The 44,674-nt window shown below is 70.8% G+C and carries 49 protein-coding genes and 1 pseudogene (1 of these 50 running past the window's edge); 24 read left to right on the top strand and 26 right to left on the bottom strand.

Annotated features, from left to right (window positions below; genetic code table 11):
• Positions 1-329: 329 nt before the first annotated feature.
• Both ABZ911_RS28205 and sppA read left to right on the top strand, forming a co-directional pair.
• A complete protein-coding gene (locus tag ABZ911_RS28205) occupies positions 330-1,085 on the top strand; it encodes an anti-sigma factor (protein WP_358062178.1) in 756 nt (251 codons plus the stop codon).
• Positions 1,086-1,149: 64 nt separating this feature from the next.
• A complete protein-coding gene (sppA, locus tag ABZ911_RS28200; RefSeq protein WP_358062175.1) occupies positions 1,150-2,847 on the top strand; it encodes a signal peptide peptidase SppA in 1,698 nt (565 codons plus the stop codon).
• A 10-nt stretch (positions 2,848-2,857) separates the two neighbouring features.
• On the opposite strand, the gene ABZ911_RS28195 is transcribed toward sppA, so the two are convergent.
• The 7 genes from ABZ911_RS28195 to ABZ911_RS28165 form a co-directional block, all read right to left on the bottom strand.
• Positions 2,858-3,262, bottom strand: coding sequence for a type II toxin-antitoxin system VapC family toxin (locus ABZ911_RS28195; RefSeq protein WP_358062172.1), 405 nt, complete (start codon positions 3,260-3,262; stop codon positions 2,858-2,860).
• A gap of 17 nt (positions 3,263-3,279) precedes the next feature.
• The gene (locus tag ABZ911_RS28190; RefSeq protein WP_358062170.1) at positions 3,280-3,579 is read right to left on the bottom strand and encodes a type II toxin-antitoxin system prevent-host-death family antitoxin; all 300 of its coding nucleotides are present in this window, start codon (positions 3,577-3,579) and stop codon (positions 3,280-3,282) included.
• Positions 3,580-3,625: 46 nt separating this feature from the next.
• Positions 3,626-4,120, bottom strand: coding sequence for a flavin reductase family protein (locus tag ABZ911_RS28185; protein ID WP_358062168.1), 495 nt, complete (start codon positions 4,118-4,120; stop codon positions 3,626-3,628).
• A gap of 74 nt (positions 4,121-4,194) precedes the next feature.
• Entirely contained in the window at positions 4,195-5,112 is a 918-nt protein-coding gene (locus ABZ911_RS28180; RefSeq protein WP_358062165.1) for an ABC transporter substrate-binding protein, read from the bottom strand.
• A 37-nt stretch (positions 5,113-5,149) separates the two neighbouring features.
• Complete coding sequence (locus ABZ911_RS28175) at positions 5,150-5,821, bottom strand: ABC transporter permease subunit (protein WP_358062163.1); 672 nt, start codon at positions 5,819-5,821, stop codon at positions 5,150-5,152.
• Complete coding sequence (locus ABZ911_RS28170) at positions 5,818-6,495, bottom strand: ABC transporter permease subunit (protein WP_358062160.1); 678 nt, start codon at positions 6,493-6,495, stop codon at positions 5,818-5,820. The genes ABZ911_RS28175 and ABZ911_RS28170 overlap by 4 nt, the downstream gene beginning before the upstream one ends.
• A complete protein-coding gene (locus ABZ911_RS28165) occupies positions 6,488-7,546 on the bottom strand; it encodes an ATP-binding cassette domain-containing protein (protein ID WP_358062157.1) in 1,059 nt (352 codons plus the stop codon). The genes ABZ911_RS28170 and ABZ911_RS28165 overlap by 8 nt, the downstream gene beginning before the upstream one ends.
• A 261-nt stretch (positions 7,547-7,807) precedes the next feature.
• On the opposite strand from ABZ911_RS28165, the gene ABZ911_RS28160 reads away from it, so the two are divergent.
• The gene (locus tag ABZ911_RS28160) at positions 7,808-8,926 is read left to right on the top strand and encodes a hypothetical protein (protein ID WP_358062154.1); all 1,119 of its coding nucleotides are present in this window, start codon (positions 7,808-7,810) and stop codon (positions 8,924-8,926) included.
• On the opposite strand, the gene ABZ911_RS28155 is transcribed toward ABZ911_RS28160, so the two are convergent.
• Genes ABZ911_RS28155 through ABZ911_RS28135 form a run of 5 tightly spaced genes read right to left on the bottom strand, consistent with a single transcriptional unit; the run spans position 8,916 to position 13,588 of the window.
• A complete protein-coding gene (locus ABZ911_RS28155) occupies positions 8,916-10,076 on the bottom strand; it encodes a lipid-transfer protein (protein ID WP_358062152.1) in 1,161 nt (386 codons plus the stop codon). The two genes, ABZ911_RS28160 and ABZ911_RS28155, sit on opposite strands and share 11 nt — an antisense overlap.
• Positions 10,073-10,474, bottom strand: a complete 402-nt coding sequence (locus tag ABZ911_RS28150) for a MaoC/PaaZ C-terminal domain-containing protein (RefSeq protein ID WP_358062149.1) — start codon at positions 10,472-10,474, stop codon at positions 10,073-10,075. Before ABZ911_RS28150 ends, ABZ911_RS28155 begins: the two co-directional genes overlap by 4 nt.
• Positions 10,474-11,388 (bottom strand): bifunctional MaoC family dehydratase N-terminal/OB-fold nucleic acid binding domain-containing protein, encoded by a 915-nt coding sequence (locus tag ABZ911_RS28145; protein ID WP_358062146.1) that lies wholly within the window; start codon positions 11,386-11,388, stop codon positions 10,474-10,476. The genes ABZ911_RS28150 and ABZ911_RS28145 overlap by 1 nt, the downstream gene beginning before the upstream one ends.
• Positions 11,385-12,539, bottom strand: coding sequence for an acyl-CoA dehydrogenase family protein (locus tag ABZ911_RS28140; protein WP_358062143.1), 1,155 nt, complete (start codon positions 12,537-12,539; stop codon positions 11,385-11,387). Before ABZ911_RS28140 ends, ABZ911_RS28145 begins: the two co-directional genes overlap by 4 nt.
• Positions 12,539-13,588, bottom strand: a complete 1,050-nt coding sequence (locus ABZ911_RS28135) for an acyl-CoA dehydrogenase family protein (RefSeq protein ID WP_358062140.1) — start codon at positions 13,586-13,588, stop codon at positions 12,539-12,541. Before ABZ911_RS28135 ends, ABZ911_RS28140 begins: the two co-directional genes overlap by 1 nt.
• A 264-nt stretch (positions 13,589-13,852) precedes the next feature.
• Here ABZ911_RS28135 and ABZ911_RS28130 point away from each other — a divergent pair, with 264 nt between their 5' ends.
• The 9 genes and pseudogenes from ABZ911_RS28130 to ABZ911_RS28090 all read left to right on the top strand — a co-directional run bounded on the left by ABZ911_RS28130 (position 13,853) and on the right by ABZ911_RS28090 (position 20,672).
• Positions 13,853-14,449, top strand: coding sequence for a TetR family transcriptional regulator (locus tag ABZ911_RS28130; protein ID WP_358062202.1), 597 nt, complete (start codon positions 13,853-13,855; stop codon positions 14,447-14,449).
• A 90-nt stretch (positions 14,450-14,539) separates the two neighbouring features.
• Positions 14,540-15,499 (top strand): NADP-dependent oxidoreductase, encoded by a 960-nt coding sequence (locus tag ABZ911_RS28125; protein ID WP_358062137.1) that lies wholly within the window; start codon positions 14,540-14,542, stop codon positions 15,497-15,499.
• Positions 15,500-15,547: 48 nt separating this feature from the next.
• Positions 15,548-16,678: a steroid 3-ketoacyl-CoA thiolase gene (locus ABZ911_RS28120; protein ID WP_358062134.1), complete on the top strand. Its 1,131-nt coding sequence runs from the start codon at positions 15,548-15,550 to the stop codon at positions 16,676-16,678.
• 93 nt (positions 16,679-16,771) lie between these two features.
• Positions 16,772-16,975, top strand: a pseudogene (locus ABZ911_RS28115) (MBL fold metallo-hydrolase); the annotation flags it as partial.
• Between the two features lie 32 nt (positions 16,976-17,007).
• Positions 17,008-17,163 (top strand): hypothetical protein, encoded by a 156-nt coding sequence (locus tag ABZ911_RS28110; RefSeq protein ID WP_358062131.1) that lies wholly within the window; start codon positions 17,008-17,010, stop codon positions 17,161-17,163.
• A 24-nt stretch (positions 17,164-17,187) separates the two neighbouring features.
• On the top strand, positions 17,188-17,859 hold the full coding sequence (locus ABZ911_RS28105; RefSeq protein ID WP_358062128.1) for a FadR/GntR family transcriptional regulator: 672 nt from the start codon (positions 17,188-17,190) through the stop codon (positions 17,857-17,859).
• Entirely contained in the window at positions 17,856-18,308 is a 453-nt protein-coding gene (locus tag ABZ911_RS28100; RefSeq protein ID WP_358062125.1) for a GNAT family N-acetyltransferase, read from the top strand. The genes ABZ911_RS28105 and ABZ911_RS28100 overlap by 4 nt, the downstream gene beginning before the upstream one ends.
• Positions 18,309-18,437: 129 nt before the next feature.
• On the top strand, positions 18,438-19,697 hold the full coding sequence (locus ABZ911_RS28095; RefSeq protein ID WP_358062122.1) for an ATP-binding protein: 1,260 nt from the start codon (positions 18,438-18,440) through the stop codon (positions 19,695-19,697).
• A 21-nt stretch (positions 19,698-19,718) separates the two neighbouring features.
• A complete protein-coding gene (locus ABZ911_RS28090; RefSeq protein ID WP_358062119.1) occupies positions 19,719-20,672 on the top strand; it encodes a DNA polymerase ligase N-terminal domain-containing protein in 954 nt (317 codons plus the stop codon).
• Between the two features lie 66 nt (positions 20,673-20,738).
• On the opposite strand, the gene ABZ911_RS28085 is transcribed toward ABZ911_RS28090, so the two are convergent.
• The 8 genes from ABZ911_RS28085 to ABZ911_RS28050 form a co-directional block, all read right to left on the bottom strand.
• Positions 20,739-21,656 carry an aldo/keto reductase gene (locus ABZ911_RS28085; RefSeq protein WP_358062116.1) on the bottom strand — a complete coding sequence of 306 codons (918 nt, stop codon included), beginning with the start codon at positions 21,654-21,656 and terminating at the stop codon, positions 20,739-20,741.
• Positions 21,653-21,958, bottom strand: coding sequence for an L-rhamnose mutarotase (locus ABZ911_RS28080; protein ID WP_358062113.1), 306 nt, complete (start codon positions 21,956-21,958; stop codon positions 21,653-21,655). The genes ABZ911_RS28085 and ABZ911_RS28080 overlap by 4 nt, the downstream gene beginning before the upstream one ends.
• A 566-nt stretch (positions 21,959-22,524) precedes the next feature.
• Positions 22,525-23,262 (bottom strand): SDR family oxidoreductase, encoded by a 738-nt coding sequence (locus ABZ911_RS28075; RefSeq protein WP_358062110.1) that lies wholly within the window; start codon positions 23,260-23,262, stop codon positions 22,525-22,527.
• Positions 23,259-24,545: an L-fuconate dehydratase gene (locus tag ABZ911_RS28070; protein ID WP_358062107.1), complete on the bottom strand. Its 1,287-nt coding sequence runs from the start codon at positions 24,543-24,545 to the stop codon at positions 23,259-23,261. The genes ABZ911_RS28075 and ABZ911_RS28070 overlap by 4 nt, the downstream gene beginning before the upstream one ends.
• On the bottom strand, positions 24,542-25,387 hold the full coding sequence (locus tag ABZ911_RS28065; protein WP_358062104.1) for a fumarylacetoacetate hydrolase family protein: 846 nt from the start codon (positions 25,385-25,387) through the stop codon (positions 24,542-24,544). The genes ABZ911_RS28070 and ABZ911_RS28065 overlap by 4 nt, the downstream gene beginning before the upstream one ends.
• A 384-nt stretch (positions 25,388-25,771) precedes the next feature.
• Positions 25,772-26,248, bottom strand: coding sequence for a hypothetical protein (locus ABZ911_RS28060; protein WP_358062101.1), 477 nt, complete (start codon positions 26,246-26,248; stop codon positions 25,772-25,774).
• Positions 26,245-26,583, bottom strand: a complete 339-nt coding sequence (locus tag ABZ911_RS28055; protein ID WP_358062098.1) for a PadR family transcriptional regulator — start codon at positions 26,581-26,583, stop codon at positions 26,245-26,247. The genes ABZ911_RS28060 and ABZ911_RS28055 overlap by 4 nt, the downstream gene beginning before the upstream one ends.
• A gap of 4 nt (positions 26,584-26,587) precedes the next feature.
• Positions 26,588-27,298, bottom strand: coding sequence for a CPBP family intramembrane glutamic endopeptidase (locus ABZ911_RS28050; RefSeq protein ID WP_358062095.1), 711 nt, complete (start codon positions 27,296-27,298; stop codon positions 26,588-26,590).
• 129 nt (positions 27,299-27,427) lie between these two features.
• On the opposite strand from ABZ911_RS28050, the gene ABZ911_RS28045 reads away from it, so the two are divergent.
• From ABZ911_RS28045 to ABZ911_RS28030, 4 genes are all read left to right on the top strand, one after another.
• Positions 27,428-28,612, top strand: a complete 1,185-nt coding sequence (locus ABZ911_RS28045; RefSeq protein WP_358062092.1) for a cytochrome P450 — start codon at positions 27,428-27,430, stop codon at positions 28,610-28,612.
• A gap of 36 nt (positions 28,613-28,648) precedes the next feature.
• Positions 28,649-29,047 (top strand): DUF2000 domain-containing protein, encoded by a 399-nt coding sequence (locus ABZ911_RS28040; RefSeq protein WP_358062199.1) that lies wholly within the window; start codon positions 28,649-28,651, stop codon positions 29,045-29,047.
• Positions 29,048-29,139: 92 nt separating this feature from the next.
• Entirely contained in the window at positions 29,140-30,183 is a 1,044-nt protein-coding gene (locus ABZ911_RS28035) for a methyltransferase domain-containing protein (RefSeq protein WP_358062089.1), read from the top strand.
• A complete protein-coding gene (locus ABZ911_RS28030) occupies positions 30,183-31,073 on the top strand; it encodes a glycosyltransferase (RefSeq protein ID WP_358062086.1) in 891 nt (296 codons plus the stop codon). The genes ABZ911_RS28035 and ABZ911_RS28030 overlap by 1 nt, the downstream gene beginning before the upstream one ends.
• A gap of 119 nt (positions 31,074-31,192) precedes the next feature.
• On the opposite strand, the gene ABZ911_RS28025 is transcribed toward ABZ911_RS28030, so the two are convergent.
• From ABZ911_RS28025 to ABZ911_RS28005, 5 genes are all read right to left on the bottom strand, one after another.
• Positions 31,193-32,056, bottom strand: a complete 864-nt coding sequence (locus ABZ911_RS28025) for a CPBP family intramembrane glutamic endopeptidase (protein WP_358062083.1) — start codon at positions 32,054-32,056, stop codon at positions 31,193-31,195.
• Between the two features lie 165 nt (positions 32,057-32,221).
• On the bottom strand, positions 32,222-32,881 hold the full coding sequence (locus tag ABZ911_RS28020; RefSeq protein ID WP_358062080.1) for a hypothetical protein: 660 nt from the start codon (positions 32,879-32,881) through the stop codon (positions 32,222-32,224).
• Positions 32,882-32,896: 15 nt separating this feature from the next.
• Complete coding sequence (locus ABZ911_RS28015) at positions 32,897-33,682, bottom strand: hypothetical protein (RefSeq protein ID WP_358062077.1); 786 nt, start codon at positions 33,680-33,682, stop codon at positions 32,897-32,899.
• Entirely contained in the window at positions 33,672-34,844 is a 1,173-nt protein-coding gene (locus ABZ911_RS28010; RefSeq protein WP_358062074.1) for an ATP-grasp domain-containing protein, read from the bottom strand. The genes ABZ911_RS28015 and ABZ911_RS28010 overlap by 11 nt, the downstream gene beginning before the upstream one ends.
• Positions 34,841-35,770, bottom strand: coding sequence for an NAD-dependent epimerase/dehydratase family protein (locus ABZ911_RS28005; protein WP_358062071.1), 930 nt, complete (start codon positions 35,768-35,770; stop codon positions 34,841-34,843). The genes ABZ911_RS28010 and ABZ911_RS28005 overlap by 4 nt, the downstream gene beginning before the upstream one ends.
• Positions 35,771-35,921: 151 nt before the next feature.
• Here ABZ911_RS28005 and ABZ911_RS28000 point away from each other — a divergent pair, with 151 nt between their 5' ends.
• Genes ABZ911_RS28000 through ABZ911_RS27980 form a run of 5 tightly spaced genes read left to right on the top strand, consistent with a single transcriptional unit; the run spans position 35,922 to position 40,847 of the window.
• Positions 35,922-36,944: a GNAT family N-acetyltransferase gene (locus tag ABZ911_RS28000; protein WP_358062068.1), complete on the top strand. Its 1,023-nt coding sequence runs from the start codon at positions 35,922-35,924 to the stop codon at positions 36,942-36,944.
• On the top strand, positions 36,941-37,957 hold the full coding sequence (locus ABZ911_RS27995) for a hypothetical protein (protein ID WP_358062066.1): 1,017 nt from the start codon (positions 36,941-36,943) through the stop codon (positions 37,955-37,957). Before ABZ911_RS28000 ends, ABZ911_RS27995 begins: the two co-directional genes overlap by 4 nt.
• 15 nt (positions 37,958-37,972) lie before the next feature.
• Positions 37,973-38,722: a hypothetical protein gene (locus ABZ911_RS27990; RefSeq protein WP_358062064.1), complete on the top strand. Its 750-nt coding sequence runs from the start codon at positions 37,973-37,975 to the stop codon at positions 38,720-38,722.
• Positions 38,719-39,918: a hypothetical protein gene (locus ABZ911_RS27985; protein ID WP_358062063.1), complete on the top strand. Its 1,200-nt coding sequence runs from the start codon at positions 38,719-38,721 to the stop codon at positions 39,916-39,918. Before ABZ911_RS27990 ends, ABZ911_RS27985 begins: the two co-directional genes overlap by 4 nt.
• Positions 39,915-40,847, top strand: coding sequence for a glycosyltransferase family 2 protein (locus tag ABZ911_RS27980; protein WP_358062060.1), 933 nt, complete (start codon positions 39,915-39,917; stop codon positions 40,845-40,847). The genes ABZ911_RS27985 and ABZ911_RS27980 overlap by 4 nt, the downstream gene beginning before the upstream one ends.
• On the opposite strand, the gene ABZ911_RS27975 is transcribed toward ABZ911_RS27980, so the two are convergent.
• Entirely contained in the window at positions 40,844-41,872 is a 1,029-nt protein-coding gene (locus ABZ911_RS27975; RefSeq protein ID WP_358062196.1) for a GDP-mannose 4,6-dehydratase, read from the bottom strand. The two genes, ABZ911_RS27980 and ABZ911_RS27975, sit on opposite strands and share 4 nt — an antisense overlap.
• 228 nt (positions 41,873-42,100) lie before the next feature.
• Between ABZ911_RS27975 and ABZ911_RS27970 the strand changes: the two genes are divergently transcribed.
• The 3 genes in view from ABZ911_RS27970 to ABZ911_RS27960 are tightly spaced (each overlapping or abutting the next) and all read left to right on the top strand, a layout consistent with a single transcriptional unit that may run on beyond the window.
• Positions 42,101-43,345 (top strand): glycosyltransferase family 4 protein, encoded by a 1,245-nt coding sequence (locus tag ABZ911_RS27970; RefSeq protein WP_358062057.1) that lies wholly within the window; start codon positions 42,101-42,103, stop codon positions 43,343-43,345.
• The gene (locus ABZ911_RS27965) at positions 43,346-44,062 is read left to right on the top strand and encodes a methyltransferase domain-containing protein (protein ID WP_358062054.1); all 717 of its coding nucleotides are present in this window, start codon (positions 43,346-43,348) and stop codon (positions 44,060-44,062) included.
• Positions 44,059-44,674: the 5' portion of a prenyltransferase gene (locus ABZ911_RS27960; RefSeq protein ID WP_358062051.1), read on the top strand. 425 nt of this gene lie beyond the right edge of the window; 616 of the gene's 1,041 nt are visible here — the first part of the coding sequence; its start codon is at positions 44,059-44,061; its stop codon lies beyond the right edge, outside the window. The genes ABZ911_RS27965 and ABZ911_RS27960 overlap by 4 nt, the downstream gene beginning before the upstream one ends.

The raw sequence follows: 44,674 nt of genomic DNA, 5'->3' as shown, positions 1-44,674 counted from the left end.
AATCTCGGCCGCCGTGTCGAGGCGGCGCACCTGACCGGGGAGCACACCATCGTGGAGAAGTACGGCGAGACCCAAGCCGTCCTTGTCCCCTACACCTGGTGGGCCGGACAGCAAGAACGTGCGGGTCAGGGCACGCTCGCGCCCTAGCGGGCACTCCCGCTCGGGCTAACCCCGGCCTGAACTGAAGGCCGGGGCTTGCGCCCTTCGAGTTCGGTCAACAACTAACACCCGCAGCACCTGAGAGGCCGGTCACGCGCTCGCGTGACCGGCCTCTTCCGCTTGTCCGCCGCCGCCCCATCCACATGACTCCGCCCGCCGAATCACTCTGCATGAAGCACGACGCGGCGCACGGGCCGCCTGGCGACGAAGCCGCCGCCTACGCCCTCGACGCCCTGCCGCCGCAGGAGGAGCGCGACTTCGAGCGACATCTGGAACGCTGCACCGCCTGCGCCGCCGAGGTCGGCTCCATGCGCGAAACGGCCGCGCTCCTGGCCGGTACGGTCGCGGCGCGTCCCCCACCGGAGCTCAGGGACGCGCTGCTCAACAGCATCGAACACCCCCGCCCGTCCCAGCCCCGGCGAGCCCCCGTCAGGCGGGTGCCACACATCGCACAGCTCGTTCTCGCCGCGTGCCTGGCGGCGGTCGTCACCCTGACCGCGGTCACGGCGCTGCGCGGGACCGGCGGCGGAGGTGACGGCAAGGGCCAGGCGGCGGGAATCACTACCGGCGGCGGGGACCGGGGGGCGATGATCGCCGCCGTGCTGGCGGCCTCGGACGTGCGGATGTCGAGGAAGGCGATCGGGGACGCCAGGGCCTCGTTGGTGTACTCGAAGAAGCAAGGGCAGTTCGTGCTGGTCACAGCGGGTATGCGGGCTCTGCCGGAGTCCCGGGCGTACCAGGTGTGGCTCATCGGGCCCGAGGGCACCCGCTCGGCGGGCCTGCTTCCGCCGTCCGCGAACGGCGTCGCGCTGGTCGCGGGTCGCGTGGCCGCGGACGACCGGGTCGGCGTGACCCTCGAACCTGCGGGAGGCTCCCGGCAACCGACGTCCGCCCCGCTCGCGGTCCTCCGGCTCCCTTCACCCTGAACGACGGCCGGCCTCCTACACGGAGCGACGCCCGATCGGCAATGTGTCGCTTAAGGTGGCATTTATGGACGCGACCAAGGCGATTTTCGAGAGCGTTGACCGGCTCCGTCAGCGGCGGACCGCTCCGCTGGTGCTCGAACTGGACCTCACCGAGGGACTGACCGAGGGCCCGCCCGCCGATCCGCTCTCCGCGGTCCTGTCCATCCGCAAGCCCCGCCTGGCCGACGTCCTGTCCGGCCTCAAGCGGGCCAGGAACGACTCCCGGGTCAAGGCGCTGATCGTGAAGATCGGCGGGGCCCCGCTGGGCCTGGCCATGGTCCAGGAGATCCGCCAGGCCGTGGTGGACTTCCGCGCCTCGGGCAAGCTGACGGTCGCCTTCGGCGAGACGTTCGGCGAGTTCGGCCAGGGCACCGTGCCCTACTACCTGGCCAGCGCCTTCGAGCGCGTCTACCTGCAGCCGTCCGGCGACGTCGGCCTGACCGGCGTGGTGATGGAGCAGCGCTTCTTCAAGGGCACGCTGACCAAGCTCGGCGTGGACTACGAGGTCGGCCAGCGCCACGAGTACAAGACGGCCGCCAACACCTTCACCCAGGATCACATGACCGAGCCGCACAAGGAGTCGTACGGCCGGATCGTCGAGTCGATCATCGAGCAGGTCGTGGCCGGCGTCTCCACGGGCCGCCGTCTCGACCCGGACAAGGTGCGCGAACTGGTCGACCGCGGCCCGTTCCTCGGCGCCGAGGCGGTCGAGGCCGGGCTGGTCGACCGGCTCGCCTACCGCGACGAGGTGTACGACGAGGTCAAGAAGGCCGCGGGCGACGAAGCGCACCTGCAGTTCGTCTCCAGGTACGCCAAGGCCTCGGCCGTACGCAAGCTTCCGCACCCCGGCGCCCCCAGCGTGGCGCTGGTGCACGGGAGCGGCATGATCAGGATGGGCCGTAGCGGGCGCAGCCCGCTGGGTGGCGGCGGCGCGATGGGCTCCGACACGATCAGCGCCGCCCTGCGCGCGGCCCGGCGCGACGACCACGTCAAGGCCGTGGTGTTCCGGGTGGACAGCCCAGGCGGCTCCTATGTCGCCTCCGACACGGTGTGGCGCGAGGTCGTGCTGACCCGCAAGGTCAAGCCGGTGATCGTCTCGATGGGCGACCTGGCCGCCTCGGGCGGCTACTTCGTCGCGATGGCGGCGGACCTGATCGTCGCCCAGCCCGGTACGCTGACCGGCTCGATCGGCGTCCTGGGCGGCAAGGCGGTGACCTCGGACCTGCTGTCGAAGATCGGCATCAGCACCGAGCTGGTCGCCGAGGGCGCGAACGCCGCGATGTTCTCCTCGGCCAAGGCCTTCTCGCCCGAGCAGTGGGAGCGGGTCAACGCCTGGCTGGACCGCATCTACGACGACTTCGTGGGCAAGGTCGCCGAGGGGCGGCACCTGACCCGCGAGCGGGCGCACGAGCTGGCCCGCGGCCGGGTCTGGACGGGCGCCGACGCGCACGCCAACGGCCTGGTCGACGAGCTCGGCGGCCTGGAGGACGCGCTGGCGCTGGCCCGCAAGCGCGCCGGCCTGCCCGCCGACGCCCACGTCCGCACCTACCCGAAGCTCAACCCCCTGGAGCGCCTGCGCGGCCCGGAGTCCAGCGAGGACAAGACCGCCGCCCTGACCCGGCTCCGCCTCGAAACCTGGGGCCCCCTCGCCCGCCTCTCAGCAGAACTCGGCCTCCCGTCCTACGGCCCCCTCACCCTCCCGGGCACGTGGACGATCCGCTGACGAAAGGCCCTCAGTGGCCGGCCCGTGCTTCCGGATGCGTGACGGGCTCAATCCGCAGAAGTCCGTCCAGCCCCTTGAAGTCATCGGGGTTGACGGTGTAAAGCGGCAGCTGATGTGCGATCGCGACGCTGGCGATCAGGAGGTCCGCGGTGTCGCGACGCGGGTTGCGCCCGGCCTCTTTGATCGCGGTGTGGACGCGAGCGTATGTCCGGGCTGCCGCGACATCGAAGGGGATGGGCTCGAATTCGGCCTCGGCTCGGCTGAGGACGAGCTGCCTGCTGGCCTGTTCTTGCGGGTCTCTGGCGACCAATGGTCCCACGGCGAGTTCTGCCAGCGTGATGACACAGATGGCCGGACTGTCCGGTAGCTCGTCTGGGTCAAGCCATTCGGCGAGGATGAGGATGTTGGTGTCCAACAACCCGGACGTGCTCGTCACTTCGTGTTCCGCCTCGCGCGCTCGAACACGTCGTAGTCATCGCCCTCGAACGCCGCTCTTACCTCCTCCGCGAACTTCCTGTCGTCGATGCGGGGGGCACCGGCGAAAGCCGCCAAGAACCGCTCCTTCGGCACGAACGTACGACGGCGGCTGATCGGGGTCACGGTGGCGATCTGGTGACCGTTGCGGGTGAGGGTGAAGGATTCACCGCGCTCGATGGCATCCATGATCTCGCTGGCCCGATTCTTCAGGTCGCGCTGATTGATCTCCGGCGGTTCGCTCGCGGCGTGACTCATATCCTCACCCTACGCTGCGGTCCCATCACGTGCCACACGGTGGGAACTATCCCCCCATAGGTCGGTATCGGCTGCGGAGCCGTACCAGGGGCTGGTGGGTGGGGTTGATGTAGTCGACGGATAGGACGCGGGCGAGGAAGAGGGTGTGGTCGCCGGCGGGGATGACCCGGGTGGTCTCCGCCTCCAGGGCGGTGACGCCGTCCTCGATGATCAGGGCCTCGCTGTGCGGCCCACGGTGGTGGGGGGTGCCGGCGACGAGGAGGCGGGCGCTGGGGCGGCCCGCGGTGGCGAAGCGGCTGGCGATCGCCGGTTGCGCGGCCGACAGCAGGCTGGCCGCCCAGCGGTCCTGGCGCAGCAGCACCTCGGTCAGGTAGCCGGCCGACGCCAGGCTCACCATCACCAGCGGCGGGTCCATGGACACCGACATGAGCGCGGACACCGTGGTACCGATGTCGTCGCGGCCGTCGCGTCCGGTGATCACCGCCACCCCTGCGGCGAGCTGCGCCATCGCCTCCTTGAACTCCATGCTGCGACCCACCATGCGAAGAGAAGTGTGGACAGTACGGGCGGCGCCGGTGCCCGCCCGGTCACGGGCACCGGCGCCGGGACCGAGGCTCAGCCGAGGCCGTTCGTGGTCAGCCATTCCTTGGCGACCACGGCCGGGTCATCCTTGTCGACGGAGATCTTCTGCATCATCTGCTTCAGCGTGTCCGTGGTGAGCTTGGCCGACACGGCGTTCAAGGTGGTCTTGATCGTGTCGTTCGACCCTGCCTTGTTGACCAGCGGCGTCACGTTCTGCGCCGGGAAGACCTGCTTCGGGTCCTGCAGCGGCACCAGACCATAGGTCGTGATCTTGGGGTCGGTGGTGAACACGTTGCCCACCTGCACCGTGCCGTCCTTCACGGCGTTGGGGGTGGTGTCACCCGTGGCCTTCCACTCCTTGAACTCCAGGCCGTAGACGTCCTTGAACGTCTTCTCCCAGCGCTTCTTGAACTCCGGGTAACCGCCGACGCTCATCGTCTTCGACACCTTGGCCAGGTCCTCCATCGTGGTGAGGGAGTTCTTGGTCGCGCTCTCCTGGGTGACCGACAGCGTGTCCTTGTCCTCGGCGGGAGAGGAGTCGAAGATCTCCACCTCGGCCGGCAGCTTGGTCTTCAGCTCGGCGTTGATCTCTTCGGTCGTGGTCGCCTTGGTCTCCGGGTCGACGAAGGCCAGCAGGTTGCCGTTGTACTCGGGCAGCACCGTCAGGCCGCCGCTCTTCACCTGGTCGTAGACGACCTCACGGCTGCCGATGTTGGGCTTCTCCTCGACCGTCACCCCCTTGGCTTCGAGCGCCTGCGCGTAGATCGAGCCCAGCAGCACGCTCTCGGGGAAGTTGAAGGAGCCGACGATAGCCTTGCCGCCACCGGCCGCGGTCCCGGCGGTGGTCGGCGTGGCGGGGGCGCTGGCGAGCGGGTCACTGCCACCGCCGCAGGCCGAGATGGCGAACATCGCGGAAACGAGCACCGCCGCGGCGCCGAACGTACGTCTCATCGTCATTTTCCTTTTCTTAACGGGGTATGGGGCAGGTTCATCTGACGGTCAGGCGTTGGCTCACCCCCGGGGAGACGGTGACCCGCTGAGCGATCGTGAACAGAACCTGCACGGCCAGCGCGAACAGCACGATCAGTACCGAACCGCCGACCACGCTCGGGTAGTCCTTCGTGGCCAGGCCGTCGATGATGTAGCGCCCCAGCCCGCCGAGCCCGACGTACGCCGCGACCGCGGCGGTGGCGACCACCTGGACGCCGGCCAGCCGCAGCCCCAGCAGGATCAGCGGCAGTGCCACCGGCACCAGCACCTTGCCCAGCACCTGGCGGCCGTTCAGGCCCATGCCGTAGGCGGCGTCGCGCAGGTCCGGGTCCACGCCTCGGATGCCCTCGAAGGTGTTGACCAGGATCGGCGGCACCGCGAGCGCGATCAGCGGGATCAGCACCGGCCAGATCGAGGCCGTCCCGAGCACCAGGACGATGAGCACCAGCAGGCCGAGCGTGGGCAGCGCCCTGGCCAGGTTGGCCGTGACCACGACCACCAGCGAGCCACGCCCCGTGTGGCCGATCAGCAGCCCGAGCGGGATGCCGATCAGCGCGGCCACCACCAGGGCGGCCACGGAGAACTCCAGGTGTTGGAGCAGCCGCACCGGGATGCCGTCGGGGCCCGACCAGTTCTCCGGGTCGCCGAAGAAGTCGATCAGCCAGTTCACGGCGACCTCCTCGCCCGTACCCAGGGGGTGAGCAGGCGCTGCGCGGTGAGCACGAGCCCGTCACCCAGCAGGGCCAGCAGCACGATCAGCGCGATCCCGACGATCGCGGGCGTGAAGAAGTCCCGCTGGAAGGCGTCGGTGAACAGGTTGCCGAGCCCGCCCTGGCCGATCAGGGCGCCCACACTGACCAGGCTGATGCTGGAGACGGTGACGACCCGCAGGCCCGCGAGGACCACCGGGGTGGCGATCGGCAGTTCGACGAGCATTAACCGCCGCAGCGGGGTGAAGCCCATCGCCACCGCGGCCTGCCGTACGTGGTCGGGGACCGACGCCATGCCGTCGACGACGGCGGGGACGAGCACGGCCACCGCGTAGAAGGTGAGCGGGATGATCACCGTGGCCCTGGCCAGGCCGGTCAGCGGCAGCAGCATCATGAAGACCGGCAGCGAGGGCAGCGCGTAGATCACGTTCATCAGCCCCGCGGTCGGCTGGTACAGGAAGCGCCACCGCACGCAGGCCAGGCCCACCGGCACCGCGACCAGCAGGCCGAGGATGATCGGCACCACCGACATCACGACGTGCGCCTCAAGCAGGTTCAGCACGCTGTTGGCGCGCCCGGTGTCCCAGTTGTCGCCCAGCCAGTCCCACTTGAAGAACGGCTGCCCGTCATCCATCGGCGGCCACCGCCAGCGCCTCGTCCAGCGCCTCACGGGTGGCCACGCCGACCACCGCCCCCGACTCGTCGACGGCGGCCGCACACCCCGAGGGCGACAGCAGCGCCGCGTCCAGCGCGGTCCGCAACGAGTCCCGCCCCTTCACATAGGTGCCGTACGGCAGGCGCTCGCTCGGCCGGTCCGGCGAGATCCAGCCGAGCGGCTTGCGCGCCCCGTCGACGACCAGCAGCCACGGCTCGTCCGACGGCCCCGTGAAGTCCTCGGGCACGGCCAGGTCGGTCCGCAGGCGCAGCCCTCCGTCGGAGATGAACGACAGCCTGCGGATCCCCCGGTCGTGGCCGAGGAACTCGCGGACGAACTCGTCGGCCGGCTGCGACAGCAGCGTCTTGGGGGCGGCGAGCTGGGCCAACCGCCCGCCTACGCGGAGCACCGCGACCTGGTCGCCGAGCTTGATCGCCTCGTCGATGTCGTGGGTGACGAACACGATCGTCTTGTTCAGCTCGGCCTGCAGCCGCAGCAACTCCTCCTGCAGGGACGTGCGCACGATCGGGTCAACCGCGCTGAACGGCTCGTCCATCAGCAGCACGGGCGGATCGGCGGCCAGCGCGCGGGCCACGCCGACCCGCTGCTGCTGCCCGCCCGAGAGCTGAAAGGGATAGCGCTCGGCGAGCTTGAGGTCGAGCCCCACCCGTTCCAGCAACTCCATGGCCCGGGCGCGGGCCTTCTTCTTGTCCCAGCCGAGCAGGTAGGGGACCGTCGCCACGTTGTCGACGATCTTCCGGTGCGGGAACAGGCCCGCCTGCTGGATGACGTAGCCGATGCTCCTGCGCAGGGTCGGCGGGTCGATGCCCTGGACGGGCGTGCCGTCGAGGAGGATCTTCCCCTCGGTGGCGTCGATCATGCGGTTGATCATCCGCAGCGAGGTGGTCTTCCCGCAGCCCGACGGGCCGACGAACACCGTGATCTCGCCGGTGGGCGCCTCCAGGGACAGGCCGTCTACGGCGACGGTGCCGTCCGCGTAACGTTTGGTGACAGAGTCGAATGTGATCATGCGCGACCTCTTGCTTTTTTTGGCAGGGCCGCAGCCCCCCTGCCACGACCGCCCCATGATCTCCTGGGGACAGACTACGGCGATCCATCCGGTTCTGTCCCCCCGCCCCCACGTGAAGCGGTTCACCGACCAGGCACGATATCGATCAAATGGGTGTTCACTAGTGCACCGAACGTCAGTACCCGGCATGATTGTCCTCAACACTCCGACGCCGCCCCCTCATCCCCCCAGCGTCCTTTCGTTCAGAGGAATCCGGCCCCTGTGACCCTTCCGCTCACCGGCCAGCCGACGCGTGACGAGCTGGTCGCAGAGCTCTACGACCGTCACGCCGCCGGGCTGTTCGCGTACTTCTCCGATCAGCTCGGCGACCACGGCTCCGCCGCCGACGCCCTGGTCTCGGTGCTGACCAGCGTGTCGACCGTGGAACCCCCGCGCGCCTCGATGTACGCCCTCGCCCGGCGCGAGATCTTCCGCCGCGACGTCGTCTACGCGCCGCCCGTCATCGATCCCCTCGTCGACCCCGCGACCGCCATGGTCGAGCGGACCCTGCGGGATCTGCGCCCGCACCAGCGCGAGGTGCTGCTGCTGTCCGTGGTGTGCGGGCTGAGCGACCTGGAGCTGGCCTGGGTGCTCGACGTGGCCCCCGACACCGCCGGCGAGCTCGCCGACAGCGCCAGCAACCGCTTCCGCCGGTCACTGGCCGCCGCGCTGGCCCTGGTCGGCCCGCGCGTCCCCGAGCCGGTGGCCGAGGTGTACGGCGCGCTCGGCATCGCGCCGCTGCGCGACGTGCTCGGTCGCCTGCCCTGGCGCCCGCCGCCACCGGCCGTGCGCACCCTGCTGGTCGGCCACCGTCCGGCGCCCGCCCCGCGAGCGGGCTCGTTGTTCGTCAAGCCGCTGTGGCCGACCGCCCCCGTCTGGCCGCAGCCGCTGGGCGAGAACGACCCCGCCACCAGCACCGGCCTGTTCCCTGCCGAGCTGCTCACCCCGCCGCGACCAGGCCGCGTCTCCCACCACGAGGCGACCACGGCCCCGATGCCGAAGGTGCGCGACGAGGCCCGCACCGGGCCGATCAAGCCGTTCGTGCTGTCCGCGCCGGTCCCGGCGGACGTGCTGGACGACCCCCGGGACAGCCTCTTCGTGCCCCGGCCGGTGGTGCGCGAGCCGGTCTACCTGCTTCCGGAGCAGCACGCGCCCGAGCCGGTGGCCGAGCCCGAGGTGGCCGACGAGCCGGAGGCTCCCGCCGTGCCCGAGCGGCGGGTGCGGCCGGTCAGGTTCGGCGAGCGCCACTATGACTGGGCGTGGGAGCTGGCCGGGTTCGTGATCTGTGTGGCGATCGCGATGCTGGTGTTCTTCTCGATTCCGACGATCATCACCCCGTGAGGATCAGGCCGCTGGTGGGCACGCCCGTTCCTGCGGTGACCAGGACGTTCGTCACGTCCGGGAGCTGATTGGCGGCCGTGCCCCTGATCTGGCGGACCGCTTCGGCGATGCCGTTCATGCCGTGGATGTAGGCCTCGCCGAGCTGGCCGCCGTGCGGGTTGACGGGCAGCCGTCCGCCGAGTCCGATGCCGGCGTCGCGGACGAAGCCCGGCGCTTCGCCCCTGCCGCAGAAGCCGAGCTCTTCGAGCTGGCTCAGGACGAACGGGGTGAAGTGGTCATAGAGGATCGCGACTTGGACGTCGTCGGGCGTCAGGCCCGACATCTCCCATAAGCGTCTGCCGACCACCGACATCTCCGGAAGGCCGGTCATGTCGTCGCGGTAGTAGCTGGTCATCATCATCTGTCCCGCACCCGCGCCCTGCGCGGCGGCGGTGATCAGCGCGGGGGTTCTGCGCAGGTCCCTGGCGCGCTCCGCCGAGGTGACGACCAGGGCCACCGCGCCGTCGCTCTCCTGGCAGCAGTCCAGCAGGTGCAGCGGCTCGGCGATCCACCGGGACGCCTGGTGCTCGGCCAGCGTGATCGGCCGCCCGTGAAACCAGGCGGCCGGATTGGTGGCCGCGTGCTCGCGCATGGCCACCGCCACCCGCCCGAAGTCCTCCGAGGTCGCGCCGTAGACGTGCATGTAGCGCCGGGCGAACATGGCCACCCAGGCCGCCGGAGTCATCAGTCCGTACGGCACGTGCCAGCTCATCTCCAGGCCCAGCGAGGACGGCTCGCCGCCGATCCGCGCGTCCGGCTGGCCGAACCTGCGGCCCGAGCGCTCGTTGAACGCCCGGTAGCAGACCACCGTCCCGGCCATGCCGGTCGCCACCGCCATCGCCGCGTGCGCGACCGTCCCGCAGGCCGCGCCGCCGCCGTACTCGACACGGGAGAAGAACGACAGCTCGCCGATGCCGACCTCGCGGGCGACGGCGATCTCCTGGTTGGTGTCCTGGGTGAAGGTGACCAGGCCGTCGACGTCGGACGGGGACAGCCCGGCGTCGTCGAGCGCGGCCAGCACCGCGTCGGCGGCCAGCCGCAGCTCCGAACGGCCCGACTCCTTGCTGAACTCCGTCGCGCCGATCCCCGCGACGGCCGCCCGCGCCCTCACTCCGCCCCCGGCAGGGTCAGGCGCACGCTGCCCGTGGCGTGGTCGCCCAGGCTGACCCGGCCGCGCACCTCGACGGTGAACTCGCCGCCCTCGGCCTTCACCACGCGGCCCTGGAAGGTGAGCCGGTCGCCCGCGTACGCGGGGACGCCGAGCTTGACGTTGATGCCCCTGATCACGGCCTCCGGGCCCGCCCAGTCCGTGACGAACCGCTCGACCAGGCCCATCGTGGTGAGAATGTTGAGGAAGATGTCCTTCGATCCCTGCGCGCGGGCCTCCTCGGCGTCATGGTGGACGGCGGTGAAGTCCATGGTGGCCAGCGCGCTCGAGACGACCGTCGTGGGGGTGAGCTCGATCGACATCTCGGGGAGCTCGGAGCCGACCTCTGTCAACGTACGCATCATGTCTCCCGTGGCGCCCACATGGGGAGCGTCAGTTCATCGTCCATAGAGCGATACGTCGCGCGCAACGACATACCGATACCCACCTCCTCGACCGGGCAGTCCACGATGTTGCCCACAATCCGCACCCCTTCCGGCAGGTCCACCACTGCCACCACGAAGGGCGTCTCCAGCCCCGGCACGGGCGGGCGGTGGTGGACCACGAAGCTGTAGACCGTGCCCTCGCCGCTCGCCACGACGTGGCTCCTGTTCGCCGAACGGCACGACGGGCACATCGGCCCCGGTGGGTGGCGCAGCTCCCCGCAGTCGGCGCAGCTCTGGATGCGCAGCTCACCCGCCCGCGCGCCCGCCCAGAAGAAGGCGGTGTCCGCGTTGACCGCGGGCCGCAGCGGGTACGGCTCCCGCCGCCGCACCGGCCTGAACTTCAGCACCCGGAACAACATCTCGGCCACCGGCTTGCCCTCCTGGGTGCGCCAGGTGACGATCCAGGTCGCGAAGTAGCCCTCGCCCAGCGCGGTCCGCTTCGGCCCGGCCAGGCTCTCGAACCTGGTCGAGGGGACCAGGCGCTCGCCGACCCGGGCGTAGCGGTGGTAGGTCTGGTCGCAGTTGGTGGCGACGACGCCGGTGAAGCCGTTCGCGTCCAGGGTGGTGAGGATGTCGTCGACCGGGGTGGGGTCCCGGCGGTGGCGGCCCGGCATCGTCCAGACCTGGGACATCGCGGGCGGGGCCAGGCCCTCGGAGAGGTAGCGCGGGTTCGTGTCGCCCATCGCGTCGAGCCAGTGCCTGATCATCGGCTCGTTGACCGCGTCGGCGGCCGGGGCGCCCGGGACCTCGCCGAGCGCCGCCTGCTTGGCGGCCAGCGCGACGAGCTCCGCGTGCGCCGCCTCCTCCTGGGCCGCGCCTTCCGCCGTCATCGGGGCGGCCTCGGGAGGTTCAGGCCGAGCATCGCGATCAGTTCGCGCTGCACCTCGTTGACGCCGCCGCCGAAGGTGAGCACGATCGCGCCCTTGACGCCGTGGTCGAGCCGGTCGATGAACTCCGCGGTCTCGGGGTCGGCCGGGTCGCCGTACCTGGCCAGGATGTCGCCGACGATCCGGCCGGTCTCCTGCATGCGTTCGGAGCCGTAGATCTTGGTGGCGGAGGCGTCGGGCGCGCCCAGCCAGCCGAGGTCCATGTTCGCCGCGACCTGCCAGTTCAGCAGCTCGTTCGTGCGGAAGGCGACGAACACCCTGGCCAGCGCCCGCCGCACGTCGGGCTCGTCGATCAGTCCGGTGCGGCGGGCCCAGGCGGCGAACCGGTCGTGGGTCTGGCCCAGGTTGCCCGCCGGGCCGAGCGTGACCCGCTCGTGGTTGAGCTGGTTGACGATCAGGTCCCAGCCCTTGCCGACCACGCCGACGACCATGCCCACGGGGACGCGCACGTCCTGGTAGTAGGTGGCGTTGGTGTGGTGGCGGCCGTCCATGGTGTGGATCGGCGTCCAGGAGAAGCCGGGATCGTCGCAGCTCGCGATCATCATGGTGATGCCCTTGTGCTTCGGGGCGCCGGGGTCGGTGCGGGCGGCGAGCCAGATGTACTGGGCGTGGTGGGCGCCCGAGGTGAAGACCTTCTGGCCGTTGACCACGTAGTGGTCGCCGTCCAGGACCGCCGTGGTCCTGAGCGAGGCCAGGTCCGTGCCCGCCTCCGGCTCGCTGTAGCCGATGGCGAAGTGGCACTCCCCCGCCAGGATGCGCGGCAGGAAGAACTCCTTCTGCTCGCGCGTGCCGTACTGCATCAGGGTCGGGCCGACCGTCTGCACGGTGATGATCGGGTACGGCACGCTCGCGCGGGCGATCTCGTTGGCGAAGATCTGCTGCTCCAGTGGGCCGAGGCCGCCGCCGCCGTACTCGTCGGGCCAGCCGAGGCCGAGTTTGCCGTCCTGGCCGAGGCGGCGGCAGTGGGCCATGTACGCCTCGCCGAACGGGTCCTCGGCGATCTTCTCGCGGTCCTGGGGGGTGAGGCAGCCCTGGAAGTAGGCCCTGAGGTCGTCGCGGAGTGCGCGCTGGTCCGGGGTCAGGTCGATCAGCATCAGAGCAGCGCTCCGATCAGGTCGAGCTGGGCGTCGGCGCCGCCGAGCAGGTGGGACAGGTGTTTGGCCTGGGCGAAGTAGCGGTGCAGCGGGTAGGTGACGTCCAAGCCGAGGCCGCCGTGCAGGTGCTGGCAGGTGTGCAGCGCGGTGGCGGCCTGGCCGACGTGGTACGCGGCGACGCCCAGGTCCTCGTCCGCCGGGAGACCCGTGGCCAGCCGCCAGGCGCCGGACCACATGGCCACGTCCAGGGCGCGGGCGGCGATGTACACGTCGGCCACCTGCATGGTCACCGCCTGGAACTCGGCCAGGGCGCGGCCGAACTGCCTGCGGGTCCTGACGTGTTCGGTGGTCAGCTTGAGCGCTCCGGCGAGGACTCCGCTCGCCTGGGCGGCGATCGCGGCGGTCGCGGTCGCGCGTAGGAGGGCGGGCGCTTCGGGGCCCGCGACGTACTCGGCGGGGACGTCGTCGAGGACGAGCGTGGCGGCGGGCTCGCCGGTGGAGGTGGGCTCGGGGATGGCGGTGAGCCCTTCCGGCCGTCCGGGGATGGTCGCCGTGTCCGGTGCGATCCAGGGCTGTGTGATCAGGAACAGTCCCTGGTCGGCGGGGATCAGGATCGCCTCGGCCTGTTCGGCGTACAGGACCGTAGGGGTGCGGCCGGTCAGGCGCCAGCCGCCGTCGTTCACGGCCGTGATCGCCCGGCGCGGGGCTTTGAGCGCGGCGGTGAGCACGCCGTCAGGGATGCGGCTGCCGTGCCGCGCGAGGGTGAGCTGGGCGACCAGGGTCGGCAGCGCGGGGGCCGGAGCCGCGTGCGCGCCCACCTCGCGCAGCACCACGGCCATCTCGACCGCGCCGAGGCCCGCGCCGCCCGCCTCCTCGGGCACGCACACGCCCAGCAGGCCCGCCCGCTCCATCGCCCGCCACAGCTCCTCGTCGTACGGCGCGCCGGACCGGTCGTGGGCGTCGAGTCGCCGCTGGGCGGCCTCCTTCGCGAGCAGGCCGGCGGCCAGGGCGCGCAGGTCGTTCTGGGTCTCGGTCAGGTTGAAGTCCACTGGCCCTCCAGGTCGGGCTCGCCTCCTAGCAAGCGCTCGGTCAGCCGATCCGCAAACTAGAACAGATTCTATTGTCTGTCCAGAGCCCGGCGGGGCATTTAGTCCTAATATGTCGCCGTAATGCCGGAGACATGCATCGATGCGCCTCCCTTGTGACCCGCGAGTAATAAGCCGCACAATGCGGTAATCAGATAACGTGTTCTCATGCGTACTCCGCATGCGACGATCGCAGCGCCCCATCCCGGCACCACCCACGAGGCGGACATGGACAGCCATCCCACCCCCTCCGGGCCAGGCGTGCGCACCAGGAGCCAGCACCAGCGGCGCAAGCGCATCGTCCAGGCCGCCGCCGCGCTGGCCTCGCGCGGCGGGGTCGAGGCCATGCAGATGCGCACGGTCGCCGAGCGCGCGGGCGTCGCCCTCGGCACCCTCTACCGCTACTTCCCGTCCAAGATGGACCTGGTCGTCGCCGTGGTCAGCGAGGAGATCGACCTGCTGGAGAGCAGCATCGAGCGCCGCCCGCCCAGCGCGCCGACCGCCGCGGGGCGGGCCGTCGACGTGCTGATGCGCGCCACCCGCGGCCTGATGCGCGAGCCCGAGCTGGCCGACGCGCTGATCCGGTCCCTGATCATGGCCGAGGTGGACACCCCGTTCGGCGACCGCATGGCGGCGCTGCTGCTCCGGGTGGCCGGGCAGGGGCTCAGCGCCGAGCAGGCCACCGAGGACCAGCTCGCCCTCACCGGCTCGCTGTCCAGCGTCTGGGTGCACGAGCTGCTGGAGATGCTGCGCAGCCGCCGTACCTACGACCAGATCCAGCACCGCATCGAGATCGCCGCCGGCCGCCTGCTCGCCGACTTCTGACCCGCGCCGCTCGTCGCGCGGCCCGATCCTTTCGGCGTACGACCGCCCGGCCGCTGTCGAACGCGACCAGGGGTATTGCATGCTGGCCCCATGACCGCCACCACTATGCGCGCCATCAGCCAGGACACCCTGGGCGGCCCCGAGGTGCTCCACGAGATCGAGCTCGCCCGTCCCGCGCCCGGCCCCACCGAACTGCTGGTCCGGGTGCACGCGGCCGGGCTCAACCCGACCGACTGGAAGCACCGCGCGACCGGCGGCCTGCTCGGCGACCCGCCGTTCGTGCTCGGCTGGGACGTCTCGGGCGTGGTCGAGGCCGTCGGCCCCGGGATGGCCCTGTTCGAGCCGGGCGACGAGGTGTTCGGCATGCTGCGCTACCCGCAGGGGCACGGCGCCTTCGCCGAGTACGTCACCGCCCCCTCCCGCCATTTCGCCCGCAAACCCGCCGAACTCGACCACGTGCACGCGGGCGCGCTGCCGCTGGCCGCGCAGACCGCGTGGCAGGCCGTGGCCGATGTCGCCCGCGTGCAGGCGGGCCAGCGCGTCCTCGTGCACGCCGCCGCCGGCGGCGTCGGCCACCTGGCCGTCCAGATGGCGAAGGCCCGCGGCGCCCACGTCGTCGGTACGGCGAGCGCGGCCAAACACGACTTCCTGCGCGGCCTCGGCGCCGACGAGCTCATCGACTACCGCAACGCCGACTTCGCCGAGGAGGTCGGCGACCTCGACGCGGTGATCGACACCATCGGCGGCGACTACGGCCCCCGCTCCCTGCGCACCCTCCGGCCGGGCGGCACCATCGTCTCCCTGGTCCTGTCGAACGTGGCCGGGGACCTGTCCGCCCAGGCCGGGGCGCTGGGCATCCGCGCCAGGGAGATGCTCGTCGAGCCCGACCACGCCACGATGCGGACCATCGCGGCCCTGGTCATGGCGGACCGCCTGCACGTGGAGATCGACACCGTCCTCCCCCTGGAACAAGCCGCAAAAGCCCACGAACTTGGCGAAAAGGGCCACAACACCGGGAAGATCGTCCTCACCGTTCCCCCTTCCGGATAAAAATAGAACCCGTTACAGTCGCCACTAGAGCATCGTTCTGGAGGCGTCGTGGGCACACCGGTGATCGTCGAAGCGTTGCGGACCCCCATCGGCAGGCGGAACGGCCTGCTGTCCGGACTCAAACCGCAACAGGTGCTGGCCGCGGCGCTCAGCGGGCTCGTCGAGCGGTCGGGCATCGATCCGGCGGTGATCGGGCAGGTGTTCGCCGGGTGTGTGACCCAGGCGGGTGAGCAGGGCGGGCATGTGGGGCGGCATGCCTGGTTGTACGCGGGCCTGCCGTACCAGGCGGGGGTCACCACGATCGACGCGCAGTGCGGGTCGTCGCAGCAGGCGGTGCATCTGGTCGCCGCGCTCATCCGGGCGGGGGTGATCGAGGCCGGGGTCGCGTGCGGGGTCGAGGTGATGAGCCGGACGCCGCTCGGGAGCAACGTGCTGCCCGCCCAGCCGCGGCCCGAGGACTGGAGCATCGATCTGCCCGACCAGTTCACCGCGGCCGAGCGGATCGCGCGGCGGCGGGGTCTGAGCAGGGAGCGGCTGGACTGGTTCGGGGCGCGGTCGCAGCGGCTGGCGGCGCGGGCCTGGGCGGAGGGCAGGTTCGACCGGGAGGTCATGCCCGTCGAGACGCCCGAGCACGGCACCGTCGATCGGGACCAGGGACTGCGGGAGACCACGGTCGAGGGGCTGGCCAAGCTGAAGCCGGTCCTCGGCGAGGACGCGTTCCACACGGCGGGCACCTCGTCGCAGATCTCCGACGGGGCGGCGGCGGTGCTGCTGATGAGCGAGGAGGCGGCGCGGCGGCGCGGGCTGCGGCCCCGGGCTCGGATCCTGGCGCAGGCGCTGGTCGGCTCGGAGCCGTACTACCACCTGGACGGGCCGGTGGACGCGACGGCGAAGGTGCTCGGCTCGGCCGGGCTGGCGATCGGGGACATCGACAGGTTCGAGGTGAACGAGGCGTTCGCGTCCGTGGTGCTGTCGTGGGCGGCGGTGCACGAGCCGGACCTGGATCGGGTGAACGTCAACGGCGGGGCGATCGCGCTCGGGCATCCGGTGGGGGCCACGGGGGCGCGGCTGGTCACCACGGCACTGCACGAGCTGGAGCGGTCGGACTCGGCCACCGCGCTGGTCACGATGTGCGCGGGCGGGGCCCTTGCCACGGCGACAATCCTGGAACGACTCTGACAACCGGGCCTCTCTGAGATCCGTGCCTGGAACGCCTCTGAGATCCGGGCCGGAACGAGGACACTGAGAGAGACGACGAGCGGGGGCGCGACGGTGGCCAGGACGAGCAGGCGCAGGCCGTACTCCGAGCAGAGTCCCGCCGAGCTCGGGGGCGGGGTGTGGAGCGTGCCGGTGCCCATTCCGGGTAGTCCGCTCGGATACACGCTGGTCTACGCGCTCGACTCGCCCGCCGGTCCCGTACTCGTGGACGCCGGGTGGAACCATCCCGACGCGTGGGCGGCCCTGAGCGGCGGGCTGGCCGACTGACCATCTGGGACACCGCCGCCCGGATGACCTGGAACCGCTCCTGGGACGACCTGCCCCCCATACTCCGAGGCATGGCCGCGGGCGAGGCCGCCGCACACCTGCGCGCCCTGGAGGTGCGCGGTCTCGTCAGAAGGCTCCCGAACGGCGATCAGGTGCTCTTCGAGGCTCTAGACTCCTAGACATCCGATGTCTAGGGAGTACACGTGGCGGTAACCGACGCGGCCATCGACAGGATCAAGCAGATGATCGTCTCGGGGGAGCTTCTCCCCGGAGACCGGCTCCCCAAGGAGGCCGACCTGGCCGAACGGCTCGGCCTGTCCCGCAACTCCCTGCGCGAGGCCGTCCGCGCGCTGGCCCTGATCAACGTCCTGGACGTACGCCAGGGCGACGGCACCTACGTCACCAGCCTGGAGCCCCGGCTGCTGCTCGACACCATGTCGTTCGTCCTCGACCTGCACCGCGACGACACGGTGATCCAGTTCTTCGAGGTCCGCCGCATCCTGGAGCCCGCCGCGACCGCGATGGCCGCCCAGCAGATGTCCGAAGCCGACATCGAGGACCTGCGCACCGTCCTCGACTCGCTGCCCGCCGAGCCCACCATCGAGGAGCTCGTCGCCAACGACCTCACCTTCCACCAGCGCATCGCGCTGGGCTCGGGCAACAGCGTGCTGTGCTCGTTCATCGAAAGCCTGTCGGGGCCGACGACCAGGGCCCGCATCTGGCGTGGCCTCACCCAGGAAGGCGCCATGGAGAAGACCCAGGAACAGCACACGGCGATCTACGAGGCGATCGCCGCCCGCCAGCCCGAGGTGGCCCGCTCGTGGGCGATCGTGCACATCGCGGGCGTCGAGTCGTGGCTGAAGAAGGCGCTTTGATCCGCCTCGCCGACGTGACGCCGGACACGGGTGAGATCGGGCGGCGGCTGCTGGCCGTCCAGCACGCGGCCTATGCCGTGGAGGCCGGACTCATCGGCGACGACCGCATCCCCCCGCTGCACGAGTCCCTCGACGACCTGCTCGCGGCGGGCCTGACCTGGCTGGGCGCCTACGACGGCGACCGGCTGGTCGGCGCGGTGGCCTGGTCGGAGACCCCCTCGCTGCTCGACATCGACCGCCTCATCGTGGACCCGCGCGAACTCCGCAAGGGCATCGGCCGCTCCCTGGTCACCGAACTCCTCTCCCGCGCCTCCGGCCGCCGCACCGAGGTCTCCACCGGCCAGAAGAACACCCCGGCCCGCACCCTCTACGAACGCCTCGGCTTCACCTCCACCGGCGACCTCGAAGTCATCCCCGGCCTGTGGATCACCAACTACACCCACGCCTGATCCCCCACCCAACCAGCGACGGATTCACCACATACCCTGCGACCGATTCACCATGGATCATGCGACCAATTCACCACGCGGGTAGCGACCAATTCACCACGCCAAGCACTGCCCTGCCATGCTCAACGCATGGTCGACACCCTTCTCGGCGGTGTGCTTCCGCGGCATGCGGAGACGGCCGTCACGGACGCGCTGGCGGACACTCGCGTGGTCCTGATCAACGGTGCGCGCCAGAGCGGCAAGGGCACCCTGGTCCGCAAGATCGCCAAGGGCAAGGCGGGAGAATGGCGTGATCTCGACGTCTCACTCGTCCGGCAGGGGGCGACCGCCGACCCTGACGGATTCGTCGACTTCCCGGACCTCATGGTCATCGATGAGATCCAGCGAGCGCCCGACCTCCTGCTGGCGATCAAGGCCCAGGTCGACGCCGACCCCCGACCCGGTCGCTTCCTGCTGACCGGCTCGTCCCGCCTGCTCGGCCTCCGGGGCCTGCCTGACACGCTGCCCGGCAGGGTGGAGACCATCGAGCTGTGGCCATTCGCCCAGGGCGAGATCGACGGCACGCCTGACGGATTCGTCGACTCGGTCTTCGGCGAGGGGGCGGCGCTGCGTCACACGTCCACGACCACACGGAGCGACTACGCCGAGCGGATCGTCCGGGGTGGCTTCCCGGAGGCGGTGGCGCGGACCAACGCCCGCAGGCGGCAGCACTTCCTGGATTCCTACGTGGGCGACCTGATCGCCCGGGATGTGAGCCGGCTCTCGGAGATCGAGCGAATCACCGAGATGCGCAAGCTGGTACGGCTGCTGGCCGCGCGCTCCGGGCAACTCCTCGTCGGCAACACGCTCGCCCATGACCTCGGGCTCTCGACCAGCACCGCGTACAGGTACCTAGGTCTGCTGGAAGAGGTCTTCCTGATCAAGCGCATTCCCGCCTGGTCGAGGAACCTCAGCAACCGGGTCACCGCCACCCCCAAGATCGCGTTCGTCGACTCGGGGGTGGCGGCGAACCTTCTTGGCGCGGACGCGCGCGGGCTCGTCCGCCCAGACGGCGCCATCGGGCCGCTTCTCGAAGGCTTCGTGCTGATGGAACTGGCCCGCCAGCTGACCTGGTCGGAGGAGCGCGTCGAGCTCTTCCACTACCGCACCAAGGACAAGGTCGAGGTGGACGCCGTTCTGGAGAACCGGCAGGGGCGGGTTGTGGGCGTCGAGGTGAAGGCGTCGTCCACGGTGCGGCCTGAGGATTTCAGAGGGTTGCGGCATCTGGCCGACAGGCTTGGGGATGACTTCGTCGTGGGGATCGTGCTGCACACGGGGACCCAGACGATTCCCTTCGGGGACCGGATGCGTGCCATGCCCGTGAGTTCCTTGTGGGAGGTCGGGGGCTAAGCGGGCGGGTATGAGGGTGGTGTGCCTGACAAGCTGGAGCGATATCGGGGTATGCGGCGGCGGGGCCGTACGCCCGAGCCGGTGGAGGTGGCCGTTCCTGAGCCGGGGCGGGACGAGGCGTTCGTGGTGCAGGAGCACCATGCGCGGGCCCTGCACTGGGACCTGCGGCTCGAACGGGACGGGGTGCTGGTCTCGTGGGCGATTCCGAAGGGGCTGCCTGAGGATCCGGGGACGAATCATCTGGCCGTGCGCACCGAGGACCATCCGGTGGAGTATCTCGAGTTCCATGGGGAGATCCCGCAGGGCGAGTACGGCGGCGGCACGATGACGATCTGGGATCGCGGGACATACGAGACGGAGAAGTGGACCGATCGCGAGGTCAAGGTGGTGTTGCACGGGTCACGGGCGTCGGGGAGGTTCGTCCTGTTTCCGACGAACGGGCGGAACTGGATGATTCACCGCATGGACCCGCCGGTCCGCGATCCGCTCCCGAGCCTGGGCCGGATGCTGCCGGTCACGAGGAGCAAACCGCCGCGGGACCTCGCCGCGTACGCCTTCGAGTTCGCGTGGGGCGGGGAGTGGGTGCGGGTGACGATCGAGGGCGGGCGCACCGGGCCGGCCCGCGAGTATCCGTGGCTGCGGCCGCTCGCCGAGTCGTTCGGCAGCCGGACGGCCGTGCTGGAGGGCGAGGTCGTCTCGGTGGGCGGCGCGGCGGAGGTCCTCGTCTGCTACGACCTGCTCTACGACGACGGCCGCTCGCTGGTCGCCGAGCCGTACCGGCGGCGGCGGGCCGCGCTGGAGGCGCTGGACGTCGCGGGCCCGCGCTGGCAGACCGCCCCGAGCTGGCCTGCCCAGGCGGGTCCGGTCCTGCACGCCGCCGGCGAGCAGGGCCTCCCCGGCGTGATCGGCAAACGCCTTGACTCCCCGTACGAGGAGGGCCGCTCGACGGCCTGGATCCTGCTGTCCGCCGAGTGAGTGCCAGTAGCCGCCGGTCGCCGTGAACTCGCCAGGACCGTCGCGTCGGCCGGGCCCCGGGGCTCGTCAGATGAGGTGTTCGGACTCCAGGTCGGCCCACAACGCGGGCGGCACCGGCGTGGCCAGCAGGGCGGCGTTGCGGTGGACCTCGGGGCCGGAGCGGGCGCCGACGACGAGCGAGGCGACCGCGGGGTGGCGCAGGGGGAAGGCCAGCGCGGCCTGAGGCAGGGTCACCCCGTGGCGGGCGCACACGCCCGCGATCCGGCGGGCGCGGGCGAGCAGGGAGCCGGGCGCGGGCTGGTAGTCGTACGTCCCGGACGGCTCGTCGGTGGCCAGCAGGCCGCTGTTGAACACGCCCGCCGCCAGCACCCGCACCCCCCGCTCGGCGCACGCGTCGAGCAGCGGCAGGCCCGACCGGTCGAGCAGGGTGTACCGCCCGGCCAGCATGACCACGTCGATGTCGGTCTCGCGGACGAACCTGGCGGGCAGCTCCCACTGGTTCATGCCGACGCCGATCGCCTTCACCACGCCCTGGGCCCGCAGCTCGGCCAGGGCGGGGTACGCCTCGGTCAACGCCTGGTCGGCGTGGTCGTCGGGGTCGTGGATGAGGGCGATGTCGATCGACGGGAGGCCGAGCCGTACCAGGGAGTCCTCCAGGGAGCGGAGGACGCCGTCGCGGGAGAAGTCCCAGACCCGGCGGTGGTCGGCGGGCACGTCGAAGCCCTGGTCGTCGCGGCCGCCGGCGGTGGACGGGACGAGCACGCGGCCGACCTTGGTGGACAGGACGTACCCGGAGCGGCCGGCGAGCGCCGAGCCGAGACGGCGTTCGGACAGGCCGAGGCCGTAGTGGGGGGCGGTGTCGTAGAGCCGGACTCCGGCCTCCCAGGCGGCGTCGATCGACGCCCTGGCCTCGTCGTCGCCGACGGCCGTGAACAGGTTCCCGATGGGCGCGGCGCCGAAGCCCAGGCGGGGCAGGTCGATCACGTCATCTCCCAGACCAGTGGCAGGCTTCCGCCGCTCTTGTCGAAGTCCCCGTCGAGCAGGCGGTTCATCTGCGCCTGCCAGGCGAGGTCGGCCGGGTGGTCCCTGAGCGCCGCCTGCAGCGCCGCGTAGTCGTCGACCTCCACGAAGTGGAACAGGTCGAGGCCGTCGCGGAAGACCCGCCAGGAGCGTACGCCGTTCTCCCGCATCGCCCCCTCCAGGTCGGCGGGGATGGTGGCGTGCTCCCGGTCGTAGATCTCCTCGCAGCCGGGCTTGAGCCGGGTGTGGATCGCCAGCCGTTCCATCAAGCGCTCCCGACGGGACCGTCGCCTTTAGGCGGCGGGGGAATCGGGAGCGTGAGGGCCGTCAAGGCCCGAGCCTGCCCTGACCTGCACATTCGTCGTCTCCTTACACGTTCGGATTTTGTCGGTGCCAGCCGATAGCGTCGGCTGGTCAGTTCAAGCTCTCGGAGGTGGGTGTGCGTAGGTCGTTCAAGTTCCTGCTGCGCCCCACCGTCAAGCAGGCCGCGGCGCTGAGGACCCGGACGGGCAGGCGCGTTGGTCGTTCTCCTCTCAGCAGGTCACGTTGCGCCGTCTGGACAGGGCGTTCGCGGCGTTCTTCAAGCGGGTCCGCGAGGGCCGCGCGCCGGGGTTTCCGCGTTTCAAGGGGCATGGCGTGCGGGCACACCGCGCACGCCGACGTGAACGCGGCGACCAACATTGTGAGGGCAGGGCTTGCCCTTCGCGACGCTGCGTAAGCGGCTTAGCGAGAAGCCGCTCCCTTCAGGGAGCGGAGGAGTCACCAGTCCTGTGCCTTTCGATCCGGCTGATCATTGTTCGCCTCTAACTCGTGATGGGCGGGGGTGCAGGAGTCAGTTCAATGGGCGGAGCCTCAGGCCCTGCATGCCGCCGTCGACGGCGAGCGCGGTTCCGGTCGTGGCGCCCGCCTCGGGTCCGGCCAGGTAGGCGATCGCCGCGGCGACCTCGTCCGCGCTGACCAGACGGCCCATCGGCTGGCGGGCGTTGAGCGCGGCGCGCTCGGCGGCGGGGTCGTCGGCCGCGTCGAGCAGGCGCCCGACCCACGGCGTGTCCGCGGTGCCCGGGTTGACGCAGTTGACGCGGATGCCCTCGCGCACGTGGTCGGCGGCCATCGCCAGCGTGAGCGACTGCACCGCGCCCTTGCTGGCGCTGTACAGGGCCCGCTGGGGCAGCCCGGCCGTGGCCGCGATCGAGCAGGTGTTGACGATCGAGGCATGCCCCGACTCCCGCAGGTACGGCAGAGCCGCCCGGGTCACCCTGACCATCCCGAGCACGTTGACGTCGAGGACCCGGCGCCACTCCTCGTCGGGGTTGTCCTCGACGGTGCCCGCCGCGCCGATGCCCGCGTTGTTGACCAGGACGTCGAGGCCGCCGAGGCGCTCGACGGCCTCGGCGACGGCCGTACGGACCTGGGCGTCGTCGCTGACGTCGGCCTTGACGCCGATGAACGGCTCGCCGGGCGGGTCGAGGTCCAGGCAGGCGACGCGCATGCCGCGCGCGGCGAGCAGGGTGGCGGTGGCCAGGCCGATGCCGGAGCCGCCGCCGGTGACCAGGGCGCGAAGTGTCGTCATTGGTCCCTCCAGACCTCGCCGCCGGGGAAGGCGTGGGCGGCGATCGAGGCCGCGTGCATCTCGGCGCTGAATCCGGGCGCGGCGGGCGCGACGTAGTTGCCGTTGTCGATCACGACCGGGTGGATGAAGTGCTCGTGCAGGTGGTCGACATACTCGATCACCCGGTTCTCCATCGAGCCGCTGACCGCGACGTAGTCGAACATCGACAGGTGCTGCACCAGCTCGCAGAGGCCCACGCCGCCGGCGTGCGGGCAGACGGGGATGCCGAAGCGGGCCGCGAGCAGCAGGATCGCGATGTTCTCGTTGACGCCGCCGACCCGGGCGGAGTCGAGTTGCAGGTAGGAGATGGCCCCGGCCTGCAGGAGCTGCTTGAACACGATGCGGTTCTGCACGTGCTCACCGGTGGCGACGGCGATGGGCGCGATGCCCTCGGCGATCGCCTTGTGGCCGAGCACGTCGTCGGGGCTGGTGGGCTCCTCGACCCAGTGCACGCCGTACTCGCGCAGCGCACCCACCCACTCGATGGCGGAGGCGACGTCCCAGCGCTGGTTGGCGTCGATCGCGATCGGGAAGCCGGGGCCGCAGACCTCGCGGGCCACCCGGAACCTGCGCACGTCGTCGGCGAGGTCGGCGCCGACCTTGAGCTTGATCTGGGTGAAGCCCTGGTCGAGCGCCTCCTTGCAGAGGCGGCGGAGTTTGTCGTCGTCGTAGCCGAGCCAGCCGGGCGAGGTGGTGTAGGCGGGGTAGCCGCCGGCCTTGAGGCGCTCGATCCGCTCGCGCCTGCCCGGCTCGCTCGCCCGCAGGATGGCCAGGGCGTCCTCGGGGGTGAGCGCGTCGCTGAGGTAGCGGAAGTCCACCAGGCCGACGATCTCCTCGGGCGTCATCTCGCCGAGCAGCAGCCAGAGCGGCTTGCCCGCGCGCTTGGCCTTGAGGTCCCACAGAGCGTTGACCACGGCGGAGATCGCCATGTGCATGACGCCCTTCTCCGGGCCGAGCCAGCGCAACTGGGAGTCGTAGACCATCTCCTTGTACAGCGCGCCGAGGTCCTCGACGTCACGGCCGACGACGTACGGCGACAGCGCGCTGATCGCGGCCGTCTGCACGTCGTTGCCCCGCCCGATGGTGAAGGCGAACCCGTGTCCCTCGAAGCCGTCGTCGGTCGTCAGCACCACGTACGCGGCGGAGTAGTCGGGGTCGGGGTTCATCGCGTCGGAGCCGTCGAGCTCGCGCGAGGTGGGGAAGCGGATGTCGTGCGTCTCCATCCCCACGATGCGGTACGTCATGCCTGGCCCACCGTCTGCCGCTGGCGGCCCAGTCCGTCGATCTCCAGCTCCATGACCGCCCCCGCCCGCAGGTACGGCTGGCCGGGCAGCCCCATCGCCACGCCCGCCGGAGTCCCGGTGTTGATCACATCGCCGGGCTCCAGCACCATGAACCGGCTCAGGTAGCGGATGATCTCGGCCACCCCGAAGATCATGTTCTTGCTGTTCCCGTTCTGGCGCAGCTCGCCGTCCACCCACAGCCGCATGCCGAGGCTCTGCGGGTCGGCGATCTCGTCGGCGGTGACCAGCCAGGGGCCGAGCGGGTTGAACGTCTCGCAGGACTTGCCCTTGTCCCACTGGCCGCCGCGCTCAAGCTGGAACTCGCGCTCGGAGACGTCGTTGGAGATCGCGTACCCGGCGACCTTGGACAGGGCCTCCTCGTGCGTCTCCACGTAGCGGCAGGTCTCGCCGATGACGACGGCGAGCTCGACCTCCCAGTCGGTCTTCACGCTGTCGCGCGGGACGAGCACCTGGTCGTCGGGGCCGATCACGGTGTTGGCGGCCTTCATGAAGACCACCGGCTCCGTCGGGGGCGTGGCCCCCGTCTCCTCGGCGTGGTCGCTGTAGTTGAGACCGATGCAGACGACCTTGCCGGGCCTGGCGATCGGGGCGCCGACCCGCAGGCCGTCCGCCTCGACGAGGGGCAGGGCGCCGCGCTCCAGCGCGTCGCGGACGCGCGCCACTCCCCCGGAGGCGAGGAAGGCCCCGTCGAACTCGACCTCTCCTGTGTCGCGCAGGATACCGGCGGCATCCATCACCACTGGCCGCTCCTGGCCGGCGGGTCCAACTCGCAGCAGCTTCACACCGCACCCTTCGCCATACATCGGATGTCTCGTTCCAGATGCTGCTGGGAGGACCAAGCCCTTGTCAAGCCTCTTTTGGCGGATACACCCGATCTGTGACCTCGGAATATGCGGTAATGGCCTGGTGCGATCGCGAACAGGCTAGTGAGTGATCCGATGCCTACTTCCGCCTGCATGATGCGGTGGTCCCGAAGACATCGGAGGGGGCGTCTTGTTGCGCCCAGGTTCCCGTGGTCCTTCCATGTCAGGCACCCCATGCCGCAGACACCCGATGACTTGACCGACGGACTCTCGCAGACCTGGAACTAGTGGCCAAGGTCAAGCCCGCCCTGATCCTCGCCGGGACCTCACCTCAAGGACGTCGAAAGCGGCTGACCGGCCTGGTCAGCGGGTCTGCCTGCGTACGGTGAGCCAGAATGCGACGAGCACGCCCGCGGCGCCCACCGCCGCGCCGATCACGAACCCCGTGCCGTCCACCCCGCCCTTGACCAGGCTGATCCCGATCAGCACCACGGCCAGCACGCAGAGGGCCACGACCGCGGCGACCAGCAGGTAGAAGCGGCGGCTGAAGAACGTCCTGCGCTCGGGGGCGGGCGGCGGGGCGTGCAGCTCGGCCGCCGGGCCCACGCTCGCCGCGCCGGGCCGCTTGAAGTAGGCGTACTGGAACCAGGTGCCGCACGGCTCCCAGCCGTCGGGCGCCAGCTGCTCGGCGAAGGCCGCGACCGGGCCGAACTCCTCCTCCGGATCGCCGGAGCCCTCCTCGGCGAAAGCCGACAGCTCCTCGATCGTCGAGGCGACCCGCTCCGCGGGCACCCCCCTCTCCCGGAGCAGCACGGCCAGTTCGTCGAAATAGCCGTTCATCGGATGCCTCCCTTGGCCAGCACGGACCGCACGGACTCGTCGAAGGCCACCCACAGCCCGCCCTGCTCGGCGAGCATCTCGCGGCCCTTGGGGGTCAGCCGGTAGTAGCGGCGGCCCGGCCCGCGCTCGGTCACCCGGAACTCCGCGGACACCAGCCCCCCTTCCTCCAGCCGGTTGAGCACGGGATAGAGGGTGCCGCCCTTGATCTGGCCGAGGCCCGACCCGGCGAGCGACTTGGCGATCTCGTAGCCGTAGTTCTCCCCCTCGGTCAGGCTGGCGAGCACCAGCAGGTCGAGGACGCCTTTGAGCCAGCTCGCGCGGCGGTCGGAAGACACAGCTCTATCTTTTCACGGTAGCGATGCTACCTACGCCGCTTCGCCGACTAGCCGGAGCCAGCAGCAGTGAGCGGATGTCGATCAGGATGTGCACGACGATGGGCAGCACCAGGTTGCCGGTTCTGAGGTAGAGCACGGTGAGCCCGAAACCGGCCAGGGTGACCATGATCATGCCCTTCCAGCCCTGGTAGAGGTGGCCGAGCACGAACACGGCCAGGGCCAGGGCGGCGGCGATCTCCGTACTCAGGCCGAGCACGTGGACGCCGAGCGCGATGAGCAGGCCGCGGTAGACGATCTCCTCGCACACTCCGGCGCTGACCGCCAGGAGCAGGGCGAATCCGCGTTCCGCCGTCGTGCGCGGGAGCAGGCCCTGGAAGGCGTCCTGGGTGGGCGGGGCGGGCAGGCGGCGCATGAGCAGGCCGAGACCCAGGACGACGACGGTGAGGCCGACCGCCGCGCCGGCGAGGGTGCTCAGGTCGTCCGGGCTCACGCCGAAGCCCACGTCGGCGAGGTCGAGGACCGGCGAGAGCGCGAAGATCAGCACGGCGACCGCGGCTATCGCCCACAGCTCGGCGATCCACCCAGCGGAGGTGCGGGCGTACGCCCTCGGGTCGCCGTCGCGGGTACGCAGCAGCCGCCGGTAGGTCCGCCTGCCCAGCAGCGGGCTCAGCAGCACGAGGTGGATCAGGAGGAGCACGGTGAGAGCAGTGAACATATCTAGACCGTAGAACAACCTAGTTAGGATTACAATCTAGATAGCACCACGCGTCGACTTGACGGCCGTACAGGGGCGTAATAGAACTCGCATCAGGACGTATCGGGCTTAATTCCTGGGGTGGACTGAGTGCACATCGACCTGGTGGACGAGGATCAGTACGCGAACTCCGGCCCCCCGCACGAGCAACTCGCCTGGCTGCGCGCCAACGCGCCCGTCTACCGGCACCCCGGCGAGCCCGACTTCTGGGCGGTCACCAGCCACGAGGACGTCGTGTACGTCTCCCGGCACTCCGAGCTGTTCTCCTCCGCGCGCAGGCTCTCGCTGTTCAACGAGATGCCCGACGACCAGGTGGAACTGCAGCGGATGATGATGCTGAACCAGGACCCGCCCGAGCACACCAGGCGGCGCTCACTGGTCAACCGCGGCTTCACCCCGCGCACGATCGGCGCCCTCGAACAGCACATCCGCGACATCTGCGACGACCTGCTCGACAAGTGCTCGGGCGAGGTCGACTTCGTCACCGAAGTGGCCGCGCCACTCCCGCTGTACGTGATCTGCGAGCTGCTCGGCGCCCCCGTCGACGACCGCGACAAGATCTTCACCTGGTCCAACCAGATGATCGGCGCCCAGGACCCCGACTACGCGACCTCCCCCGAAGACGGCCCCGCCGCCGCCATGCAGGTCTACGCCTACGCCAACCAGCTCGCCGCCCAGCGCCGCGCCAACCCGCGCAACGACATCGTCACCACACTCATCCAGCCCGCCGACGACGGCTCCGAACTGGACGAGAACGAGTTCGACCTGTTCGTGCTGCTGCTCGTGGTGGCCGGAAACGAGACCACCCGCAACGCCGCCTCCGGCGGCATGCTCGCCCTGTTCGACCACCCCGGCCAGTGGGACCGGCTCGTCGCCGACCCGGCGCTCTCCCGGACCGCCGCCGACGAGATCGTCCGCTGGGTGTCGCCGGTCAACCTGTTCCGCCGCACCGCCACCACCGACCTGACGCTGGGCGGGCAGCAGATCCGCGAGAACGACAAGGTCGTGGTGTTCTACTCCTCGGCCAACCGCGACCCCGCCGTCTTCACCGACCCGGAGGTCTTCGACATCGGCCGCGACCCCAACCCGCACATCGGCTTCGGCGGCGGCGGCGCCCACTTCTGCTTGGGCAACCACCTGGCCAAACTGGAACTCCGCATCCTGTTCGAGCAGCTGGCCATCCGCTACCCCCGCCTACGCCGCACCGGCGCGGCCAAGCACCTCCGCTCCAACTTCATCAACGGCATCAAGGAACTCCCGGTCACCCTGACCTAGAACCGGGGTACGCGCGCAGGCTCTCTCACCGCCTTCCTGTCCAGCGCCGTGGCCGGAGGAGTCCCCGAAACCGTCGGCCTGCCGTACGAAGATGCGTCAGGGACCGTCTACCTGCCGATGTTCCGCCAGCCCGTGCTCGTGTACACCGCCGACAACGCGGCCCTCGCCTGGACGCACGAGCGCGCGGTGGGCCATGGGTTGAGGGTGGCGGTGTACACGGAGGACCTGTTCAAGACCGACCACGACGAGGACAACCGCGCAGCGGTACGCGCCGTCGCCACACAGGACCTCCGCCTGGTGGGCCTCACCGTCTTCGGCCCCCGAAACCCCGTGGACGCGAGGCGAGGTGAGGAGACAGCGAGCGAACGGGGTTCTGTGGACAGAGAGCGGTCATCCACAGGGGCGCAGCGAAGACGGCCAGGGCGCTGCCCCTGAACTGGGGAGGAGACTACGAGCAGGTGCGAACCGCCGTCTGCCGGGCTGTGTGGAGGGACAATGGCTGCTGTTCGCAAGCGAGGGAGACAGCCGTGGACACCACGAAGACCGTCAGCGCGCCCGTGCGGAGCGCGCTGGGCAGCGTCGACGAGACCTACTACACGCTGTCGCCCGACGGCGGTAAGCTGCCCCAGACATCCGCTCCCGCGATCATCGCAGCGATGCTCGACCTGCTCCAGCTCGCCCCCGGCCAGCGCGTCCTGGAGATCGGCACCGGCTCCGGCTACTCCACCGCGCTCATCTCCCATCTGGTCGGTGACACCGGACACGTCGTCTCGGTCGAGGTTCATCCGGACCTGACCCGTCGCGCCGAGCGGCTCCTGCACGCCGACCAGCGCACCAACGCCCATCTGATCAACGGCGACGGAGTCAAGGGCGCCCCTGCTCAGGGGCCGTTCGATCGGATCATCGCCTGGGCCGCCCCACGCTCCATCCCCGCCGAGTGGACGCACCAGGCCGTCCCCGGCGCGCTCATGGTGACCCCGCTGAACGTGACCGACCTGGCCAAAACCATCCTCGTCGTACGGGCCCGCCGCGGCCGGCACGCCACCGCCATCACCGTGGACCGGCTCCTGAAGGCCGGATTCGTCGAAGCTCACGCCGAGGTCGTCGACCAGTGGATGGTCCCGCCGTACGGCGTCGACGCCCTGGTCCACGACGGCGGGCAGCAGCCGTGGTGGCTGTCGGCGGCGTGGCTGCGCGCCGAAGACGGCCGCACGGTCGGCGAGGCGGTCCTGGAACGGCTCATCGCCGAAGGCCGGCCTGTCTCCGGGCCTCTGGCCGAAGCGGAGGACGCTGCGGGGTTCTATGCCTACCTGCTCGCCACCCGGCCCGAGGGGCTGACCACTGCCGCTCTCGGTGATCCCGGCTGGCGGATCGGCTACGCCTCTCCTGCCGGGGCCGCCCTGGTGGGCTCCGATGACGCGATCCTCGCCGGAGACGGTGAGGCATGGCATGCTCTGACCGGATGGGCCGACCGCTGGCGCGAACGGGGTCGGCCGGGCTTCGATCGCTTGCGGCCTGAACTCCAGCGCGGTGAGCACGGCTGGCTGGTGCGCGTCGCCCTGGCGGATTGATGACCAGCCCGAAGCCCGTCATCGACGTGGTCGTCCTCACCATGAACGATCGGCCTGCCGCGTTCCCGCAGGCGATGGCGTCCCTCCTCGCCCAGCGGGATGTCGAGCTGCGGGTGATCATCGTGGGCAACGGAGTGGAGCCCGATCCCGACCAGGTGCCCGCCGGCGTGCGTACCGTCACGCTGCCCGTCAACGCGGGCATTCCCGCCGGCCGTAACGTCGGCGCCGACGTCCTGGCCGGGCCGGGCTGCGGCGAGTTCGTGTTCTTCTTCGACAATGACGCCTTCCTTCCCGCGCCCGACACACTCGCCCGGCTCGTCGCCGAAGCCCGCCGCCACCCCGAAGCCGCCTACATCCAACCCCGCATCGCCGACCCCGACACCGGCGTCACGGTGCGCCGCTGGATCCCGCGCCTGCGCGCAGGCGACGCCACCCGGCCCGGAACCGTCACCGTCATGGCCGAAGGCGTGGTTCTCGTGCGCCGCGCCGACTACGAGCAAGCAGGCGGCTGGCCCGGCGGGTTCTTCCTCTTCCACGAGGGCATCGACCTGAGCTGGAGGTTGTGGGACCTCGGGCGCACCGGCTGGTACGCGCCCGGCATCGTCATCCACCATCCCGCCACCGACCCCGCCCGGCACGCCGGCTTCTACCGCCTCGTCGCCCGCAACCGGGTCTGGCTCGCCTACCGCCGCCTGCCTGCCCCCTTGGTCCCCGTCTACCTGGTGATCTGGACGCTGCTCAGCATCGCCCGGATCCGATCCCGGGCGAACCTCGCCGTCTGGGTCGCCGGTCTACGAGAAGGCCTCAAGGGCGGACATGGTGTGCGCCGGCCGATGTCCTGGACCACCGTGCTCCGGCTGACACGCGCCGGCCGTCCCCCCATCGTTTGAGCGTCTTCGCGCGGGGTCAGGACCTCGCCAAATTCCCGCACACAAAGCCTAGGCAAATCGGACAAAAGCTCATATTGTCGACATTGCTCCAGCCGGGGAAGCGGCTGGAGCCCAAGCACTTAGGGCTTGGGTGAGGGTGTAGAGCGCCAAAGCGGCCGGGTGGCGAATACCACGGTCGCGATGCAGACGGATGTCAGGGCGCCTCCCTCCCCGAGGAACCAGGCCGTGTGCTCCGTGGCCGTGGTCATGACGACGGCCACTGAGTACAGCGAGGCGTTCAGGGTGGCGTGCAGAACCAGGACCGGCCAGATGCTTCCGGTGCGCAGCCGCAGCCACACCAGCGGATAGGCGAGCGCGACCGTCTCCACCACGAACCACAGCAGGGCGTACGCCGCAGGCACCCCTTCCTTGATTCCCCCCGGCACCATCAGCATCAGCGGAAAGTGCGACACCCCCCACACCACGCCCACGATCAACGCCGTCACATCGGCGCTCCTGCTTCCGGACAACCGAACCGCCAGCATGGAACTCCAGCCGACCTGCTCCCCGAACGACAGCACCATGTACGGCACGATCCCAGGAACCAGCCCGAGCAGCACCCCCACAGCGGGATGCACCCCGAAGACCAGGTTCCCGGGCTCGAAGCGCGCGATCCCCGTCAGCCAGGCCAGGCCGTACGCCAGGCCGATGCTCAGCGTGGGGAGTGCCCAGGCGACGCCGATGGTCCGCCAGGGCACCCGGCGGAAGCCCCAGTCGAAGCCGCGCAGGCCGTGCCCGCCCGCCAGCCAGGCCGCCAGCCCTGCGATGCCGGGCATGAACCCGCCGCTGTAGACGGCGATCTGCGCGGCGATGGGCGCCTCGTCGAGCCGGTCCAGGTCGAGCCCCTGAGACACGGCGAAGGCGAGGGACGGGAACACGAGCGCGGGCAGGACCAGCGCGAAGACGGTGAGCTGGCGGCGGGTCGGGGGGAGTGTGGTGGTCATGGCGGCAGTACATCCGCCCGGCGGTCCCGTCCACCTGAACCTACGGTCCCGATTCGGGTCCGCACCGGGCCGATGCCACAAGGCAGGCCGGGGTCAGGAGGAGAACCGGGGCCACAAGGCAGGCCGGAGTGAGGAAGAGAACCGGGGCCACGAGGCGGGCCGGCGTCAGGAAGGTCGGGAAGTGGAGCGGCGGCGGAAGAGGCGTCTGGGCAGGGTGAGGGCCAGGATCGCGGCCACGACGTGGGCAGCGATGAAGGCGTACGCCTCGTACTTCGTCGCCGCGTGGCCGATTCTCACCGTGATGTGGTGCGCCCAGTCCCACACTTCGGGAATCGCGTCGAGCTGGCTGTTCATGGACACCGCGACCAGGTCCTCCAGCCCGGAGACGTGCAGGATCGTCATCGCGGCCCCGGTCCGCAGCACACCTTCCCGGGTGCCGCCGCCGATCCGGTAGACCAGGACCAGCGCCACGATCAGGAACGGCACGAACACGACCACGTGCAGGTACAGGTCCTCGAACGTGGCCAGTTCGGCGGCCATGTCCCGGGCGGTCATGAACGTCTTCGGCACGAAGTACAGCAGGAAGGCCAGGAAGATCGCGGGCATCGCGACCAGGTGCAGTCGCAGCCGCCGCGCCCACTCGACGTCGAGCCAGGCGATGGCCACGATGGCGGCGATCTGGGGGACCAGCTTCGCGAGGAACAACCAGAGCGAGGTGAGCTCCCGCTCGTACGGCAGGACGAAACGAACGGCGCCGGCGGCCGCCAGGGCCACCACACCTGCCAGCAGGGCGACCCTATTGGCCCGCCAGAATGATTGGGACAACAGTGAACTCCCAGGTCAGAGCGGAGAGATGATCGGTGTGCCGTGTTCGGGGCAGGTGCCGGGGGTGTGCCCGGACGGGGGGTCGTCCGGGATGACGTCCACGAGGACGGGCCGCCGCCGCAATGCCGACACGGTCGTCACCTGCCCGGCCCGCCTGGCGTGGAAGCGACGCCACAGCAGGTGGATCCGGCCGCAGGAGGCCCGGCCCGCGAAGTAGCCGAGGTGCGGGTCGTGCACCAGCGTCCCGTTCTCCCCCGCAGCGGCCTGCGCGAGGGAGACCCGCTCGACGGTGGTCACGTCGACGCCGTCGAGCCGGGGCAGGACCTCGTCGAGCGCCTGCCGGTCGCCCACCACGACCGCCCGGCCCGCCGTGGTGGCGAGTTCGAGCGCCTCGGCGTTCAGCGCCCGCCGCCTGGCCTCGTTCACCACTTTGGCGTCCGGCCCGAGGAGCACGCCGTACCGGGGTCCGCCCGGTCCCAGGGTGCGGCGGTCGAGGACGGCGGGCCGTACCTCCAGGACGGGGGTTCGGCGCGGGGCTCCCACCAGGGTGAGGGCTTCGCGCAGGATCCGGGCCTCGCCGATCCACAGGCTGGGCTCGCCGGCCGGGTCGAAGGGCCTGGCGAACGGGCAGAGGCGGTGGAGCTGGCCGGCGAGCGCGGCGGAGGGGGTCGGCTCGGGTTCGTCGAGGGCCCGGCCGGCCGCCACCCACTGGTCGCGGTAGAAGGGCACCCGCCGGAAGGCGTGGCCGACGACCCGGCGGTAGGCCAGGTCCCAGGCCCGCGCGGAGAACTCAGCCGACATCTACACCGACCAGGCCGTCCACGGCGGCCAGCACCTCCGCCAGTTCCCCCGCGGAGGCGGCGGAGGCGAGCACGTAGCCCAGCTTCGCCCGGCATTCGGTGTACGGCACGACCTGGTCTCCGGGAGCCGCGACGACGACCACGTCCGCCACCCCGGGCAGGGCGCGAACCTCGGCCAGGCCGCGGATGGCGACGAGCGTGCCCGCCACGGGCGCGCGCAGGACCCGGACGGCGGCGTGCCCGGCCGGGCCGGCGGCCAGGGCGGGGCGCTCGCCGACGGCGAGCCGGACCACCGCCTCCACGGTGTCCACCCCGTACATCAGGCCGAGGGCCTCGCCCAGGCCGTTGCCGCCGATCCGCGCGCCCATCTCGATCAGCACGATCTCCTCGCCGGTGACGAAGAGGTCGAGGTTGACCGGGCCGTCGCGGTAGCCGAGCTCGGCGCAGACCAGTTCGAGCTGCTCGGTGACCCGCTTGGTCAGCACGTCGTCGCGCGGCGCCATGTCGTGGCCCACGGCCACCACCTCGGGCGGCGCGGTCACGCGTTCGCTCAGCCCCAGCAGCGCCACCCTGCCGTCCAGCAGGACGGCCTCGCCGCAGAGGTCGAGCCCGGTCACCAGCTCCTCGGCGATCACGGTTCCCGAGGGTGAGGCCGCGGTCGCGGTCTCGACGGCGGCGGCCAGGTCGGCGGGGGTACGGCAGATCGTGATCCCCCGGGAACTGCCCGAGTCGACGGGCTTCACGATGACGGGGAACGCCAGCCGTACGGCCTCCTCCAGCACGGCGGGGCCGCTGGCGTAGCGGGGGCCGGGTAGGCCGATCCGCTCGCACACCGAGCGGAAGTACGCCTTGTCCACCGAGGCGCGCAGCGCCCGCTCGGTCAGGCCGCAGGGCAGGCCGAGCAGGCCCGTCAGCTCGACGAGGGAGGGCAGGTTGATGTCGCTGCCCGGAGCGAGCACGCCCGCGAGATCGTCGCGGCCGGCCAGCGCCTGCGCCATCGCCGCCACGTCGCGGGTGCTGATGTGCAGGAACTCGTCCGCCTCGCGGACACCCGGCGCGTCGGCGCGCATGTCCACGCAGATCGTGCCCAGCCCGAGCCGCCTGGCGGCCCGGAAGGCACTGATGGTGCCGTCCGAGCCGCCAAGGATCACCAGGTGCTTCACTTCGGTGCGTTCCAGTGGACGCCGCGGTTCTCGATGAACCAGTCCACGGTTCGCGCCATGCCCTCTTCCAGGGAGACGAGCGAGGCGGGGTCGATGCCCACGGACCGCAGGGTCTCGGTGTCGGCCGTGACCGCGGTCTCCGGAGTCTCGCCCGGCCGCATGGGCAGGTCGACGATGGGCACCCGCTCGTAGCCCCTGGCCACGCAGAGGTCGATGATCAGCTCGGCCGCGTCGCGGATGCTGCCGGAGGTGGTCGGGCCGACCTCGACCACGTGGTCGAGCGCCTTCTGCGTCGAGGCCACCTCCAGCGCGGAGACCAGTGCCCGCGCGGTGTCGCCGACCCACACCATGTCCGAGATCTGGGTGCCGCCGCCGTACAGCTCGACGGGCAGGCCGGACAGCGCCCGGCACACGACGGCGGGGGTGATCTTCCGGACCTTGCCCGCCGCGAACGGCGGGGCGGCCTGCTGGCGCGGGCCGTAGGCGTTGACGACGCGCACCAGGTTCACCTTGGTGCCGCGGTGGGCGTTGAACATCCGGGCGAAACGCTCGACCGCCGTCTTGGAGATGGAGTAGCTGTTGTCCATCCAGTGGTTGCCGACGCAGATGTAGACGCCGGGCAGGTCGTACTGGGCGACGGCCTCGAGGAAGTTCAGGCCGCCCATGAGGTTCGTCTCCGCGGCCGGTCGCGGATTGGTGATCGTCTCCTGGGTGCCGAGTACGGCCGCCAGATGGATGATCGCGTCGCAGTGGGCCGCCAGTTCGGTCATCGCCGTGGCGTCCCTGATGTCTCCCCGCATGACCTCCCACGGGCCTTCGCTACGATCCCGGTGATCGAACACCAACGGAACGTGCCCTCTCGCTGCGAGTTCTTCGCAGACATAACGGCCGATAAAGCCGTTACCACCAGTAACTCCGACCTTCATGTCACTCTCCGCCTGTAGGCGCTTTCCAGCAGCCGCACGCACTTCCTTGTGGCCGTGCGCCCATGATCAAACCAGACATATAATCAAGTTCTTCATGACAACCTCCTTTGTCTCCATGTTGTGATGAACGTTGCCGCCGGAGGGCATCCCAGTGAAATTGGACATCCTGCATCCGGATACCGATCCAGAGCCCGCTGGCTGGGAAGACTTCCGGCAAACCGAGCATCTGCCCGCCTTCTGGGCCTACGACGTCATCGCGGCGGCGTCCGCCGGATCACGGGCCCGGCCTCTGCTCACCGTGTTCCGTGACGAGGGCCGGATCGTCGGGGCGGTCGGCGCGATCTACTTCGGCCTGCGCTTACCCGGCTCCACCCGGGCCGCAAGGCCGCGCAGGGAGCCGCTCGTCCTGGACGTCTGGCTGCCGGGCCACTCCAACAAGGCCACCTGGCACTTCTCCCGCGAGGTGACGCCGGAGGCCCGCCGTACCATGCTCAGGGAGTTCGAGCGGGCGGCGGCGCGGCACCTCGGGTGGGGGCTCGCCGGGGTGCTCTACCGGATGCTGACGGAACCCGAGCTGACCCTGGTGACCCGGCGCGGCTCGATCTCACGGGACTCGCTCGGCACCTCGGTGATGGACATCCAGTGGTCCTCGGTCGACGGCTGGCTCGGCTCGCTCAGCAAGACGCGCCGGAAGAGCCTGCGCCGGCAGATCCGGGCCGTCACGCAGGCCACGGACCTGCGTGTGGAGGAGGGTACGGCCCGGCACGATCTCGACCCGGCCGAGATGTCCGAGCTGAACCGCCTGCACACGACACGGCTGGCGCCCCGCCGCGACCTCACCAAACTGCTGCCCGCCGAGTACTTCGCCGCGGTGGCGCGGCGCGACGACGTGACCGTCATCTCCTACCACGACGAGGGCCGCCTGCTGGCCTTCAACACCTTGTTCCACCACCCGACGGCCCCGATCTCCGCGACCTGGGCGACGCTGCCGGTGGCGGCGGGCGGCCGTAAGGACCTCTACTTCGACCTCTACGCGCGACTCGTCCGGCGGATGGCGGACGAGGGGGCCAAGCAGCTCTACTGCGGCCGTGGCCGGGTGGAGCTCAAGCGGTCACTCGGCTTCGACTACGTCCCGATGAAGGTGCTCGTCGTCCCCCGTTGGGCGATGGGATGACCCTCACCCTGGAGCACCTGGACCCCCGGCACGATCCGGAACCCGGCGACTGGGAGGCTCTGCGCCGCGCCGCCGGGCAGTGCGTGACCTGGCGGTACGACCTGCTGCGCGGCTACGCCTGGGCGGCGCAGGCCCCGGTGCTGGTCACCGTGCTCCGGCGGGGAGGCGTCGCGGTCGGCGCCGTGTCCGCGTCGTTGCGCGGCGCGCGCCCGCACCGCGGGGTCTACGCGGGCCGCAGGGACCCGGCGGGCATCCTGGACGTGCACGCGCCGGGCAACCGCTCGCAGAAGGGCTGGTGGTTCACCGGCGAGCCGGAGCCCGGGGAGCGGCGCGAGCTGCTGCGCGGCTATGTACGCGGGGTCCGCCGGGAGCTGGGCGTCGGCTGGCGGAGCATGGTGTGGCGGGAGGTGTCCGCGGACGAGCCCGGCCTGGTGCCCGGGGTGGTCAAGGTCCGCCTTCCCACCGAGCCGCTGGCCAGGCTCGCCACCCCCTGGGACGACCTCGACGGGTGGTACGCCGGGCTCGACCGCCCCCGCCGGGACTCCCTGCGGCGGCGGGCCAGGGGCATCGACGCCGATCCCGGGCTGTCGGTCCGGGTGGGCCCGGCCCGCGACCTGGTGAGCGGAGCCGAGGCCGCGGCGCTCCGGGCGGAGAACGACCTGAAGTACCGCAGCAGGCTCTTCCCCCTCGCGCCACCGTCGCTCCCCTACCTCGAGGCGCTGGTCGGCGGCGACGAGATGGTGGCGATCGCCTACCGCGACAGCGGGCGGCGGCTCCTCGGGCTCTCCCTCATCCTGGACCACCCCAAGTGGCCGATCTGCCTGAGCTGGGGAGCTTTGTCTCCTGAGGACGGCGGGCGCAAGCATCTGTACTTCGACGGATACGTCCGGATGACCGAGTGGGCGATCCGCGCGGGCAAGTCCGGGCTGGTCCTCGGCAAGGGACAGGCGGACGTCAAGAGCGGCCTGGGCGCCGAACTCGTCCCCTCCGCAGCCATCGCCGTGCCCCTCTGACCAGTGGACTCTCCCTTGACGTGTGTTCAGTGCGGGCATCCGCGTCCCGCCCTCCTCCGCCGGAGGCGCTACTCCTGCCGCGCGTGCGGCGCGGTGTTCAGGGCCTCGCTCCTCGACGACTCCGCCGAGGAGGGGCTGGCCTCCGTGGACGGCGACCCGCTCTCGGCCTACCTGCCCGCCCGGATGGTGCGCTGGGTGCGCGCCCAGGCCGATCCGGGCGTCCCCGACCGGGTCGCGCTCGCCCGCTGGTACAAGGACTTCGACGCGCTCGTCGCCAGGGCGCGGTCCTCGGCGGCGGAGCGAGCCGCCTTCGAAGCGGTGAGCGAGGTCCCGCTCGACGCGCTGCCCGCCAAGCCTCCGGCGTTCTCCAAGGTGTGCGCCGCGCTCCACGCCACCTGCTACGACGTGAACCTGGCCGTGGCGCGGCTGGGCGGCTCTGACCCCGCCTTCGCGGCTGAGCGGGCCGGGCATCTGCGGCGCTGGCTCGCCGCCGAGGGCCGGGCCACGACCTGGCTGGAGGCGTCCCCCGCCGACGACCCCGCCCCCGAGGCGGTCAAGGAGCTGCTGCCGCTGCCGGAGTCGTTCGCCGCCGAGCAGGTCAGGGTCTTCTTCGCCGCGCTGTTCCGGGTGGAGCGGGGGCCGTCGATCTCGGGGACGCTCGACCGCTTCGGCGCCGAGCGGGTCGAACAGGCCCTGCGGGCCTATCTGGAGAACGGCGCCCGCCCGCTGCGCGACGCCGTACTCGAGGAGATGGACGCCGGGTGACCGCCACGATCGAGCACCGCGTCGGCCCGCGCCGCCTGCTGAGCCTGCTGGCCGGCCGCGCCACCTTCCGCCTGCTCCTGTACGGCTCCGCCGTCATCCTGGTGCTGGCCTGGAGCAGGCAGGACTTCAACCGGTACGCCACGGTGATCGGCGCGGTGGGCTGGCTGAACATCCTGGTCCAGTCGGGCACGGAGAAGGCGGCGCTCAAGCTGATCCCGCGCGCCCGCCGTACCCGCGAGCAGCTCACCTGGATGCTCCGCGTGGTGGTCGCCTACCTGCCGCTGCCCTTCTCCGTGGCCGCGGCGGCGGGGTTCGCGCTCGCGCCGGACTCGACCCTCACCCTGTATCTGCTGGGCTGCGCCTACTACGTCTCGCTCGGGTGCGGCATGCTGGGCGTGGCCGTCCACCGCGTGCTCGGCAGGTACCTGCGCGACATCGCCTACTTCGCCCTGCTCGGCCTGGGGATGCTGGTGATGGCCGCGCTCACGTTCACCGCGCACGTGCCGCCGGCCGGGTACCTGGGCGGCCTGCTGCTGCTGACCACGGCGCTGAACCTGGCCCTGCTGCACGGCCTGCCCCGGCGAGCGCGGCCGATGCGCCGCTCGGTGCGCGACATCCTCCTCCACACGGTCACCCTGATGGGTGCGGCCGACGTGATGAGCAACCTGATGGTGGGCGCCCTGTTCGTGGAGCTGTCGCTGACCTCCCACGCGGACCAGAGCGGCGACCTCTACCTGGTGCTCCTGGCGTGGGGGTTCGCCTCGTCCCTGATCTACACGCTGCAGCGGATCTACCAGCCGCGCCTGTCGCTGCGGATCGCCTCGGGCGAGGTCGCGGAGGCCCGCGAGCTCGGGCGGCGCATCGCGCGGCTCGGCGCCTGGGCGGGCGCCGCCTGGCTGCTGCTCGCCGGGGCGGCGCTCGTCGGCGGGCTGGCGGGGACCCGTTCCCTGCTCGCCCTCGGCGCGCTGCTGCTGTCGCTGCTGGTGGTGTGGACGTTGCCGAGTTGCGGGCTGTTCGTGCTGGAGAACACCGACGAGAGCGGCCTGCGCGGCAGCGCCGGGGCGGTCGTCCTCGCCGCTGTCGCCGTCACCGTGATCGGCGCGGTGGCGATCCCGCTCGCCGGGGCCGCGGGAGCCGTATACGCGCTGGGGGCCAACTCGCTCGTCCTCGGCCTGGTGCTGGGGAGGGTCCGATGACCGGGCTGACCGTGCTCGTGCCGTGCTTCAACGAGGGCGCCCAGGTGGAGGTGGCCCACCGGGAGCTCGTCGCCGCGCTGTCGGAGCTGGACGAGCTGGAGATCCTGTTCGTGGACGACGGCAGCACCGACGACTCCCTCGACCGGATCCGCCGCCTGAGCGAAGCCGACCAGCGGGTGCACTACCTGTCCTTCACCCGAAATTTCGGGATCGATGCGGTGATGGCGGCTGGGTTCCGGTACGCGTCGCAGCCGTGGACGGTCCAGTGCGACGCCGACCTCCAGGTGCCTCCCGAGGAGATCTGGACGCTGCTGGCCAAGGCCGCCGAAGGGTACGACGTGGTGTTCGGCGAGCGCCGGAACCGCCGGGACCCGCTGGTCCGCAGGCTCGGGTCGGCGGGGCTGCACTGGGCGGCGCGGCGGGTCTTCCGGATCGACATGCCCCGGGGCGCCTCCACCTTCCGGGTGGTGCGCACCGGCGTGGCCCGCACCATCACCGAGTTACGGCTGCCCTGGTTCATTCCCGCCGTGCCGCTGGTCGGCGCCAGGTACACCAGTACGCCCGTCAGTCACCGGGAGCGGACCGCGGGCCGCTCGAAGCTGCGTCTCGGCAGGCTGGCCGGGCACAGTTTCGAGCTCTTCTTCGGCTTCTCGCTGCGCCCGCTGAACGCCGTCTACGCGGTCGCCGCGCTCGGGGCGGCGACCGCCCTGGTGCTCGCCGTACTCGGCGAGGGGCCGCTTGTGGACGGGGCGCAGCTCGTCGTCTCGGGGCTGACGCTGGCCGCGCTGGCGCTGGTGGGGCGCTACCTGCACCGCCTGACGCGGGACACCCGGCGCCTGCCCGCCTACTACGTCAGAGAGGCCGACGTGCCCGTGCGCCCCGAGGACCTGCTCGACGCCGCCCGTACCAGTGAGGTGCCCGCGCGTTAGGGCCAGGAGGAGTCCTGGTCGGGGTCGCCGCCGTCGGACAGGAGGCGGAGGTCCGCCTCGACCATCATCGCCACCAGGTCCTCGAAGGACACCGTGGGCTCCCAGCCGAGCTGCACCCGCGCCTTCTTGGGGTCGGCGCAGAGCAGGTCCACCTCGGCGGGCCGGTGCAGCGACCGGTCGCCCACCACGTACTGCTCCCAGTCCAGGTCGGCCGCCTTGAACGCCGCCTCCACCAGTTCCCGCACCGACTGGGTGCGCCCGGTACCGATCACGTAGTCCTCCGGCGTCCCGGCCCGCAGCATCAGGTGCATCGCGCGCACGTAGTCCCCGGCGTACCCCCAGTCGCGCCTGGCCTCCAGGTTGCCGAGGCGCAGTTCCGAGGCGAGCCCGAGCTTGATCCGGGCCACGCCGAGCGACACCTTCCTGGTGACGAACTCGGCTCCGCGCCGGGGCGACTCATGGTTGAACAGGATGCCCGACACGGCGTACATCCCGTAGGACTCGCGGTAGTTCTGCGTCAGGAAGTGCCCGTAGGCCTTGGCCACGCCGTACGGCGAGCGCGGATGGAAGGAGGTGTTCTCGTTCTGCGGCGTCTCGCTCACCTGCCCGAACATCTCGGATGAGGAGGCCTGGTAGAAGCGGATCTGCCCGGCTCCGGAGGCCGTGCGCGAGGAGGAGATGCCCGAGCACACCCGGATCGCCTCCAGCATGCGCAGCACCCCCATCCCGGTGACCTCGGCGGTCAGCTCCGCCTGCTCCCACGACATGGGCACGAACGAGATGGCCCCGAGGTTGTACACCTCGTCGGGCTGCACCTTCTCCACGGCCGAGATCAGCGACCCCTGGTCGAGCAGGTCCCCGCGGACCACCCGCACGTCGGCCAGCAGCTTGCGCATGCGGGACACCCGCGGGTTGGCCTGTCCCCGGGCCAGGCCCCAGACCTCGTACCCCTCTTCCAGCAGATGCTCGGCCAGGTAGGAACCGTCCTGCCCGGTGATGCCGGTGATCAGCGCACGCCTGGCCAACGGGTCCTCCATCAATCGCTTCACGTCACTTGGACGGGAATGTACAACCACGACTCCCAGACCATGTAGAACAGGTTCCACCGAACGCCGCTCGGTCAAGCTAACATCGCAGTTCGCGAGGCTTGAGAGAGACATGAGGAACAATTCCACATCAGTCGCAGGCTACCTACCCAATGGTAAGGTCGCAGACTAAGGTCATCTTTCACGGTACTACCGGCGGAGAAAGGGGTGTCCGTGAGCGATTCGCTGCGGATCGCGCTGCTGTCCTACCGCAGCAAGCCGACCTGTGGCGGCCAGGGCGTCTACCTCCGCCACCTGAGCCGTGAGCTGGTCGCGCTGGGGCACTACGTCGAGGTCTTCTCCGGCCAGCCGTACCCCGAGCTCGACGAGGGCGTCGTCCTCACCAAGGTGCCGAGCCTGGACCTCTATCGCGACGAGGACCCGTTCAGGACCCCCAAACGCCACGAGTACCGCGACTGGATCGACCTCCTGGAAGTCGGCACCATGTGGACCGCGGGCTTCCCCGAGCCGCTGACCTTCACCCTGCGCGCCCTGCGCGAGCTGAAGAAGCGCGTCGGCGACTTCGACGTCGTCCAGGACAACCAGACCCTCGGGTACGGCCTGCTCGGCATCCAGAAGCTCTTCCCCGTCGTCGGCACCATCCACCACCCGATCAGCGTGGACCGCCGCATCGAGCTCAAGGCCGCCACCGGCGGCAAGAAGCTGAGCATGCGCAGGTGGTACGGCTTCGTGAAGATGCAGGCCAAGGTCGCCCCCAGGCTGAGCCCGATCCTGACGGTCTCCGAGTCGTCGCTGGCCGACATCCACCGCGACTTCAACGTCCCGCAGGCGAACATGCGCCTGATCCCCCTCGGCGTCGACACCCGCTACTTCCACCCGCGCCCCGGCAAGCCGCGGCGCAAGGGGTCGATCGTCGCCGTGGCCAGCGCCGACTCCCCCATGAAGGGCGTCGCCACCCTGCTCCGCGCGGTCGCCAAGCTCGCCACCGAACGCGACGTGAACCTCACCGTCGTCAGCAAGCCCACCCCCGGCGGCCCGACCGAGAAACTGGTCCACGAGCTGTCCCTGCAGGACCGGGTGACGTTCGTGCACGGCATCTCCGACGACGAGCTGGGCGAGCTGATCGCCACCTCGGAGATCTCCGTCGTGCCCTCCCTCTACGAGGGCTTCTCGCTGCCCGCCGTCGAGCACATGGCCTGCGGCACGCCGCTGGTGGCCAGCCGTACCGGGGCGCTGCCCGAGGTGGTCGGCGACGCCGCCGTCCAGGTGGCGCCCGGCGACCCCGAGGAGCTGGCCGCCGTCCTGCGCCGCCTGCACGACTCGCCCGAGGAGCGCGAGCGGGTCGGCAAGGCGGGCTACGACCGGGTCATGGAGCGCTACACCTGGCACGTCGTCGCCAAGCGGACGGTCGACGCCTACAGAGAAGCCATAGAAGCCAGAGGAGACCGGTAAGTGCTGACCGTCGACTTCGCCCGGCTGCCCGTCGGGCCCGGCGTACGCGTGCTCGACCTCGGCTGTGGCGGCGGCCGTCACGCGTTCGAGGTGCTGCGCAGGGGCGCCGAGGTGGTCGCGTTCGACATGGACCAGGCCGAGCTCGACAACGTCGACGCGATGTTCGTCGCGATGGACAAGGCGGGCGAGGTGCCCCCCGGCGCGACCGGCGAGACCGTGCAAGGCACCGCGCTGGAGATGCCGTTCGAGGACGGCGGCTTCGACCGGGTGATCGCCGCCGAGGTGCTGGAGCACATCCCCGACGACATGGCCGCGATGGCGGAGATCTTCCGGGTGCTCAGGCCGGGCGGCAGCGCGGCGATCACCGTGCCGAGCTTCCTGCCCGAGCGCATCTGCTGGGCGCTGGACGAGGACTACCACACCGCCCCCGGCGGGCACGTGCGGATCTACACGCTGGCCGAGCTGAGCGCCAAGCTGAAGTCGACCGGCTTCGAGATCGGCCCGCACCACCACGCGCACGGGCTGCACGCGCCGTACTGGTGGATCAAGTGCGCGGTCGGCGTCAACAACGACGACCACCCGATCGCCAAGGCGTACCACGAGCTGCTCGTCTGGGACATCATGAAGCGTCCCGCCGCGACCAGGATCGCCGAGTCCCTGCTCAACCCCCTGATCGGGAAGAGCGTGGTCCTCTACGTGCGGAAGCCCGCGGCGTGATCAGCGAGGCACAGGTCCTCCAGACCGCCGCGAGCATCGCGGCGATCCAGGAGGAGGACGGCGGCGTGCCCTGGCCCGAGGGCCATGTGGACGCGTGGAACCACGTCGAGTGCCTGATGGCGATGTCGGTCGCGGGCCTGACCGCCCAGTCCAGACACGGGTACGGCTGGCTGGCCGGGCACCAGCGCGCCGACGGCTCCTGGCCCGCCAAGCTGGTCGGCGGCACCGCCACCGAGGCGAACGGCGAGTCCAACCACGCCGCCTACATCGCCGTCGGCGTCTGGCACGAGCTGCTGGTCACCGGCGACGAGGCGTTCGCGGCGAGCATGTGGCCGGTGGTGAAGAAGGCGCTCGACTACGTGGTCGGCCTGCAGACCGCGCGCGGCGAGATCGTCTGGGAGCGCGACGCGTCCGGCCGCGCCGCCGACTACGCGCTGCTCACCGGCTGCTCCTCCATCCACCAGGGCCTGCGCTCCGGCGTACGGCTGGCCGACCGCCTCGCCGACCCGCAGCCGCACTGGGAGCTGGCCGCCGACCGCCTGGCGCATGTGCTGGCCGCCCACCCGGAGGCGTTCGCCGACAAGAGCCGCTACTCCATGGACTGGTACTACC

This window comes from Nonomuraea sp. NPDC046570 (assembly GCF_040645915.1).
Lineage (GTDB): Bacteria > Actinomycetota > Actinomycetes > Streptosporangiales > Streptosporangiaceae > Nonomuraea.
The sequence above is the reverse complement of the archived record's forward strand: the minus strand, read 5'-3'. Positions and strand labels throughout refer to the sequence as shown.

Coding starts and splice junctions, on each gene's coding strand:
- ABZ911_RS28205 (WP_358062178.1), top strand. CDS start 330: ATGAAGCACGACGCGGCGCACGGGCCGCCTGGCGACGAAGCCGCCGCC.
- sppA (WP_358062175.1), top strand. CDS start 1,150: ATGGACGCGACCAAGGCGATTTTCGAGAGCGTTGACCGGCTCCGTCAG.
- ABZ911_RS28190 (WP_358062170.1), bottom strand. CDS start 3,579: ATGAGTCACGCCGCGAGCGAACCGCCGGAGATCAATCAGCGCGACCTG.
- ABZ911_RS28185 (WP_358062168.1), bottom strand. CDS start 4,120: ATGGTGGGTCGCAGCATGGAGTTCAAGGAGGCGATGGCGCAGCTCGCC.
- ABZ911_RS28180 (WP_358062165.1), bottom strand. CDS start 5,112: ATGAGACGTACGTTCGGCGCCGCGGCGGTGCTCGTTTCCGCGATGTTC.
- ABZ911_RS28170 (WP_358062160.1), bottom strand. CDS start 6,495: ATGGATGACGGGCAGCCGTTCTTCAAGTGGGACTGGCTGGGCGACAAC.
- ABZ911_RS28165 (WP_358062157.1), bottom strand. CDS start 7,546: ATGATCACATTCGACTCTGTCACCAAACGTTACGCGGACGGCACCGTC.
- ABZ911_RS28150 (WP_358062149.1), bottom strand. CDS start 10,474: ATGCGTACGTTGACAGAGGTCGGCTCCGAGCTCCCCGAGATGTCGATC.
- ABZ911_RS28145 (WP_358062146.1), bottom strand. CDS start 11,388: ATGACGGCGGAAGGCGCGGCCCAGGAGGAGGCGGCGCACGCGGAGCTC.
- ABZ911_RS28140 (WP_358062143.1), bottom strand. CDS start 12,539: ATGCTGATCGACCTGACCCCGGACCAGCGCGCACTCCGCGACGACCTC.
- ABZ911_RS28130 (WP_358062202.1), top strand. CDS start 13,853: ATGGACAGCCATCCCACCCCCTCCGGGCCAGGCGTGCGCACCAGGAGC.
- ABZ911_RS28125 (WP_358062137.1), top strand. CDS start 14,540: ATGACCGCCACCACTATGCGCGCCATCAGCCAGGACACCCTGGGCGGC.
- ABZ911_RS28110 (WP_358062131.1), top strand. CDS start 17,008: ATGACCTGGAACCGCTCCTGGGACGACCTGCCCCCCATACTCCGAGGC.
- ABZ911_RS28095 (WP_358062122.1), top strand. CDS start 18,438: ATGGTCGACACCCTTCTCGGCGGTGTGCTTCCGCGGCATGCGGAGACG.
- ABZ911_RS28080 (WP_358062113.1), bottom strand. CDS start 21,958: ATGGAACGGCTGGCGATCCACACCCGGCTCAAGCCCGGCTGCGAGGAG.
- ABZ911_RS28075 (WP_358062110.1), bottom strand. CDS start 23,262: ATGACGACACTTCGCGCCCTGGTCACCGGCGGCGGCTCCGGCATCGGC.
- ABZ911_RS28070 (WP_358062107.1), bottom strand. CDS start 24,545: ATGACGTACCGCATCGTGGGGATGGAGACGCACGACATCCGCTTCCCC.
- ABZ911_RS28060 (WP_358062101.1), bottom strand. CDS start 26,248: ATGAACGGCTATTTCGACGAACTGGCCGTGCTGCTCCGGGAGAGGGGG.
- ABZ911_RS28050 (WP_358062095.1), bottom strand. CDS start 27,298: ATGTTCACTGCTCTCACCGTGCTCCTCCTGATCCACCTCGTGCTGCTG.
- ABZ911_RS28030 (WP_358062086.1), top strand. CDS start 30,183: ATGACCAGCCCGAAGCCCGTCATCGACGTGGTCGTCCTCACCATGAAC.
- ABZ911_RS28025 (WP_358062083.1), bottom strand. CDS start 32,056: ATGACCACCACACTCCCCCCGACCCGCCGCCAGCTCACCGTCTTCGCG.
- ABZ911_RS28015 (WP_358062077.1), bottom strand. CDS start 33,682: ATGTCGGCTGAGTTCTCCGCGCGGGCCTGGGACCTGGCCTACCGCCGG.
- ABZ911_RS28005 (WP_358062071.1), bottom strand. CDS start 35,770: ATGAAGGTCGGAGTTACTGGTGGTAACGGCTTTATCGGCCGTTATGTC.
- ABZ911_RS27995 (WP_358062066.1), top strand. CDS start 36,941: ATGACCCTCACCCTGGAGCACCTGGACCCCCGGCACGATCCGGAACCC.
- ABZ911_RS27980 (WP_358062060.1), top strand. CDS start 39,915: ATGACCGGGCTGACCGTGCTCGTGCCGTGCTTCAACGAGGGCGCCCAG.